This window comes from Nostoc sp. T09, assembly GCF_002154695.1.
Taxonomy (GTDB): Bacteria; Cyanobacteriota; Cyanobacteriia; order Cyanobacteriales; family Nostocaceae; genus Aulosira.
Map to the genome: position 1 here is coordinate 1 of NZ_MTAV01000007.1, position 44,943 is coordinate 44,943.

The following is a 44,943-nucleotide window of genomic DNA, read 5'->3' on the forward strand; positions in this document are numbered from 1 at the left end:
GCTTATTCAGCAAACCGCTTTCATCCAAAGGGCCAATCAACACCACCCGCGCAAAGTTGGGACGCTGCGCCTCAACCCGCGTACATAACCGCGCCGCTAACGTACTTTTCCCCAGTCCCCCCATCCCAGCAATAAATACGCCAATTTGGTTGCTAGTTTCCCGCAACGCCCGCAGACACCGTTGCAAAGGTCGTCTGCGTCCCACAAATTCCAACCGACTAGCAACTTTAACTTGATTCTGCTCATCCAGAAATTCTTGCTCTGGGACTGTAAACTTCAACTTTTCGCGCTTTGGTGTTCTCAGCGGTGTCACCAGTTCGGCAATCTCTCGCGTATCCCGATAGACCCGCAACAAATGCCAGTCGGTGCGTTCCTTGTCAATCATCTCCTGCTGCGCCGCTTTCACAGCCGCTTCCACACTGTCCCCCGTCGCCAAAGCTTGATAAAGTGCCTGTGCTGCCACAATACCCGTATTATCTAACACCGGACGCGCCCAGCCTAAAACCATACCCGCCCCCGCTTTCACCAACGCCTGCGCCATTGAGGGTACTGTCCCTTTATTAGGAACCTGTCCTGTATGACAGCCAGAAAGAAAAGTTACTCGCGGTCAGCGTCCCCGAAAGGCTTTAGCTAAGTCATTGACGGTGGTAAGTTGCAAATTCCCCACCTCATCTTCAGTGATAAAGCAGGGCGTATTATCTGGTAGGGTTGCCCCTTTTGGTAGCAAAAAGCCGTAGTCTTTTTTGGTATAAATTATCCCGTGTCCTGTGAGGTGAAAGACATCAAAATAATCTTCGGGGTAGGATTTCACCAAATTGGCTAACTCTGCAACCGAGCCACTTTCCTCCACAATCAACGCCAAAGGCTGATCCTTAGTTGCTTGCAAAATGTTCGCTTCTTCTCGCTCAAATCCCAAGGGTGGAACTCTTGGATCTTCCGGCGCAGTCGCCATAAACAGCAACCGCAACGGGCGATTTTGCACACCAATCACTTGGGTTTGACGCTGCTGCACAGAACGCACTGGTAACACTTTCTGCCGTTCGCTTAAAAACCCATTGTCATCATGTAGCAATTCCCAAGGTAAATGTGCCAGTCCCAACGCCACCCGTCCTGTGTCTGCGTTCAACCCCTGCGCTTCACTGGTTTGAATCAAATCTAAATAAATCGTCTGCTCATCCGCCTCATCCAGCGCCCTTCTCAGCCAGCCTTCCTTCCCATCCAGCCATTGATAAAGTCGCCTTCCCAACTGAGTGAGATCAGGTAAGCGGTCTGTTTGTTGAGTGTAGTAATTTTGCTCACACAAATCGATGAGTGCTGCTAACTCCTGTTTATCCAAGCGACGTGAACCATAATCACAGCGCAGTTCAAAAGTTTGTTGTTGACTGAGGGCGAAGGTAAACTTTAGGGGCATGGCTAGCAGCAGTAGACTCTACAATTAACTTCACCGTATTGTCAGTACATTCCCAACGTCAACAAAGTTAAGTTGTTGTACCGGAAGTCTGAAGTTGATCAAGGGAAGATTTTGTAAAATGATAGATATAGCGTTTTAATGGAACTTGAAAAATTCTCAGCCTAAATATAGCCAGACTGAGCGTATTGAGAACCAAAGACAGCAATATCAATGCTTAACCAATAGATCTATGGCACACTTCTAATACTTTGGAAAAGGTTGTAAGAAATTTAGGATAGCTGCGGAGTTATCTGCCAGCTTAATGTAATCATCGCCTAAGTCATATTTTGATTCAGCAACGCCGTCGTTATACAACACCTTTGAGAAAACTGTATGACTAATTCATTGATAGTTAAATCAGGGCTACTACTTACTATCCTGACATTAGATTTAGCGATTTATTCTCCTGTACGGGCAGACATCGCTCAGACGATACCTCAAAATCAACAGCAGCTAGAACCACAAACAAAAGAGTTGAACAAACAACTATCTTCTCCAAGTTCTCAAAAACAATGGGAACAATTTAGACAGCAACAAGATGAACAAATGCTACGACAACAACAGCGTCTAGAACAATTTAGACTACAAAATGAACTAAGACAACAACCGTTTGGACAATTTAGACAACAAAATCAACCAAGGCAACAACCGCTTAGACAATTTAGACAAGACCAATTACTACTACAACAAAGACAGCAAATGGATATATTAAGGCTACAACAGCAACTTAGACCGCAGCCGTAAAGGTTGTGTTGCCAAAATTGGTGCTCTCAACGCTGCATTTGTTATTGCGTTACATCTGTCATTTTAATGAAGCCGTGGCTGGATAGATGCGATGTCTACGACGGGCTAAGCCTATGCCCATTTTGACAAGTGCAGTTTGAACCCGAACCACCGATAATTAGATTCAGGTACAATTAGCAAGTTTTTTGTAAGAGGCGATCGCTGAAGCGCATCTGCTGGATAAAATGTGAGGACATTAGTACTTTCTTGACTTAAAACTTGGTAGGAAAAATTTATCTTTTTCTGTCGAGGTAATATAACCTCCCTGAACAGATTTAGTGAGAATTTGGTCGAGAAAAACTTTTAATATTTTTATTACTTGATATTTATCTAGAGCAAATTCCTCTTCTGCTATTGATTCACCATACTCTCTCCAAGTGCATTTGAGCGTCGAGCTATCTACAGGCTCTATATAGATAGTCAGCCAACTTTCTGGAAAACTTATTTCAATCTTTTTATCTCTCACAAGTCTTGAGATTTTTTGTGGCAACTCTTCTAAAATTAAAATAAAATCAGGGTCTAAAAATAACTCCTGTTTTTTATCTCCAATTTCTAGTATTACTTGTCGATTATGTTCAAAGCAGAAACGGCGAACTCCCATTTCTGAATGAGAAAGTTCCTCTAAGGGATCTTCAGGAGGAAGAAACCAATTTTCATTACAAATTTCTGCTAATTCAAGAGAAAAGTTTTGCGTACTATTCATGGATACTTACTCAATAATTTTTAGATTACAAAACTATTTAGAACAGGATATGCAGAATTGAGAGTACCATCATTATTCCTTTGAACAAATGCACGAGTTACCTCTTCAGTCTTTGTTCCATCAGGATGATAAACTCTATCAATAGGACGTTTGAAATCAATGAGATATCTACCTGGATGTTTCGGTGTCACTTGCTCCGCCTTTACCCAATCCTCAGCATTTAACCACTGGCCTTGATTTTTATTTTTGCTAGCTGCTCTTCCCGTTAACTGCTGTGGTGTCAATCTTGACCCATGATGCTCAATATGATCGTAAGCTTTTGTTGATTTAGGATTATTCTATTGGGGTTCTGCTCCATTCCCTCTCCATTTACATCCACTTCCTACTTTTATATTAGGATTTGTTATTTCCTGTTGTATAACTTCAATAAGTGGATCATTTTCTGGATAAGTTGGATATTGTTTGGTCAAAGTGCTAAATTACCTCAATATTCAATAAATTAGAGCCATTTTCGCAGATTTTTATGTACCTGAGCTAAATACCACATATAATCATCAATTTTGTAATTATCAGCAGCTTTAACTATATATTCCTGTGCTAATTCCAGATTATTTTCAGCTTCGTAATATAATCCTAAATAAAGATGGCTGTAAAAATTTCCTTTTACTCCTTCTGATTTACCAACATTTAAAACATCATCAGGGGTACAATTTCCCGCATACAAATCGTACACACTCCTCATAATACGGCGGGGGTCATTTTTCACAGTTAATAGAGAATTGCGTGCTGATTCCACACCAGAAAGGCGAGCTATACAGAGATATCGCCATACTGTTTCTTCTACATCTTGGGCATTAACTGTTAAATCAATCTTGAACTGTTGAGCGCCTTCCGCAAATCTTTCTGCGTAGTAATAAGATAGTCCACGTTGCCAGAGATATGGTTTTAGACGAGGATCTAGTTGCTCTGCTGTATCAAAATCTTGAATAGATTCATCAATTTTGGCAAGCTGAAAGTTGACCATACCGCGACGAATATAAGCATTGGGATTTTGTGGCTGATTGCGAATAATATCATTCCAATGCTGGAGTTGTTTTGTTAAAGAATTGGTAAAAAACATGAGTTTTATCAGCTGATGTGCATTTAATCTGCATGATTTCAGTATGACGGAGAAAACATTAATCCCCAAAGGTTAACTAGGCAATACACCAATTCTGCACATGAGAAAATAATTGTGGAAAGAATTCTTGAAAGTCATACTCCAGAGCATCGTAGTGAGTGATGAGTTCATTGATAGCTGGAGTTAAAATAAAATTTCTGTTGCGTCGTCGCGATAATCGCCTTGATATCCGCAAGAGACCATTTTCTACACCAGACACATTGCGGTAAGATCCCAACCAATCTTCAGCAGCTACGCGAGAAATTACCTCCCTGACTACCAGAGGTATCTGACCTGGATAGGCTCGAAACGATTCGTAAATCTCTGCTGTAAACTCATCAAGAGATACGCTGGAATATTGCGACCAATTTTTTGCTAGGAAGTGATCGTAAAAAACATCCACCAGTACCCCAGCAAATCGCCTATAGCTTGAGTCAATGCGCTCTTTACTTCGCTGCACAACTATGTGACTGTCTGTAAACCGATCAATTACTTGATGACACGCAATTCCACGCTGGAGATGAGAGTTTAATTCCTGACGAGCCGTTCCTTTCACAATGTCGGCCAGGAGATTACCTAAGCGATTCTCAACATTTGGTTCAGACAATAACAAGTGGGCTAGCCAGTTCATGATCGCAATGCTTCTACCTAACTACTAGGCACCCTTGCCTACAGCAGTATAACCAGACTATTTTACTGAATTAGCACTACAGTCACAAAGTAGACACAATCTAAATTGAAGATAGTGAATTGGTGAACAGAGCCTAGACGCATACTGCTACTCTGCGAGAAGGGCTACGCCCAACGCATAACCCGCAGGCTAGCGGTTTGTCGATAGACATCGCTCATCTTCCAAAATCATGAATCATCTCTATATCCATCCACCGGGTAGAAGCAACTACTAGCAAAATTCAGTACTGTGAACCTAGTTGCTTATAGATGAGGAATAAACGCCTGTGGTTCCAATTAGAGATAATAATCCTACAGAAATCACCCCTTATGTAACTTTTGGGCTAATTGCTGCTAATGTTCTAGCTTTTCTTTATGAAGCAAATCTTCCCCCACGAGCATTAGATGGATTTTTACATCTGGCGGCGGTAGTACCGCGAGAACTCACCTTAAGTTTTGCCGGGATATCTGTACATCAACCTGTACCAGAGTGGGCAACTTTAATCACCTCACAATTTTTGCACGGTGGTTTATTGCACTTAGCTGGTAATATGTTGTTTCTCTGGATTTTTGGTAATAATGTGGAAGATAAGTTAGGGCATTTTAAGTATTTGCTTTTCTATTTATCTTGCGGCGTTTTGGCATCATTAAGCCAGTGGTATTTTGCACAGAATTCTAACATTCCTTCTTTAGGGGCAAGTGGTGCGATCGCAGGTGTTATGGGAGCATACATTCTGCGCTTTCCCAAAGCCGAAATTCTGGGTGTCGTACCTTTAGGGTTTTTCTTTCCCACTTTCCGAGTCCCTGCTTATTTCTTTCTCGGGTTCTGGTTTATTCAACAAGCTTTCTATGGTGTCGCTAGTCTTGAAACACCTACCAACATCGGTATGGAAAGTGGTGGTATCGCTTACTGGGCCCATGCAGGTGGTTTCCTCTTTGGTGCGATTCTCGGACCTATTTTGGGTTTGTTTAGCGACAAGCCTAAAGAAGAATATTTTTAATTTTTAAAGGGAACAGGGAATACTGTTCCCTTTTTTGTGAAAGATAAAAACAGGTAAAATTAAGTGGAACAGTGCAAATAAACCGAAGTATGTAATGAAAAGTCAAGTTGCCTAAAAATCTCTTCCCTTCTGCCCTCTGCCTCCTGCCTTGTCATAACGACAATTTTTAACACCGACCTACTTAACTATCCTTCGCAACCGCCAGCCACTCAAGCTATATTGCAGTTAATCAATGATTAGGAAAAACACCTGTGTTTCCTCTCTACGACGAAAATCCAACGCGCATCACCCCGTATTTCACTTACGGGTTGATTGGCATGAACATTTTAGTTTTTCTTCATGAAGTCACGCTGCGTGGTGCACGATTAGAAGAATTTTTTCAGTTATATGCATTAGTACCACGAGAGTTAACTACCAACTTTGCCGGAGAGTGGACAACTTTAATTACATCACAATTCCTCCACGGTGGTTGGTGGCATTTAATCTCAAATATGGTTTTTCTCTGGATTTTTGGTAACAATATTGAAGACCGCTTAGGTCATCTCAAATATCTGATTTTTTATTTGACTTGCGGTGCTTTAGCGGCTTTATGCCAGTGGTTTATTGGGATGAATTCTGCTATTCCTTCTTTAGGGGCAAGTGGTGCGATCGCGGGAGTTTTGGGTGCTTACATTATCCGCTTTCCCCACGCTAGAGTCATGACCTTAGCTTTTTTGGGATTTTTTGTTACCACCATTAGAGTGCCCGCCATGATCCTAATCGGGCTGTTCATTATCCAGAATTTAATTTCTGGTGTTGCTAGCTTGCAAACCGCTGCCAATATGAGTGTGGAAACAGGCGGGGTTGCTTACTGGGCACACATCGGTGGCTTTGTTTTTGGGATAATTCTCGGTCCTATGTTGGGTTTATTTAGACGCGACGACTATTAGAGAAATTGGTTAGTAGTCTTGCTCTAGCGATACTACTAACCAATACAAATTCTAAGAAGATACAGTCGTTTTCACTTGGATGAGGAAAATTTGCTATTGCAGAACATCTTGCTAATTACCCCAACGGTAAATCGATCAAGATTAGCTGTTCTTGGCACCTACTGAAACTTCTGCTTCTGATTGTTCTTGAGGTGAAGAGGCTGGTAATGGTTCAACTGATGCAGGCAAAGTCACAATGATGTCAGCACCATTAATCACAGCCCCTAAAAGTCCCAGTTCAGATTCAACCAATTGATCGATCGCCTCACCTAACAAATTTTGTTGCGTATAGTTTGGTCGCGCCACAATTATCATAGCGTCACTGTAGGGTTGAATTAACAAAGGATCATTGGATAGGCTGAGAGGGCTGGTATCCAAAATTACTAAATCATAACGCTCTCGAACATCCTCCATTAACCGTCGCATTTCGCTTGATTCCAGAATTGCAGCAGATTGCCGCAAAGGTCCAGGGCTAGGCAGAATGTATAAATTTTCTACATCAGGAACTAAGCGGATACATTCACTGAGGCTGGCGTAATAGCGCAGAGGTTCAATATTCGCATCTGGGTCGGGAGTAACGTTTAAGGATGAACAACCAGAAGGCGATCGCAAATCTGTTTCAATAATTAAGGTTCTTTTCCCAGCACGGGCAGAAGCTATGCCTAAGTTATAAGCGCTTGTAGTCTTACCCTCAGATGTACTAACACTAGTAATCAAAACTACTTTGAGATTTTTACCACCTATACGCCGCATATTACTGCGGAACTTCTCATAAAACTCTAAATAAGGAGAATCTGGGGAAACTATAACTGGTATGGCTTCTTGATCCAAATCATCAATTGGTATTAAAGGTATTTCTCCTAACCGTGCGACTTCTCTTTGCTTCAGGCTTTCGCGGATATCCTCTCGGGTTTTGAAAGTACCTTCTAGTGAACCCAACAAGAAGATGACGCCGCCACCAATCACCAATCCCATAAAACCACCTACAGCCAATGTCACAGACATGCTTTTAGGTTTGACAGTATCGGCAAGCACGGTTGGTGGTCTAGCAATACTGAGACTAGTGACAGTTTCGGCTTCTGCGGTTTTTGCATCGGCTAGCTTCGCCTGCATTTTGTCATAGATAGCTTTTTTGAGTGCCACCTCTTGTTCTAAACGCGATCGCTCTAATTGTTTGTTAGGTATTAAAGAATATACCTGCCGCAATCGTGCCTCTTCTCTGACTTGTTGAGCTAATTGTTGTTGCAGCGTCTCTCTTTGGGTTTGCAAAGCCACCATCTGGTTTGCCAATTCTTGCCGTGCTGGATCTAAATTACTTTGAGCACGAATATTAGAGACATTGCCAGTCAACGGTGCTGCTGTACCGCCACCACCTACTACTTCAGCAGCACGTTGTTGTAGCAATTCCTCAGCAGCTTGTTTTTGACGCTGCAACTGAATCATTGTTGGATGTTCGGGGCGCAGATCTCTCCGGAGCACAGCAATTTGTGATTCAATTTGATAAATTTGCGATCGCAAGTTGGCCAGAATCGGATCGGCACTCAAAGCTGAAGAAACGTAAGCTTGACCAACATTTAATCCTAACTTGTCCTGCAAACTGCGAATTTGGGCATCAATACCAGAAATAGTCAGTTTAATTTGACGTTGCTGAGTTTGACTATTAGTAACCGCAGTTAGTAAGCTACCATTTTCCGATGCTAATATTGCCGGTCGCTCTCTGCGATCGTACTGTTCTAGCCTCCTTTCTGCTGCTTGCAGTTCCAACTTAGTCTGTGGTACACGTTCATTAATTTTTAGAATAATTGCTTTTAATCGGCCTGTATTAATATCACCACTGAGCTTGACCATTGCTTGCATCAATGCCTGCAATACCTCTACAGCTCGCTTGGAATTACTATCTTTATATTTAAGCTCGATGATGGTGGAATCTAATTGTCCAGTCCGAGGGTTTTTCTTAGGTATAGAAATGGCGACACTTGCACCAATTGTTTTTGGTTTAACGTTAACTTTTGCTGATACAACTTCGATCAGCTGATCTGATAGCAAAACTTGTTCATTTAATTCCTGCCCTTGTTGTTGGATTTCACTACCAGTTGCAGAGAATGAAACTGGCGGACGATTGTAAGTAAGCGCAGCATTTGCTATATAGCTAGCTGGTGGTTCGGGTTGTACAGCCACCACCGTTGAAGCAGCTACAACTAAGGCAAAACTGGCTAATCCAATCCATTTATACTTTTCAAAAGCAATAATATAGCTTTTAACAATTGGTGGGGTCATAGAAAATTAGTCATTTGTCATTTGTGATCTGTCATTAGTCATTTGTCATTAGTTATTTCCCCCCTTGTCCCTCCGAAGTTCTGATGCCTGCGGCAACCCCTTCGGTGTACGGAGGAAGCCTCTGCTCAGACTTCTCTCCTTGTCTCCTTTGCTCCCCATCTCCCTCATCTCCCCACTACTTCGTCCCACCTGTAAAGAAGTCAAAGAAGCGAATAAAGCTCTGAACATTAAAGAATGGTTGCGTAATTGTACTGAGAGCATTAGTAATTCTACCAATGAGATTACGACCAACCACAATAACATCATTATCTTGAAGCGGCACGTTTTGAGACATATCACCACCTAGAGCTTTTTTAGCATCAAGCCTCTGGGTAACAGCTTGACCTCTTTCGGGATCGAAGCGTACTAAAGCAATATCTCGGAGGTTAGCAGTGTCAAGATTAATTCCACCTAATGCATCGATAAATGTGCTGCCATTAGGTAGAAGTTGATTTGCAATACCTCCTGCCGCGTAGTTTAAAACCCTGACTCTAATCTGTGGTATGGCTAAGGTTGAGCGAGCAATGAGATTGCGATCGTAACCATCATCAGTGCCGATTTCACGACGTGGGACAATTATGGCATCGCCATCTTGTAGTCGAAAATTAGGCACTGAACTACCATTTTGTAACGCTGTATAAAGGTCAACAGTTTGAGAAATCACAGAACCATCAACCAACCGCCTACGCACTTGCACTTGCCTGAGATCTGCGATCATAGTCGTTCCACCAGATGTCAGCAAGGCATCTGCAACGCGGGGTGTAGGCGATCCCATTGCATAAATCCCTGGCCGAAATACTTCGCCGCTAATCGTGACCTGAACTGGTCGTGGTGTTGCCAATGACGCTACCACAATCGGATCTACTAAAATGCGACTTAAAGCTAAACGAATTTTTTCTTGTGCTTCTTCTACACTCAAGCCTTGTAAGGATAATGTTCCTACTTGCGGTACTAAAATGTTACCTTCGGGATTAATTGCAGCTTGGAAGCTCAAATCTGGACGCTGCCCTGCTAATGATAAAACTACTACTGGTTCAACTACGTAACGATTGAGTAACAAGCGAATTTTTTCTTGTGCTTCTAGCAAAGTTAAACCTTGTAGCGACAATGTTTTGATTAGCGGTACTATGATGTTGCCTTCTGGATTAATTGCCGCTTGGAAGCTCAAATCTGGAAAGCGTTGAACCATGACACTAATGTTATCTCCTGCCCCTAAGCGATAAGGACCAGGAGGACGCTGAACCACAACGCTAATCGTATCTCCTGGCCCTAAAAGGTATCGATTGAGTTGAGGAGAAATTTCGTTATTTACAACCGCAGGTACAACGTCAGTAGGTGAGGAAAACGAGGCAGGTTGCCCTGATGATTGTTCTGGAGATATTACAGGCTGAGCAACAACGACTTGAAACGCTGTTGTCCAAAAAACACCTACCTGAAGGGTCACAAAACATAGAGCGTTGAATGCACGCATATGAGAATTGTAAAATATAAACATTTATGCAGGAAAGCAAGACCCATTTGGAGTCTTGCTGAGTCGCTATTTTACTCTGTGAATACTTAAAATGTCTCTTATTACTACGAGAAATTACTATGTGCAAAAAGGATAAAATATTGCATGAATAAAAAGCGATCGCATCACTGCTAACATCTCAGCAAAAATCTGCGGTTTAACATCACACAACCTATCTCTGCACAAACGCACTCGTTAATTGCTCTGTAGGGGACCCGCCATTAATGCAGCTTGTACTGTCTGGCCAATAGATTCAGTTACAGTCCAAATTTTTTCTACCTCACCTAAAGGCTCCATTGGAACGAGAATTGTCACACCAACCCAAGGAACGCGCTGCTTACGCCACTGTGCCAATTGATCTGCTAAAAACCAATGTAAAGGTGATGGGTGTCCTTCATTCGGTAAAGCATACCACTGCAATACTCCGAAAGTATCCTGTTTTGTAGAAGCGCGAAAGAACCTAGCTTGTACCTGACTTTCTCTAGGCTGTTTCACAGTAAATTGAGCCGAGCGATATTGAGCTATGTCCCACTTTCCCCAACGCGACTTTCCCCAACCGTTAACTTCTGTCCACTCGACCTCAGGTTGATCCATTGGGCCATTTTGCGGTAGTAACAGCAGTATCGCTTGAGTTTGCGAAACTTCTTTCTTAATTAGCTGTAGCGACCATTTATGTTCACCAATTTGTTGTTCCGCCTGTTCAATAGTTTGCCAACCAGGAAGACTTAACCCTGAGTAGCGTATGTGTTTCAATGCTTTCAGGCTAGTGATAGGTGGCGGCTGTTTCCATTGCCAGTGTCCTGTTAGGTATCCCGGAGCGCCTCCAATACCAAACAGCAGCAGCAACAATAAAAGCGCTACTACTTGAGTCCATTGGCTTTCCTTGAAAAACTTAGTTAAGGAAATCATCAATAAAATTTGTGATATTTAGGCAAAAGTTTACTTGGTAAGAAAACACTATGAGTGCAGTAGTATTACATAATCCTTATTGCGAAATGACTTATTTGACAAAGCTTCTAAGCCTCTGCTTCTGGTTGAGTTTCTGATGTTGAGAAATAGCTATTAATCCGATTCAGTAAAGGCACTAATACCAGCAACATACAACCAGAGTAGAGGTCGCCACCCCAACCTTCATGCAACCATTTAAAAGCTGCTTCTTGACCTGTGCCATGAAAGAAGGTCAATGCAGTGTTGCGAAGGATATTGGCACTAATACTAATCACAACAGCAATCAACAAAAACCAATTAGTTGTGCGACGTGAAGACAAAGCACCTGTCCAATAAAGCAGCATTAAGCTGACATACATGGTAGTAAACAACATTTTCAGCCCTGCACAATAAGGCGCAACTTCCACAATCCGTCCACCCACGTAAAGATTTACCCCATCAACAGTTACTTCCATACCAAACTGATTCAGTATGAAGCCAGCCGTACCAGCAATGAAACTTTGTAAGGGTAAGGTGTAGGGAGCAATCAAGTAAGGTCCGGCTGTTGGGGTTGCAAAAAATACTAGCAGTAGAGGGAATCCTTGCAATTTCACACCTGGCATACCTTTGAACCACAAGCACAATCCGGCTAAAATGGCGGGGAAGGAAAGGTTAACCCACTCAGCTACACCGCTCAGATAAAAAACTCCCCCTACTAAAAGCAGGACAGGGCCTAGAGGATGGATTATATCTGGTAGACGTTGCCATTGTTTGCGTTGTAGCCAAACTATGTAAGCGGCAAAAGGTAAACCAATCAAACCGTGGCTAAAATATTCATGTTCTGTACTAATATTTTTGTGCAACCAACCATCTAGCCAGTGTAGTAACAGAGGCGCATAAAGTAGTACTAAAACGCCTAGAATCGCTAAACTGAGCAGTTGTGGAGTGTTGCTATTTTTTACCTGTTGCTGGATTGCCATGATTTTAAGCAATTCAAAATTTAAAATTCAAGATTTATTGCGCTTCGTATGTCAGTTGTCAATTATTTTTGGAGCTAGTTCAATACTCAATAACAAACGGCTATAGCTAGCAACTTAAATGCACAACAACTGCTGTTCGCCACTTAAAGTAGATGTAATTGCTGCCACAACTTCTTGAATTTGTCCATTGCTTAAACCTGGGTACATAGGTAACGATAAAATTTGCTTTGCCAACTTTTCTGCTTGAGGGAAATCTCCAATTTGATAGCCTAAATTGGTAAAGGCTGGTTGAAGGTGGCAAGGAATTGGGTAATGAATACCCGTTTGAATTCCATCTGCTGTAAGTTGGTCTTGGATTTGCTGACGTGTTAAAGCACAGGAGTCATCAATTTTAATCACATAAAGATGGTAAATATGTCCTGTAACACTGTGATTTTGTAGAGGGATAATACCAGCAGACGCTAAGGGTAATAATTCTTGATTATACTGCTGGGCAATACTGTAGCGATCGCAATTCCACTTGGATAAATATGGTAGCTTTTTTAGTAAGATTGCCGCTTGCAAAGTATCTAAGCGACTATTTGTACCCGCTTCAATATGAAAATACTTTTGAGATGCGCCGTAATTGCGCAAGCGCACCATTTTTTGGGCTACATCTGGATCTCGCGTTAATAGCATTCCTCCATCTCCAAATGCTCCCAAATTTTTACTGGGATAAAAGCTAAAAGCTGCTGCTATTCCCACTGAACCAGCACGATATCCATCTCGTTCTGCCAAGTGTGCTTGTGCTGCATCTTCAAAAATTAGCACTTGGTAGGTCTTGGCAAAGTCTAATAGCTGTCGTGGCGACACCATCTGGCCATAAAGATGTACAGGGATAATTGCTTTAGTCTGAGGCGTAATTACTTTTGCTGCTGCTTCTAAGTCAATTAAACCTGTTTGGGGATCGCAATCTACCAAAATCGGCTTTGCACCAACACGTAGCACTCCAATTAGGGTTGCAACAAAGGTATTAACAGGTAATAAAACCTCATCGCCATTGCCAATATTACATGCTTGTAAGCCAAGTGCGATCGCATCGGTTCCTGATGCCACACCTACACCATATTCTGTACCAGATGCTGCTGCAAAGGCTGCCTCAAAATCTGATACTGCTTGCCCTAAAATAAAATCTCCTTGTCTTAATACAGCCTGTATTGCCTGTTCCAGTTGACTTTGAATTGGCAGATTTTGTAAATTAAGGTCTACAAAAGGAACTCTAATAACTTTTTTATTCATTGGCAGATAGCCTCAAACTTTAGATAAAAAATTCTCTTTTAAGATAGCTAACTCTTTTATGGCTTATCTGCTACAAATAAGCAAACTATCTAGAATAAATTTGTTAATATTTGCATAATTTTGCATAAAACAAGTTTAAATAAAATTAGCTGGTCAGGGAGACAAATTAGCTCGAATTCAAAGATGTATATAGCTAAGTTAATAAATTAACAGTTTGTTTATAAGATTTTTTATGAGTTAAAAATTTAATATTTTTAAGACGATTAATCATATTTTTGTAAATTAAATACCTATAACTCATCTTCCAAAGGTTACTTTATTGATATTTTATTTTGTTATATTTTCAATCAAAGAACGAGTGATTTAATAAGTTTTACTTATTTATTAATACAATTTTAATTTATATTTTTTCTTCAAGTACTTAAAAACCACCTTTCTCATAAAATCTGAGGTAATATTTCATATCTTTGATTTCTAAAAGATTAGTCTCAATACACTATTCTAAAACTTTTGTCACTATTATTCATGCTTCCAAACATTGCATTAGTTAACTTTAATATCTAACTATTTTACTTAAATGAGAATTGAGCAAATATACAAAAAAATTACCTGTTCTACATAAGAATGGGGTAGATTTTATCCTCCTCCTTAGTGTTATATTACCCAGCTTGAAAACAAAACTAACGCTGTCTAGTAGTAAAAGTTAAAGCAATACAGATTTCACCAGCGGTAACTAGAATATTTACTGACATTTGCTACGAACCGAGAGGCGATCAAACTATAAGTTGATCCTCAGGAGAGAAAATTTTTGTTGTCAGCTTGTTTATCGGAGGTGAAATTGGGGAATGCTTAAAAATAGCAAATAATAACCCACAAACAGTGGTTATATAAACTACAGTATCGAGCAATTATCAAGGTAAAGGTGGCAATGGTAGAGCCTGAAAACAAACTATCTGCCCTAAAAGATGGTTGGACTTCCCAAGAAACAAGAGAAAAACAACGCCTCGAAGCATTGTCAGAATTAGGTTTGCGGCAATCAGAAACAATTCCTGTCTTTGAAGAAGCCACTCAAACTGCTGCTCATTTTTTGGAAGCACCGATTTCTATTTTGGGATTTGTAGATCAAGAACGTCATTGGTTCAAGTCAGCAGTAGGTTTATCTAGACTGGGACTAATGAATCATTTAGCGCAAAGCCGTCAATTATTACGCCGGGAATCTTTTTGCACCCAAGTGGTGGATAGTTTCCAATTTTTAGTGATTAATGATACACATAAAATTACTGATTCAGTACTGGCTTCTAGCAAGTTGATACAAGATTACGGCATTCGCGCTTATTTGGGAGCGCCATTGATTGATGCGTCCGGCCATTGTTTAGGTGCATTGGCGGTGATGGATTTAGTGCCGCGTAACTTTACCACTCGAGATATTGAATTTTTACAAATCATAGCTCGTTGGAGCATGAGTGAGTTTGAGCGTAATCGACTGCTAAAAGCAAAGTCAGAAGTCAGTATTCCCAAAAATACAATTAGCTTATCATTCAGCGACGATAGTAGCAGTGAGATCAAAATTACCCCGCCTGTTTTAGCACAAGACTCTGTTTCTACTAAGCAACTAAAACTAGAACTCTTAGAACAGCTAACTCAGGAGTTACGTACGCCTTTAACATCTGTACTAGGAATGGCTAGCGTCTTAGGACGTGAGATTTACGGACCTTTGACGACTAAGCAAAGAGAATATCTCGATATCATCCAACACAGCGGTCGATATTTACTATCCTTGGTTAATGAAATTACCGAATTAGGAGCAATGGATGAAGGCTCAACCGATTTGAACCTAGCTCCTGTAGATATTGAGATGGTATGCCAACAAGCTATCAATACTCTAGAAGAAGCTGTTAATCGCCGCGAGCAAGATATTCGCCTATCTATCGAACCTGGACACAGTCGCATTTGTCCTTTGGATAAAGATAAGGTGCGACAAATGCTGTATCACCTAATTTTTAGCGTGATTCAACTCTCTGCTACAGGTAGTGTGGTGCGCATTCATGTATCTTACAAAGAAAATACACTTAACATTACGGTTTGGGTTTCCCATCCTTGGTTGGGAGACGGTATAACCGAGGTTGATCCTTATTTTCGCCTTAGCCCCTTGTCTTTACTGGAGCTTACAGGTGAGGCAGCAACCTATAATATTCATGCAGACAGCCATGAACTAGCAGGAAATTTACCGCTAGTAGTGGAAAAGTCAAAAAACTTGAGTGATTCTCACTCAGATGTCCTAACTCTAAATTCAGGGATAGATGTTACTCAGCCACATAGTAGTTTGTCTCGCGAAAGCTTAGGACTATTACTTAGCTGTCAGCTAGCAGAATTACACAGTGGACAAATTACGATTCAAGGTTCTCCAGAATCAGGATACCGCTATGTGCTGTCTTTGCCATTGCAAGTTGTGACTTCCACAGAAGCAGTTAATGATGTTTAATTAGGCCAAGTTACTAAATAGCATCATGAAGTGCGTACATCCTCCTGGTGAATCCTACCCTAGCCTTTGGCAAACCGCGTACTCTGAAAATTCTGCTTAGGAATATCCCTAACGGAGTACGCGAGAGTTGTCTGCGATGGGAAAGCGTCTACAGCACTGCTTCACCAGGACGCATGAGAAATCCAAAATTGTCGTCTTAAAACAGCGCTCTTGATAGAATTTCTGACAAGTGACTGCATAATCCGCAGCATCAGAAAGACGTGGGGATGCCGTTTGCATGATGATTAGTTTACTCCAAGTCAGAACTAGTTCGCCGTCAGGCCTTCCCGGAGGTTAACTAGAGTAGCTGAGGAAGAGAGACGCAAAGATGCAGAGAATATTGCCAGTGGGCAAAGTTATTTCGGCAAACTATTAGGGATTTATATTTTTTACTCAGCACTGTTTCAAATCAAGCTGTTGGAACTAGCACGACTGGAAATTTGTCAGATGATGGGCAAGAAGTCAAAAGTCATCAATATTGAATAATGATTATGGACTATTGATGAAATTCCCAATCTGCATTATTACCCTTTTGTAACTACCCGCATTATGATCGATTCCAAGTTCTACGCGGGCGTGCTAATCAGTCACAGCGTTTTTTATGAATTTAGTCTGGCAAAGATTCACGTTATCTTATTTCACAGTCCAAGAATATTTTGCTACCAGCTACCTCCACCGATCTTTGGTGGGGCTGTTATCCTCGTGGCGACAAAGTAGTGTCTTGATCCAGTGGGGAGACACAATTGCGGTTGCCTTACTTAGTCTAGTGTATGGTCTGGCACCCTTTGTATCAACTACTTTGCTAGGGTTATTGCTGGCGGCTTGTGTAGGATTTTGGCTATTGCTGACTTTATCTGATGAAACAGCACCAACAAACGCCTCATCATTTACCCCTATTCACTTGCTGGTATTGCTCTACTGGGCAATTGCCGCAGTAGCTACAGCATTCTCACCAGTAAAAAAGGCAGCGTTAAACGATTTGGTAACTTTAACGCTATATTTGCTGCTGTTTGCTCTTTGTGCTAGGGTGCTGAGGTCGTCCCGCTTGCGGTCTTGGCTGATCACTCTCTACCTGCACGTTTCGCTAATTGTTAGTGTGTATGGGTTGCGGCAATGGTTTTTTGGTGCAACTGCATTAGCCACTTGGGTTGACCCAGAATCGCCTCTAGCTAAGACTACAAGGGTTTACAGTTATTTAGGTAATCCGAATTTATTGGCTGGTTATCTTTTACCAGCGGTAATTTTCAGTTTGGTGGCAATTTTTGCTTGGCAAAGCTGGTTTAAGAAAGCCCTAGCGTTGACAGCATTAATTGTTAATAGTGCTTGTTTAGTTCTCACGTTTAGTCGTGGCGGCTGGATTGGTTTAGTGGCGGCAGTATTAACAGTGATGGCATTGCTTATTTATTGGTGGAGCGTGCAAATGCCTCCTTTTTGGCGCACTTGGTCATTGCCAATTATTCTGGGAGGTTTAATTGGAGTATTGCTGCTAGCGGTCATTTTTATCGAGCCTGTGCGCTTACGGGTTTTGAGTATTTTTGCCGACCGTCAAGATAGCAGTAATAATTTTCGCAGGAATGTCTGGGATGCTGTCTTCGATATGATTCGCGATCGCCCTATTTTGGGTATTGGTCCTGGTCATAATGCTTTTAATAAAATCTATCCCCTCTATCAACGCCCCCGTTATAGTGCTTTGAGTGCCTATTCGATTTTGCTAGAAATTGCTGTGGAAACTGGCTTTATTGGTTTAGCCTGCTTTCTGTGGCTAATAATCGTGACTTTTAATACAGGTTACATGCAAATAACACGACTGCGACAGTTGAGAAGCGTCGAGGGCTTTTGGCTAATTGGGGCGATCGCATCTATGGTAGGTATGCTTGCTCACGGGACTTTTGATACTGTTTGGTTTCGTCCTGAGGCTAATAGTCTGTGGTGGCTATTAGTGGCTTTAATTGCTAGTTATTGGACACCTCTAAGTCAAAACCAGAACTTAGACTTAAGTTCCGCTACCTCTGAACCAGCAACAAACTAAAATCTGTTAGTTGTCAGTAAACCCACAACTGACAACTAACTCCGTGATAATTATTAATTGCTTAGTCTCTATAATCTAGTAGCCCCTGGGGTATTGGGATCTCGATAACGGGTTGGTTCGTCATCACGCTTTTTACCTGTCAAGCCAGCCAGACCTAATAAACCAATTAATCCCAGCCAACCCCAATCAAAATCATTGCGCTCGTAGGTTGTTGTGCTTGGGGTAGTGCGGGTTCCAGAGTCAGTAGTAGTACTTTGGGCATGTACAGGTAGAGTTAAGGACAAAATTGCCATACTCAAGCTCAGAACGCCAGTGCTCATCACTTTGGTGAAATTGCGTGTCATGGTGAAAGTTCCTCATCCCTTCCTAGATTACTTATCACTTTACCGAGTTTAAGAAATAACAAAATCAATCTATGGCGATAAAATCGGCTTTTTCTTAACTCTGACTGAGGGTAGACAACCAAGCTTTTTGCTTCAATGAATTTCTGACTCTAGTGTGGTAATTTAGCCAAAATAATGCCTAATAATTTTTTATTGCCCGTTGCATATCGCGTTGATCTTGGCGTTTTTTCAGGTCTTCTCGCTTATCGTGGAGCTTTTTACCTTTACCAAGGGCTATACTTACTTTCACCCGACCACGTTTGAAGTACATCTTTAAAGGAACTAAAGTCAAACCCTGCTGTTCCACTTTGCCAATTAGCTTGCGGATTTCCTGGCGATGCAGTAACAGCTTACGCGTCCGCCGTGGTTCATGATTAAAATATTGACCGCTGGCAGTGTAAGGTGAAATATGCACGTTGATTAACCATGCTTCGCCATTACGAATTAAAGCATAGCCATCTTGGAGATTGACTTTACCTGCACGAATCGATTTAACCTCTGTTCCTGTCAGCTGAATTCCGGCTTCGTAGGTTTCCAGGATTTCATACAAATAACGGGCTTGTCGATTGTCGCTAATTACTTTGAAACCTTCGCTTTTGTCACTCATTGAAAATTGTGTGTACTTAAAATGTGCTTAAAAAACGTTTGAGTCCGTAGAAGAATTTATTGAGGCTATATTAAACTACTATAAATGGTTACTCTAGGTATGAGACTTATCTTCGTAATTTAGCTTTTTCAAGTTCTCAAGGAAATTTTTCCAGCAAATTTTCCCTCAAATAGACCCTTGATCAAGTAGATTTTAATTTACAGTAGGGTAAAAGATTACTCTATCGTTTTGGTTAGTTGTTATGAATTACAACATTATCTACATTTGCCAAGCACTAGGATGGGTGCCTGCGTTAAAATTTATTAACAATTTCTAAAGAATTAAGATTTTCTTTATAAATCAGTCCTGAGGCAGTAATTAGCTGGTAATCCTGTCATAGTATGAAACATAAGAGCACATCATTCTTGCCTGTGTTCACTAATAGTGCTCAAACAAGCCAATTTGTTAGTAAAAAAAATGCTAGGGGTGTACTGTCCATGCCCTTGACAATCCTTATAGTGGATGACGATTTGGGCACTCGTCTGTCTATTAGCGATTATCTTGAACTGTCTGGTTACTCAGTGATTACGGCGAATGATGGTCAAGAGGCTTTGGCGATGGTTGAGGAGTACCATCCTGATTTGATTGTCACTGATATTGTTATGCCAAGAATGAATGGCTATGAATTAGTGCGCCGGGTGCGTCAACAAGCAGAGTTCCGTTTACTACCTGTAATTTTATTAACAGCACGGACCAAGACTCAAGAACGAATTCTGGGCTACCAGTCAGGTTGCGATTTATATTTGCCTAAACCTTTTGAATTAGAAGAGCTAGCAGCAGCTATTCGTAATCTTCTGGAGCGATCGCAAATTATTCAATCAGAATATCGTTTTTCTCATCAAGAAAACTTGGGCAATTCCAGCCAAACAAAAACGGCGGAAGCACATTCTTCAGAAATTACTCAGATTCAGAAATCTCAAATGCTCTCATCCTTGACTTCCAGAGAACAGGAAGTGCTAGAACTGTTAACGCATGGCCTTTCTAATGCCGACATGGGTCAACAGCTACATCTGAGTGCGCGTACAGTAGAAAAGTACGTTAGTAGCTTATTGAGAAAAACAGCCACCAATAACCGAGCTGAACTGGTTCGTTTTGCAATGAAGCATGGTTTAGTAGAATAATATAACCAGATACTGAGTCATCACTGTACTGACTATAAAGTTAGCTTTTTACACAGTACATAACGAGCCAGAGCAAGTTATACCGATTCAAAAAATCTTTACAACATAACAGATACTTTGTAGAGACGTTAGATTTAACATCTCTACAAAGTATCTGTTGCGTTCTTTTTTGCAATTAATCTGGCTTTAATCCAAGAAAAAATTTTTTCCCTCAATTCAAAGCCAAGGAGAAAACATCTTAGTTAAACCCCTCAGTTTCTTGCTTAAGTCACTCAATACTCACGTTCTTAATTGCTGACTAATAATATTTTGCAGCAGACCCTCACAAGCATCGACTAAAAGATCGATCACTTGATTAAATCCTTCTGGACCACCATAGTAGGGATCGGGAACTTCTTTGAGAGTATGCTTAGAACAATAGCCACACATTAAACGGACTTTTTCGCGATCGTGCTGAGTTGGATCTAGAATCAGGATATGGTGATAATTTTGGCGATCCATTGCCAAAATCAAGTCAAAATCTTGAAAGTCCGATTTATGAAACTGGCGGGCTTGACCTCGCAGTTTGATTCCCAACTTTTTAGCCGCTGCGACACTCATGCGGCGGTCAGGTGGACTACCAATGTGATAACTAGATGTACCAGCAGAGTCACAGACAATACTATTGCTTAAGCCAGCCTGCTCAATCAAATGATTCATAATATTTTCTGCCGATGGCGAGCGACAGATATTACCCAGGCAGACAAAAAGTAGTTTGTAAGGCATTACTATTTCGCTTCGCTAAGTCAAAAGTCAAGAGTCCAAAGTCAAAAGTAATTCATTTTGACTCTTGACTCTTGACTTTTAACTAAAATCCAGGAAGTTCTAGTCCACTGGTCAAATCTTCCATGCGTTCCCGCATTGTAGCTGTGGACTTGTTGTAGGCGTCTTTCATTGCTACTGTCACCAGGTCGGACAGTACATCTGCACCTTCTCCTAGAGCTTCTGGAGAAATTTCCACTCGTTTGGGTTCTTGGTTGCCACTGACAATTACCTTGATCAGACCACCGCCAGACTCTCCTTGAATCTCCATTTGCTCCAATTCTTCTTGGAGCCGCTTTGCGCCTTCTTGAACTTGCTGCGCTTTTTTGAAAGCTTCGGCCAGTTCTTTCATTTTTCCCAAGCCAAAGCCAAAACCCTGTCCTTTACCTGTCATAATAGATAGTCCGCGTGTGCGTTCAATAACAAATCAAATTCAATTATAGATGCGGTAGGCAAATTGCCTCTTTTTTTACTCATAATTAATGCATTGGAGAATTGATAAAGCAATAAGTCAGCATTGACTGCTGAGCGCTGCGATCGCAAGTTTCCACAAGCTCAACAAGCGAGCTGAAACTCTCCGAGCATTTTAACTTCTGGCTCTAACCAAATGGACCAGCGGTCTTGCACCTGGTGCTGAATATGACGGATGAGACAAAAGATATCGCTAGCTTTTGCGCCACCACGGTTAAGGATAAAATTGGCATGGAGTTGTGCTACTTGCGCTCCACCAATTTGGAAGCCTTTTAACCCAGTTTGCTCAATTAACCAGCCAGCAGAGTAGGGTTTGGGATTGCGAAAAACACTGCCGCAACTAGGAAAATTATAGGGTTGGGTAGTCAATCGGTGCTGTTTATGTTGCTTGGTTGCTGCTAAAACTTTCGCTGGATCTGCTCCTGGACGAAGTTGGAAGGTCGCTTGGGTAACTATACGATCTCTACCTTGCAATAGTGAAGTTCGGTAAGTATAACCTAACTCCGCAGGTGTGAGAGTTTCTAAGGTCCCATCAGGTGAAAGTACCTGAGCGCTGACCAACATATCTGCGGTACAGCTATTGTGTGCGCCTGCATTCATCACAACAGCACCCCCAACAGTTCCGGGGATACCGACAGCCCATTCTAGTCCTTCCCACCCCAAATCTGCTGCTGCCCACGCCAAGCTAGGAATTGATTCGCCAGCAGCGACGGTTAATTGTCCTGTTTCTGGCTCAAAATGACTATATCGGAGATGACGAGTTGCAATCACTAAACCCGGTAAACCGCGATCGCTCACCAACAAGTTAGAACCTGCACCTAGTACTGTTACTGAGATGCCACGTTCTTTTGCATACTTCAAGCCAGCTTGTAATGCTTCCAAGTTGCGGGGGGCAATGTACCATTGTGCTGCTCCACCCACTCTATAGGAGGTATACGCTGACAACGAAGCTTGGGACTTGATCGCACAATCAGTGCCAGGTAAATAAATTACCGGGCTTTCGACGGAATTAGCTGTTTCCTGTTTCTCTGTAGTCAATGTAGAAACTGTGCAGACGTTGCCATCTGCCTGGGAGATTATCATCTTTAGATCGATTTAGAGAAATTTTTACATTTATCTGCCGTAACAATACGGCCGTACTATGAAATTTTTATGAAACTGTGACAAATTAAATAGACACTTGTTTCAAGAATGAAACTTCGTCAGTGTTATCACTTAAGATGTAGCTTTTGCTGGTTCGCAAAGTGTAGCAATTATTTCTGGAATTGTTTGATTCAAGTTTCCAGCACCGAGAAATAGTGCTAAGTCGCCTGGACGCAATGTTTTAAGTAAGAATTCGCTTACTGAAGGCAAGGTTGGTTGATAAACAACCTGTGGGTGGTGTTTGGTAATTGCCTCTGCTAATAGTTCACCGCTAACTTGCCCTAAATTGGGTTCTCCTGCACTGTAAATATCAGTCAGCACAACCAAATCAGCATGAGTAAAAGATTCAGCAAATTCTTCTAAAAATGTCAGTGTCCGACTATAGCGGTGGGGCTGGAAAATAGCCACAACTCTTTGCCCTGGTCTAGCTTGGAGACGTGCCGCAGCTAAAGTAGCGCGAATTTCACTAGGATGATGGGCATAGTCATCAATGAAAGTAATACCATCGACTTCACCTCGAAACTCAAAGCGTCGTCTTGCGCCTTCAAAGGTGGCAATACCCTTGGCAATTTCTCCAAATTCTAAGCCCAATAATCGACCTACTGCTACAGCTGCTAAAGCATTGCTTAGGTTATGCCGACTAAGTAGGCGCAAATTCAACATGCCTAAAGCTTTACCTTTTTCCCAAACTAGAGCTGTAGTCCCATCAGCACGATAGTCAATATTAGTGACACTATAGTCAGCGTTGCTATCTGGATGTAGGCTGTAGGTGATTGTTGGTTTTAGGCGATCGCGTACTGTTGCACAATCGATGCTACCTACCAATGTCTGACAACCTTGAGCAAACTCTTGAAAGATATCAACGACTTCTTCTAATGTTTCATAGTGATCGGGATGATCGAGTTCAATATTGGTGATTATGCCAATTGCTGGGGCATGTTTTACCAAAGAACCATCTGATTCATCTGCTTCAGCTACAAGATACCTACTTTCTCCTAATCTGGCATTACCTTCCCAAGCATTAACTTCGCCACCCACGAGAATGGTTGGATCTAAACCAGCTTTTAATAGCATATAGCCAATCATACTACTGGTTGTAGTTTTTCCGTGGGTTCCAGCAACTGCAATGCTGTAATAATCGGCAATTAACGCAGCTAGTACATCTGAACGATGCCAAATTGGGCAACCCAATTCTAGAGCTGCTTTATATTCTAAATTAGTCGTGTTAATTGCTGTTGAACAAATTACTTGAGGCAGTGTTGAGTTAGCAGCACTATGCAATTCTGCTTGTGAGTTTAATGCTACTCCAGAGGTTACTCGAGGGCGAAAGAATTCAAGATTGCTTGCTTCTTGTCTACTAAAAATATGAGTCCCGATAGATTCTAACTTTCGCGTAATGTGGTTTGGACGAAGATCCGAACCTGATACTGGCAATTGACGTTTGGCGAGAACATATGCCAGAGCAGACATACCTATACCGCCAATCCCAATGAAATGAAATGGTCTACCGCTAAAATCTACTGAATTATTCATTGATTACTCCTCTTACACCACACCACACCATAATCACAAATGACACGCGTATCATAACAGGAATTGGATTTTTACTGTAACTACTCCTGTATGTATTTAATTTTTGAAGTTTCGTTGATTTTCCTCCTCTTGTTTTTTGCTTCAGAATGATTTTACCTTTGTTAGAGGTTTTTGCTATTTCTGAACTGTATCTTATGATTATTCGGAAAATTTCTGCCACATCGGGAAAGAAATTCTTGTAATGAGAAACACATATTTTGATGTCCTTACTGGAATTGGCTACAATACTCTGTTTCTATTGAAACTGCTTTTAAATTAGATAAAGCCTAGGGGCGAATTGACTACAATAGTACATTGATAGTGAAATGTTTTTGAAATTGAATAAAAGCCCGATCTAACTGGATGCAGCAATTAGCAATTTTTGGTGGCACATTTGATCCAATTCATTGGGGACACTTACTTATAGCCGAGACAGCTTTGCATCAAGTACCTGTAAAACAGATAATTTGGGTGCCATCGCTAAATCCTCCACATAAACAGGCGGCTTCATTTGAGCATCGCTTAGAAATGCTAAAACAAGCTACAAAAGATAACCCCGCCTTTAGTGTTTCACTAATTGAGGCAAATCGCCCTGGAACATCCTATGCCATCAATACCCTAATCGATTTATGTGCTGCTTATCCTAATACTCGCTGGTACTGGATTGTTGGCTTGGATGCTTTCCAAACCTTGCCCCATTGGTACCGTGGGCACGAACTAGCTCAAATGTGTGATTGGTTAATTGCACCCCGACTCCTAGGTGGTGAGACTATAGCTCAAAGTGAGTTAATCTGCAAGCAAGTAGAGCAACATTTGACAAATCAGTCTGTGATCATTCGCTGGCAATTACTGCATATACCTTTAGTTGGAGTTTCGTCAAGTCTAATTCGCCAATTAATCAACGTACGCCAATCTATTCGATATTTAGTTGCGGAGCCGGTAAGGCTGTACATCGCCGCCCACAACCTTTACTCAAAGTAAATCTGAATAAATTATGTGTTTTTTTCCGGAACTAACACTTTATGGTTATTAATGCTCCCCCCCTTTGCGATATGATTGGGGTCAACGATATAAACATATAGGCATAAATACAGAGGGCAAGACACTGTGATTAGAGTGGCAATCAACGGTTTCGGGCGGATTGGACGTAACTTTGCACGCTGCTGGGTCGGTAGACAGAACAGCAACATCGACCTTGTCGCTATTAATGACACATCAGACCCTAGAACTAACGCTCACCTGCTGAAATATGACTCAATGCTAGGGAAGTTAAAGGATGCTGACATTACAGCGGATGATAATTCGATCATCATTAACGGTAAGACCATTAAGTGCGTATCTGATCGCAATCCAGAAAACTTGCCCTGGAAAGATTGGGGAATTGACCTAATTATCGAAGCAACAGGTGTTTTTACCAGTAAAGAAGGCGCAATGAAGCATGTGAATGCTGGAGCCAAAAAGGTTCTGATCACTGCCCCTGGTAAAAATGAAGATGGCACCTTTGTAATGGGTGTGAATCATCATGACTATGACCACAACACCCACCACATTATCAGCAACGCCAGCTGTACCACCAACTGCTTGGCTCCGATCGCCAAGGTGTTGAACGATAAATTCGGGATCATCAAAGGTACGATGACCACTACTCACAGCTACACAGGTGACCAGCGCTTACTAGACGCTTCTCACCGTGATGTACGCCGGGCTAGAGCAGCAGCTATTAATATTGTACCCACCTCCACTGGTGCAGCAAAGGCAGTAGCATTAGTAATCCCAGACTTGAAAGGCAAGCTCAATGGCGTTGCCTTACGTGTACCTACCCCAAACGTCTCAATGGTAGATTTCGTAGTTCAGGTTGAGAAGCGTACTATTACGGAAGAAGTTAATCAAGCCTTAAAGGATGCGTCCGAAGGTCCACTCAAAGGATTTTTGGATTACAGTGAACTACAACTTGTATCATCCGACTATCAAGGTACTGATGCTTCTTCAATTGTTGATGCTAGCTTGACTATGGTTCTGGGTAATGACCTAGTAAAAGTCATGGCTTGGTATGACAACGAGTGGGGCTACAGCCAACGAGTTCTAGATTTGGCAGAACTAGTAGCTGTAAAGTGGCAATAATTGGTCAATAGTCATTGGACAAAGGACTACTAGCTAAAATGTTGAAATCCCTGATTAAGATTTAAAGTTTGGTCGGGGATTTCTTTGTTTTCATCGCGTAATAGTACTGTTGTTCCTGATGTAATCGTGCCGATAATTGCTGCACCTTGACCGAGTTGTGGCACTAAAGCTGATGCTGCATCTTTTGGTAAACACAGGACTAACTCAAAGTCTTCGCCGCCGTATAGGGTATAGTCAAGGGCTTGCTGCTGAGTTAGCCAGCCGTCAAAGGGTGCTGCTAAGGGAATTTGTCTGATTTCTAGAATAGCGCCAACCCTACTAGCACGACAGATTTGCACAATAGCATCTGCTAAACCATCGCTGCTATCCATCCCAGCAATGAGGGGCGTAGGAGAATAGGAATTTAAGATTTCCCAGAGTATGGGTAAAACATCTAATCTTGGCTGGGGATGCTGGTGTGCTGTGATTAAAGCCGCCTTTTCTGCATCATTGAGGTTTTGTCCTATTTCGGGGTGTAAGAGTAGTTCTAAGCCAGCATGGGATGCTCCATGAACACCTGTGATGACGATCGCATCTCCCACTTGAGCAGCAGAACGACGGATAATTCGACTGGGATCAGCTTGACCAAATGCGGTAATTGACACAGTAGTTACAGGCGATCGCACAATATCACCACCAACAATTGGGGTATTGTACTTTTGCAGGCATTCTGTCATTCCCTGGTACAAACGTTCAACCCAACTGACGCTAACATCCCCTCGAAGTCCCAACCCCACAGTGATCCCCAAAGGTGAAGCACCCATTGCTGCCAAATCTGATAAATTAGCAGCAGCAGCACGCCAACCAGCATCTTCTGGCGAGGTGGTGACATTACTAAAATGCACACCATCAACCAAGACATCTGTCGTCACTACCAAAGTTTGTCCTGGCGCAGTTACAAGCACAGCAGCATCATCCCCAATTATTTCTTGAGGACAATAGCTCTGCAATCTGGCTAATAGCCCTTGTTCACCAATATCTTTTACTTGTAAGGAAGAGAACTCACTATTCACAATCGGTGTACTCCGACTTTCTACTGTTTTTCTACTGAGCACTACTTATGGTTAGGATAAAAGTAACGTTCAGGAGTTCGTTGAGATGGTCACTACACCAGTAACCAGTATCACTTTTGAAGAGTACTTAACCTATGATGATGGTACAGGTTTTCATTATGAACTGGTGGATGGCAGATTAGAATTAAGCGGTTGAGTTTCCCTTGACTGTGCTTTCGAGAAAGTGAGTGAGAATTGGCACAAATAAATCTAAGTTGACTGATTTACAGCAAATTTCAAGTTAGTGAAGTACCGATCCTAAGCCTCAAACCCAAGCATAAAGACTGTTTTACTTCTGAATTCTGAATTACGCCTGATGTGAATCAGAAAGGTCTTTTACCCCATAAGGGTTTCTAAATTAGCCCAAAATCATATTTTTGTGCCTATCTACGAAATTACAAGGGTTTCAAGACTTTATTCACATTAAACGTGAATTCTAACTCCTGAATTCTGCTGTATCTTTGGTGACGGTGGAACAAGCAAAAGAATTGATGAATGTGTCAGTAGTATTTCAGTCACCACCATTGTTGATTGTAGAGGTGGTCAATCCAGATTCGGTGAAACGGGATTATCGCTATAAGCGGTCTGAATATGCGGCGTTGGAAGTTCCAGAATATTGGATAGTAGACCCTTTAGCAGAGAAAATTACAGTGTTATTACTGGAAGAGGGACTCTACGAAGAAACAGTTTTCACTGGCAACCAGCAGATTGTATCGCAGACTTTTCCCGAATTAGCGATACCTGCGGCGGCACACTTCGTGAACGCAGTTGATTTGGTATTGAGTTCTGGAAATCTTAGTTAGAGCAATCATGGTTTTCGTAGTAAGCGCAAAAGCACTGAGAATTAGCACTTAAGTGCTTACTACAAATTTTATTTTATGCTGTTTGTGGCTGAACCAAATTTTCTAAACCCTGAACGACAGTAGCCGACTCAATTTTGTCTCCTGCCTTGAGTTGATCCAAAACTTCTTTGCCCTCGGTAAGATAGCCAAAAACGGCGTAGCGACCATCTAATAGGTTGCGTCCGGCTGGGGTGAGTTCTGGTTCAAACAGAAAGAAGAAAAATTGTGAGGAAGCACCATTTACTTGACTTTCAGGACGGGCCATGACCACAGCACCAAAGGAAGAGAAAGGTAGAACTGGCATATCTATGTAACGTCCAGCCTCTTCCAGAGTGATACCGTAAGTGGGGGCTTTATCGCCTTGAACTAGGACTTCTAAGGGAATAGCACGGTATTTCCCGGTTTTGGGATCAATAAAACCGACATCTTTACCTGGTGGATCTCCAGTTTGTAAGAAATAAGATTCTTCTGAACGGGTAAATTCTAAGCCGTTATAAAAACCACGTTGTACCAAATCAACAAAGTTACCAGCGGTGACAGGGGCGCTATAACCATCCACGACAACGGTAAGATTACCTTTGTTGGTTTTAATGTCCACAGTAGCCCGACCTTTAAGTTGAGGTAGGTTACTGTACTCCTTAGGCACTTCAAAAGGAAATTGCTTAACCATTGACTCTTCTATAAGAGTCACGAGATTTAGGAGTTTATCGCGTTCTTCTTGGATTTTTTCTTTATCTTTGACTTTGACCAATTCTTGCAATTGATTAACGCCAGATTGCAATTCATCAATCCAAGCTTTGGCTTGGGGTTGGCGTTCTTCGGGAACGCTTGCTAGGATTTTGGAGGATTGATCGAGAGATCGGGATGCCTTGCTCAGATCTTTGGATATAGCTCCCCATCGCCGATTTGCCCGCAGTTGGTTGGAGATATCTTCTAAACTGGCTTGCAGTTGCCGCACAGGTTCATTGTCTATCGGGAGTGCATACCGCAACAGAGATCTGCCGTCAGTAATTGCATTCCCAGCTGGTAGGGCGGCGCTACTGGAGGGAGTCCACCCAGCTGTACTTATGCCTAAAAATATTGTTACCAGCAGTATTGCCATGAGGCTGTTCTTCAGCCAGGATTTTAATAAGTTAAACATGGTATGGCTTAAATGCAGCATCAAATTGTTGACTGGACGTAACCCATCACTTATCTTCCCACAGTAAGAGTGCCCAGTTCTGAGTCCACAGTCAAAAGTCCATTGTCAACTGTCATTTGTCCTTTGCCCTTTACTATTTGTTCCATGACTAATGACTAATGACTCATGACCAATGACTAATAACTAATAACCAATGACGACCCTTGAGGGGTACAATAAATGCCGATTGTCTTCCAAAACTTGAAAGTTTCATGATCTCCAGTAACGACTTTCGACCCGGTGTCTCAATTGTTTTAGATGGGTCTGTATGGCGAGTGATAGACTTCCTCCACGTTAAGCCAGGTAAAGGCTCGGCGTTTGTGCGGACAACATTGAAAAATGTCCAGAGTGGAAAGGTTCTGGAAAGAACTTTCCGCGCTGGGGAAACAGTACCGCAAGCGACTCTAGAAAAAATCACGATGCAGCATACCTATAAAGAAGGTGATGAATTCGTGTTTATGGATATGGAAAGCTACGAAGAAGGCAGATTGAGCGCAACGCAAATTGGCGATCGCGTAAAATACCTCAAAGAAGGCATGGAAGTTAACGTCATCCGTTGGGGCGAGCAAGTGCTAGAAGTGGAATTGCCTAACTCTGTGGTTTTAGAAATCGTGCAAACAGATCCAGGTGTTAAAGGAGACACAGCCACAGGTGGTACTAAACCAGCAATTCTAGAAACTGGTGCAACTATCATGGTTCCCTTGTTTATTGCTCAAGGAGAACGCATCAAAATTGATACCCGTGACGATAAATATTTAGGCAGGGAATAATTATCATCTCATTTGAGAGCAATCCCGATTTCAATCCCTTTTTAGGGATTAAATCCCTGCCACACTTAACATTATTCTTTACGTACAGGTCGAGGTAATAAAAACTGTGCCATTGGACTTTAATGAAATTCGCCAACTGCTAGCAACTATTGCACAAACAGATATTGCTGAAGTCACGCTCAAAAGCAACGACTTTGAGCTAACGGTACGTAAAGCTGTTAGTTTCAGCAATCATATTGTGTCAGTAGGTCAAGCAGCATCAGGCGGTGTGGTTGGTGTAGGATTAACATCGTCGGTTGCGCCTGTTGCACACCAGACAGTATCAACTGCGGTAGGAGAAACAGGGACAAGTCGTGTCCTAGATAATGCTACCACTGCCTCTAGCGTGCAGTTATCAGGATCTTCCTCAGCGATTGACAAAAGATTAGTAGAAGTGCCTTCCCCAATGGTAGGAACGTTTTATCGTGCTCCCGCACCAAATGAGTCACCATTTGTGGAAGTTGGCGATCGCATCCGCAGTGGTCAAACAGTCTGTATCATTGAAGCGATGAAGCTGATGAACGAAATTGAAGCGGAAGTATCCGGACAGGTGATGGAAATTTTGGTGCAAAATGGCGAACCTGTAGAATATGGTCAGCCTTTAATGCGAATTAACCCTGATTAAGTATTAATCTATATATGACATGAGTCGTTTTTAAAGTTGTCAGTACCGCGGGTCAATCCTGATGAAACAAGTGTTGCCTGTACCACCAGAAGTGGTGCAACAAGTAGCTGAATACTTCAGTCTGTTAAGTGAACCTATGCGCCTTCGGCTGTTGCACTTACTACGAGATGAAGAAAAATGCGTACAAGAATTGGTAGAGGCAACACAGACTTCGCAGGCAAACGTCTCAAAACACCTGAAGGTAATGTGGCAAGCAGGTATTCTTAGCCGCCGCAGTGAAGGAACTTGCGCCTACTACCGGGTGGAAGATGAAATGATTTTTGAGTTGTGCAATCGGGTTTGCGATCGCCTCGCTACCAGGTTAGAACAGCAAGCCCATAACTTTCGGGTGTTGAATAGCAAACTATAGGTTGGTCATTTGTCATTTGTCATTTGTCCTTTGTTATCTGTTGTATAACTAATGACTAATGACTAATGACTAAAGTGGATAATCTTTCTTAAAGTTTTCACGCGTTAGTGGCTGTTCTAACTCTACGCCTTCGCCACCTAAAACATCCAATTGCTTGCCATTGACATCAATGTACACCTTGGCATTTGGATTTAAAGTTGTAGCAGTGTAAACAACTTGCCCGACACGACCCATCATGGAACTGCTACCACCCCCACTGGTAAAATCTTCAGATAAATTAATGTGGATCTCATCATTGTTGGCTTTTAGACCCAACAATTTAGTGCCTTTGGGAATGGTAGTAGATTCGGCACCTTCGGTTGGTCCTGCTAATAAATTTTGGAAAGCCTTTTCTAAAACTTGGTTAGGTTGACTAGCAGCTATTTTGACTGGTTGGGGAGCCAGTGCCAAATTTTTGCCATTGTCTTTCAGCCAATAGATGTTAGCAGTTTGCTCTTGACCTGGCTGTGCTGTTGAGGATTTTCCTGGCTGGGTTAATGTTCTTGAGGGATCTGTTGGTGTCGGCGGATTGCTGGAGTGTAAAGTAAGCCAAGCCACGCCACCACTGACCGCTACCACCGCTGCTGAGACAGCTGCAATTACACCTGAAGAATTTCGATTAGATCCTTGTTGGTCATTCATATTCAAAACCTGGTTGACTGAGGGCTGAGATGGTCGTTGTGGGAAGAGCAGCCTGATTAAGGACGATACTTATAAATGGAGAGTTTCCAAACACTTAGAGTATGGCTATTTTTAACTACAATGCCGCCATATCTCTTTCCGCAGGGACTACTTCTAATTTTAGATTCGTACTTCTAGTCCGTCACCTGTCCAATTATGTAAATCTCATCGTTTATTGAGATAATTTACAATTCGACGCAGGGTGGCTATTGAACAGAATACTAATAAATTAACGATTAAGGTAGACGCACCAAATTGAGATATACAGGGACGAAAGAAAGATTTTGTAAAAAATTTTATCTGCGCCCCTTGCGTTGAATTATTAACTTATATCGCTGCTGTAATCCACTGTTTGATTGTACTTGTCACTTCATTAATGTCAATTTCTTGAGATTGACGAGTTGCTCTTTCTACAACTTCTACCTTGCCATTAGCGATCGCTCTACCAGTGACTATTCTGTAGGGTATACCAATCAAATCAGCGTCTTTGAATTTTACTCCTGCCCGTTCATCGCGGTCATCAAGTAAAGTTTCAATTCCGGCTTGATTCAGTTCACTGTAGAGTTTTTCGGCGATTTGTACTTGTTGGGCATCTTTAATGTTAGGAATTGTGACAATTGCATGATAAGGTGCGATCGCTACTGGCCAAATGATCCCATCTTTATCGTAGGATTGCTCTACAGCAGCTTGCGCCAGCCGCGACACGCCCACGCCATAACAACCCATGAATAGAGGTTTTTCTTCCCCTTGTTCATTGGTATAATTTGCGCCCATCGCCACAGAATACTTTGTCCCTAATTGGAATATGTGACCAGCTTCTATCCCACGGGCGCTTTGTAAGGTTTGTTCTGGATTGTGGATAGCGCGATCGCTTGGTCTAGCTTTGCGAATATCTACTACTAATTGAGGCAATTTAAATTGCTCGCCCCAATTAGCGCCAACTACGTGATAACCAGTTTCGTTTGCACCTGTGACAAAGTTCTTTAAATCAACGGCTGTTTTATCTACAAGTCGCAAAAACTTGGGATGTACCTGTTTATTGCCCTTAATATAGTCATCTGCGATATCGGGTGCAATGTAACCTAAAGGTAGAGATTTTGCTGCCCATGTAGCTTGTGTTTCAGCGTTGGGTACAGTCAAGGCAATAATCGTTTTAGCACCGTAATTAGCAGCTAGCTTGGTCAATTCGTTTTGTAACTTGACTTCGTTAACTTCCTGATCGCCTCGGATGCTGACCAAAACTAAAACCGTTACGCCATTGTCATAAACTGTCTGGTAAAGAACATTCTTCACCACTTGGGTAGGAGAACATTTGAGGAATTTACAGACTGTTTCAATGGTGTCTGTTCCTGGTGTATCGCGTTTCTCATAGGTTGTAAACTGGGAGGTTACAGCATCAGCTGGTAAAGAAATAGCTTTTTCTACATTGGCGGCGTATTTCCCATCTTCTGTGTAGAGAACTTCATCTTCTCCGGCTTCCGCCAGTATCATGAATTCTGTCGAACCAGAACCGCCAATAGCACCAGAGTCAGCTTCAACTGCACGGAAAGCCAAGCCAGCACGCCGCAGCATATTGCTGTAAGCCTTGTACATATCTTGGTAAGTGGCTTTGAGGCTTTCTTCATCAGTATGGAAGGAGTAGCCATCCTTCATGATAAATTCCCGCCCACGCATCAAACCAAAGCGGGGACGAATTTCATCACGGAATTTTGTTTGAATTTGGTAGAGATGCAGTGGTAGCTGACGGTAAGAGCGAATCATATCACGCGCGATCGTGGTGATGACTTCCTCATGAGTCGGGCCTAACCCTAATTGTTGCTCTCGACGGTCGATGAGGGAAAACATAATACCCTCAGCTTTCGTGTAAGTATCCCAGCGTCCTGATTCTTTCCATAACTCAGCAGGTTGTAATTGCGGTAACAAACATTCTTGCGCGCCTGTGGCGTTCATTTCTTCGCGAACAATCTGGGAAACTTTTTGCAATACCCGCCACATCAGTGGCAAATAAGCATAAACACCACTACCGATGCGACGAATATAACCTGCACGCAGTAATAATTTATGACTGGGAATCTCCGCATCAGTTGGATCATCCCTCAGTGTAACGAATAACATTTGTGACAGTCGCATCGTTTATTCCCTTTCCCGAATTACTAATGAATTATGAATGATGAAGTATGAATTATGAAGTATAAAGTGTTATTCATTTGAATTTTTTACTGCGCTTTGCGTATCATTTGTTATTTCTCTGCGTTCCCACATACCCCTTCTGCCTCTTGCCCTCTGCCTTCTTGATCGCAATTTCTTAGGAGAAAACTACCTTGTCTAACGGAATTTACCAAGCACAGCCACCTCTAGAATTTATTCCTCCGAGGTTTAACCCCTTATTACTTCAATTGACGCACCTGTTACTACCAAGCTGGATCAACTGGAAAACGGCCATTACTCACATTGAAGCTGACAACGTAGAAATTTTAGCCGATCTTTATCATCAATTTCAGGAAGGTAAGACTAGGTTTTTGCTAGCATTTCGCCATCCGAAAACGGAAGATCCGGTTTGTTTAGGCTACTTACTTTCGCAACTCGTGCCTCAGGTAGCACGTGAACAGGGCATAAAAATTGAATCTCCAATTCATGCTCATTTTATCTACGATCGCGGCATTCCTCTATGGGCAGGTCAACATATCGGCTGGCTGGCTTCACATTTAGGCGGGACTCCTATCCAGCGGGGGAAAGCCGACTGGAATGGTTTGCGTTCGGCGCGTGACTTATTTGCCAACGGGAAATTCCCGATGGCTGCTGCGCCAGAAGGGGCCACCAATGGTTTATCGGAGATTATCAGTCCCCTAGAACCAGGTATTGCCCAATTAGGCTTTTGGTGTGCTGAAGATTTGCACAAAGCTGGACGCTCCGAGCAGGTTTTAATTGTACCAGTTGGGATTAAATATAGTTACGTTGCTGCTCCGTGGGGTGCGATCGCCCAGCTGTTAAGTGAATTAGAAGCGGCTAGTGGTTTACCTGTAAATCCATCAGAAAATGGCAATAGTGCCACAATTGAGTCCCTTTATCCGCGATTGTTGACTTTGGCAGAAAAGTTATTGACGTTGATGGAACAGTTTTACACAAAGTTTTATCATCAAAAGCTGCCAGAGATTATTTTGGCACCAGAAGAAACAAGCGATCGCAACCAAGCATTAACAGCACGCTTGCAAGCATTGATGCACATAGCATTACAAATGTCAGAGCAGTATTTTGACTTAGCACCTAAGGGAGCTTGGAACGATCGTTGTCGGCGGGTAGAGCAAGCAGGCTGGAATTATATCTTTAGAGAAGAGTTTAAGGATATCAAAGCATTATCTCCCATAGAACATGCTTTAGGCGATCGCGTTGCCGAAGAAGCAAACCGCCGAATGTGGCACATGCGCTTAGTAGAAAGTTTTGTTGCTGTTTCTGGTAGCTATATTAAAGCCAAACCCACAGCAGAAAGGTTTGCTGAGACAACCTTGCTTTTGAGGGACATGGTAAATAAAATTCAAGGCACTAATAGCCTATTGCACCGTCCGCAATTGGGTAAGCAACAGGTAAAAATCAGTATTGGTGAGCCGATATCTGTTTCTGAACGCTATCCAGTTTATAAAGCTAATCGCTTAGGTGCGAAGCAAGCCGTAACTGAATTGACCAATGATTTACAGCACACGATGGAGAGTTTGATTGTCAAAGAAGGATAAGGAGATTCACCATTACATTCTAAAAATTGGCTAAATAAACTAAGAGTGAAAACTGACAGTATCTTTTATCGACTCTTTCAAGAGGTTCCCAGTATTTTCTTTGAACTTATTGGCAACCCACCCGAAACCGCTAACATCTATCAATTTTCTTCAGTTGAAATTAAGCAAACAGCTTTTAGAATTGATGGTGTTTTTCTTCCTACTCAAGATACAAACAATCCCATTTATTTTGTCGAAGTCCAATTTCAACCAGACGCAGATATTTACTCGCGTGTAATTTCCGAAATATTTTTATATTTGCGGCAGAATAAATCTAAACATACTTGGCAAGGAGTAATTATCTATGCAAGCAGAAGTATTGATACAGGAAACATTAAAGATTGTCACGAATTCTTTAGCAGCCAGCGTCTGACACGAATTTATTTGGATGAATTAGGTGAAGTAGCATCACTGCCCATAGGTATTGCTACCATGAAATTAATCATTGAGAATGAAGATACAGCCATTACCACCGCCAGAGAGTTAATCAACCGTACCAAGCAAGCTGTAAACTTACAATTGCAACAGCAGCAGCTATTAGCATTGATAGAAACTATTTTGGTTTATAAATTTCCGCAAATGAGTCGAGAGGAGATAGAAGCAATGTTTGGCTTAAATGAGTTGAAACAAACGCGAGTTTATCAAGAAGCAAGAGAAGAAGGTGAACAAGAAGGTAAACAAAAAGCAAAATTAGAAGCTGTACCTAAACTTTTAGCATTAGGGTTAACTGTTGAACAAATAGCACAGGCGTTAGACTTAGATGTTATACAAGTGCAGCAAATAGCACAGCAAACACCCCCAAATGAATAGCAAAGCGATCGCAGCATTTTGTATATGAACAAAATTACTATATCTAACCTTGATGATGACATGAAATCTCGTCTACAAAAGGAGCCAAAAAACTTAGTCGTAAATAAATTTGATGTCAGTCCTCACAGAAACTTTAGAAAGAATCTTTAAGCATCTGCAACAACATAGAGCAGAGATAGCTTCACTTCTTCAACCAGGATTAACCATTGAAGAAATTCAATCTCTAATTAAACATTTACCTTTTTGTTTACCACAAGAAGTTTATGAACTTTACCAGTGGCGTAATGGTATAGATTATTCAAATATTTCAAAAGTTGAAAATTTACATCTTAATATCAGTTTTATTCCTGGACTTGACTTTCTACCTTTGGAAGAAGCGATAGAATCTTCTAAAGAAATTGAGGAATTTAGGAATCAATATACTTCACTAGAGGAAGAGAACTGCCATAAAACCTGGTTTCCAATCTTCGGTTCTGATGATTTAGAGTACCTAATTGTTTTTGGCGATTCGGTGATTAGTCAAGATTCACCTATAATGCACTGTCATTTAGGAGGTGGAAGTTTACCTCAAGTTAAATATCCTAATCTTACAACTTTCATGAAGGTAGTCGCAGAATGTTATGAAACAACTGCCTATTATATTGTTGAGCCGTCGAAATATAATTATCTTAGTTCATATTTAGAAGAAGACGCAAAACAAGTTGCTGAAATTGAACGTAAGTATTTTTCTGAACAACTAGAGGCAGTATTAAAAGCATTATTTCAACCCAGAGCTTTACTGGAAAACGAGACATTTGATATTTTATATCGCTTTAAAGATCCAAGATTTATAGAACCAATGATTCATGCTCTTCATCTACCTTTATATGAAGTAAATAATGAAGAAGAAAATATATTAATTCGTATAAGAGCAGCTATGATTCTTGGAGAAATTGGAGATTTGAGAGCAGTCGAGCCTCTGATGAGAGCATTAGAATCCCGGCTGAACCAAGACCGTGGATACTCTGTTGCAAATAAAGCAGCAGAAGCACTTAGAAAATTAGGAGACCCCAGAGCTATTAAATCGTTGAAACTATTTTTGCAAAATAATAAACAGATTCTTCCAACTTTTATACCATCGCCTTCATGGCTTGAGCGAATTGCTCTTCAAGAAGCGCGAGAGGAAGCAAAATGGGCAATCGAAGAACTGAAAAAGAAAAGTTATTAATACTAAAAATGAATGTATATATTTAAAACAAATACGGGAATGCAGAGTTATTTGCATTTTGTTCTTTTCTATAGAAAATAGGCGGACTGGGAGCTTACCCTTTCCACCTGTAAAATTTGCTTACCAAATATGTGTGCAAATTAAGTTAAGTGATTTTCTAACAAAGATGCGATCGCTTCTGGATGAACTTTCTTGTATTGCTTTTTACCAATACGTACTACGCAGTTAGGTGCGCTGCTGCAACGTTTTTGGCAGCCTGTATGCTCAATTGTCACTTTGTCGAGTAAACCGCGATCGCCAGGTTACCCAATTGCAGAGGTAATCTTTCATGGTTTGCAGGTTGGTAGTCTACCAGAATGAGATAATATCTCAGCGTAATTCTCCGCTTGCTTCACAACTTTAGATACACTAGATAATAAATGATGTTGTTATTGCTTAAAATATGAACAATATTACTATATCTAACCTTGATGATGACATGAAATTTCGTCTACAAAAACGAGCCGAAAAACATGGTCGTTCTCTCGAAGAAGAAGCCAAAGAAATTCTGCGGATAGTTCTAACAGAAAATCAGGATGAAACGTTAAACATCGCTACTATAATTGAGCAACGTTTTGCAGATTGGGGAGGCTTGGAATTACCAGAAATTCCTAGAGAACCTATCCGCACAGTATCTAACTTTGAAGAATGATTATTCTTGATACAAACGTAGTGTCAGAATTAATGAAACCTAACAAGTCTGAAATAGTTCGTAATTGGGCCGCTCAACAATCTTTAATGAATCTGTTTACCACAACAATTACTCAAGCAGAAATTCTATATGGTATAGCTTTACTTCCTGCTGGGAAAAGGCGAGATGGCCTTAGTCAAGCAGCACAACTGATGTTCTTAGAAGATTTTGCTGGGCGTGTTCTTCCCTTTGATCAAACTGCTGCTGTAGCTTTTGCTAACATTGCGTCTCAAAGAAGACAGAATGGGAATCCTATTTCCCAAGCAGATGCTCAGATTGCTGCTATTTGTTACATCCATGCAGGAACCATTGCAACACGCAACGTCTCTGACTTTGAAGGATGTGGTATTTCTATTATTAATCCTTGGGAAGCCCTCTGAAGAATCTCTTAACAATGGATCAACCAGGAAATACCTTGGATAAGTCTAATACTAAATCACTAAAATTTGACAGATTAACTGATTCATCCGGCAGAAAAATTGTCTTGTGGCGATAACCAAATTTACCTTGTAAAGCTTGATAAGGCTCGCTGTAGCACTCTAGATAATTATCTACTAAATTAAATATCCAATAATCAGCAATACCTGCTTCTGCATACAGGGGTAGCTTTTCTTCTTGGTCATATTTTAAAGAAGAATCAGCAATCTCGATTAAAAGTAAAATATCAGATGGGCTGGGATGATTTGCTAAATAGTCATCAGAACGATTTCGCACAATCACCAAATCTGGTTCTGGTTCGCTGTTTTTAGAAATAATAATTGGGTCTTGCGATCGCAGAGTTCCTTGTTCTTTAATAAGCTTGAATAACTCTCGATACAAGCGGGTACCGCAAACAGAATGCGGTGTACCTTTAGCTGCCATATTGATTATTTCACCCTTGATTAGCTCAACTCGGTCATCTTCCGTAAAGAAGCCGAGTTCTGCTAGGCGGTGATATTCAGCTATGGTAAAGCGTTTAGCAGTGCTTAAGCTCATAACACATATGGGAATGCAGAGTTATTTGCATCTTACACTTTTATACGGAAAATAGGCGGACTGAGAACCTACCCTTTCCACCTGTAAAATTTGATTACCAAATATGTGTGCAAATTAAGTTAAGTGATTTTCCAACAAAGATGCGATCGCTTCTGGATGAACTTTCTTGTATTGCTTTTTACCAATCCGTACCACGCAGTTAGGTGCGCTGCTGCAACGTTTTTGGCAACCTGTATGCTCAATTGTCACTTTGTCGAGTAAACCGCGATCACACAAAGTTTTTTCTAATTCTGAGACTAAACCTTTACCACCCCGTTTGAGGCAACCGGATTTTTGACAAACCATTATCTTGGCTTTGGTTTGAAGTGGCAGATTTTCTATTGGGCAAACACCAGTTGCTTTTACCCGAAAAGCTTTGAATGTTATTTTACCTGTGTGCGGATTTAGTTGGCTGATGCCGTCAACGCGAATTTGTTCTCCCGGTACTAAAGATACGCCTAAAGAACCGCGTAACTCTTTAGGAACTTTAACTTGCAAATTTCCGGCGGGAATTGCTAATCGCAAATATTTAAATTTCCCTTCATCACCAACAAAACCCAGGAATTTACCCTCAAGGTTCAATTCCGATAATGTCCGATATTTTTCACCCATGTTCAGCAACTCACAATTCAAAATTAAACTTAGTTCAACCTGAATCTAAACGGGTGATATCATGTCTTTTCTATCTTCTCTTTGGCTGGTTGTTAAAAAAGCAATTTTCACAACTCTCATAAGATTGCTATATATAGTTATCCTATTTAGGTAGTATGAAAAATAATCTCACGCACAAGCCAAAAGAGCAGAGAAATTGACATGATATAAGAGATAGATGCTTCCCCAATTCCTATCTCCCCCTACGATCATTTTAGGCGAGGCGTTTAGCTTCTACTGTTAGAGGTAAACTGTTTTGGTCTGGTAATTCACGAAATTCTAATTCCCAGCCATTAGCTAAAGTGAGAATCTTCCCCTCTGCGCTGTCTGTTTGTTTGACTACTTCTTCTTCTAAATCTTTTTTAGCGACGTAGGCAACCAAATGACCAGCATCATTCATCCGTAGCATTACTTTCATTAATTTCCTCAACAGATTCTAGTTCTTTTTTGCGACAACCAATGACGAACCCTGTATCTAAGAAATGCACGGCATAGATATATGATCTCTGCAAATATGTGCCTATACTTGCAACGTAGCCGATCTCTCCCTTTTTGGCTAAAACTACCCCGATGTCTTGACCGGGAAATGTGCCATCGTTTTTAATCAGCTTACGCAATCGTACTTTTTGGCCGATTTCAAAAGTGGGTGGTAAGTCAAGTTCCATTTCATCGGGTCGCATGAGAATACCTCTGTTCTCTGGCTAAATTCAACAGTTCTTCTGTAGTTAGGCTACGTTTTTTCTGGGTTGACTGCTGGCGGACTGCATCTAAAACAGTCTGGGTTTCTTGTGAGTTGAGAAAGATACCGTGCTGTTCTAGAACGCTAGATACCAAGTGTCGACCAGAATGTTTACCAACTACTAAACGGCGTTCCCAGCCTACTTCTTCCGGCGCAAATGGTTCGTAGGTAACGGGGTTTTGCAACACGCCATGAGCATGGATTCCAGATTCGTGAGCGAAGGTATTTTCACCAACAATTGCTTTCCAAGGTGGAACACTGCAACCTGATGCAGAAGCAACTAGTTGAGATAGTTCCAGCAATCTGGGAGTGTCAATACCTAAATCATGGCCGTAAATGCGTTTGACGGCCATGACGACTTCTTCTAAAGCCGCGTTTCCGGCTCGTTCACCCAAGCCGTTGACTGTGGTATTGACTGATGATGCTCCAGCTTTGATTCCAGCAAGAGCGTTGGCAGTAGCTAAACCAAAATCATTGTGGGTGTGGATTTCTAGCGGAATCATCAAAGCTGAAGCGAGGCGCTTGACTTTAGTGTAAGTACTAAAAGGATCTAGAACTCCGACAGTGTCGCAAAAGCGAAACCGCGATGCACCCCATTCTTGAGCATATAGCGCTACGTCTAAGAGGAAGTTTTCATCGGCTCTTGAGGAATCTTCTCCCCCTACTGCTACCCAAAGACCGTTATCAACGGCGAAGCTAACACAGTCTTTGAGTTTTTGCAGACTTACCCGCCACTGTCCATGAAATTTGGCAGCAATTTGGATACCAGAAACAGGAATAGCAATATGTACTCGATCTAAACCGCAAACTAGAGAAGCTTTAATATCGGATATGACAGCGCGGTTCCAGCCGAGTAATTTGGCTTGCAAACCCAAGTTAGAAATTGCTGAGATAGCGCGTGTTTCTTCCTCTCCCATTGCGGGAATACCGACTTCTAATTCGGGAATACCAATGGCATCCAAAAACTTAGCGATCGCAACTTTCTCTTCTAAGTTAAAGGCAACGCCTGCTGCTTGCTCGCCATCACGTAATGTAGTGTCATTAATTAGGATTTGACTCATCTCAAATATCTCACTATGGGAATTATTCTTAATATTGTTTGTTGATTGCATTACTGGTGATCTGCAATCGCTACTAATGGTAAATGCCTATATAATTTCAACAAGGTGATGGTAAATGCTTAAGAATCTTATAAGACATGATTCATGACTCTTCATTATGCTCCGCTTACACCCAAAACATCTGTATGGCAGAAAACCAAAAGTTGGTATCATTTACAAATTCTTTTACCCTAGAGAATCTTTACCTTGTAAAGTAGCAATATCTGTTAGACCAATAATGAATGACAAATGACAAATGACGAATGAAAGTTAAATTTGCTCATCTAGCCAATCAAAAATCCGTTCAAGCTGCTCTAAATCAACTAGTCCATACTGCCAAAGCAGCATTGGTAACGGACCATTATCTAATTCTCGGTGTCGTAGCGCGACAGCAATATCAGCGCGGGAAAGTTCAAGTTCATTATGCAAAAAATTGAGTAATTCTATATTGCTGTTACGGATGAGCATATGGGACTGTACATTTCTGGATGGTGGCAAAAATTAAAAATTTGAAATCACAACTCTTGCTTTGTAACTTCACTTTTTTATTCGCCAAAATATGTCAAGAAAATTTCAGATTTAGCAGATGGTATTGAACCCAAAGTGAGGCGTTACCTTTTCAGTCTGCAATAAAATCTGCTTGTGAACAGTAACTTCTACTTCTAAACCTTAGAGATGATTATGCATATGTGCAAAAATTCTCAATTATGCTGGCAACATTCAATTTTGGATTTTGGTTTTATCCTAAGTTGCGGTCTGTTGTAGTAGCTTGAGATTAATGAGATTGCTTTTCTTCACTGCGTTCCGGTCGCAATGACAGATACTAGAGGCTGGTTGATTTAATAAAACCGTGTTCTCAAGACTCAGCAGTATAATGCCAGCAACGTTCTAACCAGTTCACTAAATCGTGGCGAGAAGCCAGAAATTGCATCATAGTGCTACGAACAAGCATCGCAGCTTGCAGACTATTCACTTGTACTCGTAAAGAACCATCAGCCGGACAGGAACAGGGAATCATTAACTCTTGCAGGCGGTAACAGATTCGCCAGCGATCGCTTAAAGGTATTTGCAAAACTTGATCGCCTAAGGCGTTATAACTACTAGGTGGCAACATCAGCAATTGTCCTTTGTCATTTGTCCGTTGTCATTTGTCATTAGTCATTGGTCATTTGTGATTGACTCTGGACTGTGGTCACTGAGCGAAGTCGAAGTGTTGACTTTTAACTCTTGCAGTTGTTGTTCGAGTTGTTCTATACGAGAAAGTAACGAGCGAATGACGCTGGCTTCAACATCGGGTAACTTACCGTGTTCTAGAGGTTCGCCTTGCTTGCGCGAAATAATTCGACCGGGAATACCAACAACAGTAGAATCTGCTGGAACATCTCGCAATACAACTGAACCTGCGCCAACCCGGACGCGATCGCTAATTTGAATATTGCCTAGAATCTTTGCACCTGTACCTACCACAACATTGTTGCCTAAGGTAGGATGGCGCTTACCACTTTCTTTCCCAGTTCCACCAAGGGTAACACCTTGATAAATTAGCGTGTAGTCTCCCACGATCGCAGTTTCGCCAATGACGACACCCATACCGTGGTCGATAAATACTCCTTTGCCAATCTCTGCACCAGGATGAATTTCAATTCCTGTTAAAAACCGTCCTATGTGAGAAATGAATCGCGGGATGAAAACTACTCGGCGACGATGCAACCAATGAGCAAGACGATGCAAACAAATTGCGTGCAATCCAGGGTAGCAAAATACTACCTCTAGCCAATTACGCGCTGCCGGATCGCGTTCAAAAATGATTTTAAAATCACTCAATAATGGCTCAAAAAAATTGCCAGAGAGTAGATTTTTCAGCAGGGATGTATTTGCAGAATCCGGCTTGATAGCAGTCTGAGAATTTCTGATACTATTTAATGTCTGTTGCATCGGTACTGTCTGGTTCAAGAGCCGTGTGTTATTTTTATGCTTATATCAGGCTGCTTCAAAGATGACAGTCTATCCGATGTCTATTGGATTTATTGGATTGATTAAGCTTGTACTCAACCCCTGTAACCCCGATTGCAGCGACATTTAAAATTTATCTTGGGGTAAGGGTGCTAGCTTTTTATGTTAGGGGTACTAGTATTTATGAGGTAGGGGGTTAAGATTTTCTGTACTCATCACAAAACCCTCTAGCTGTAACACTTCGCAACCATTTATCTAACTTAATTTGCGATATATTAAGCTGTACTCAACTGCTTATAAATATGAGGTAAACGCGGTCACAAATGCAATATCTGTATATGCAGTTACGTTTCTTATTTTATTATTTTGCTAGGTTAAAAACCTAGTTTATTAATTTTGTTTTAGTATTTATTGTCTGTAAATCTATATACTTTTCTAATCAGTTTGGTTGTTAATAGAGGGGTTTTAGCTCACGCAGAGTCGCAGAGGCGCAGAGAGGAACATTAAGGATTCTGAGCGAATAATTCTTGGTAAACTTGGCGTGCTTGGCGGTTCGTTAAAATAATTACACTGGTTAAAATGCGATCGCGATCGCATTTATCGCCACAATAAACTCACCCTTTGATTGCATTAAGAGGTTCCAAGCCTCATTAACGAACTTCCCAGCCTCATTAATGAACTTCCGAGCCTCATTAACGAACTTCTGAGCCTCATTAACGAACTTCTGAGCCTCATTAACGAACT

43 protein-coding genes and 3 pseudogenes are annotated in these 44,943 nt (G+C 41.5%); 17 read left to right on the forward strand and 29 right to left on the reverse strand.

Annotated elements, in window-relative coordinates; translation table 11 throughout:
- A pseudogene (locus tag BV372_RS03270) lies at positions 1 to 1,411 on the reverse strand (CHAT domain-containing protein); the annotation flags it as partial.
- Positions 1,412 to 1,783: 372 nt separating this feature from the next.
- Here BV372_RS03270 and BV372_RS03275 point away from each other — a divergent pair.
- The gene (locus BV372_RS03275; RefSeq protein WP_086683217.1) at positions 1,784 to 2,194 is read left to right on the forward strand and encodes a hypothetical protein; all 411 of its coding nucleotides are present in this window, start codon (positions 1,784 to 1,786) and stop codon (positions 2,192 to 2,194) included.
- Between the two features lie 235 nt (positions 2,195 to 2,429).
- On the opposite strand, the gene BV372_RS03280 is transcribed toward BV372_RS03275, so the two are convergent.
- From BV372_RS03280 to BV372_RS03295, 4 genes are all read right to left on the reverse strand, one after another.
- Positions 2,430 to 2,936: a hypothetical protein gene (locus BV372_RS03280; protein ID WP_086683220.1), complete on the reverse strand. Its 507-nt coding sequence runs from the start codon at positions 2,934 to 2,936 to the stop codon at positions 2,430 to 2,432.
- A 20-nt stretch (positions 2,937 to 2,956) separates the two neighbouring features.
- Complete coding sequence (locus tag BV372_RS03285; protein WP_086683223.1) at positions 2,957 to 3,220, reverse strand: hypothetical protein; 264 nt, start codon at positions 3,218 to 3,220, stop codon at positions 2,957 to 2,959.
- 215 nt (positions 3,221 to 3,435) lie between these two features.
- Positions 3,436 to 4,056, reverse strand: coding sequence for a hypothetical protein (locus BV372_RS03290; protein ID WP_086683226.1), 621 nt, complete (start codon positions 4,054 to 4,056; stop codon positions 3,436 to 3,438).
- Positions 4,057 to 4,132: 76 nt separating this feature from the next.
- Entirely contained in the window at positions 4,133 to 4,726 is a 594-nt protein-coding gene (locus tag BV372_RS03295) for an ACP phosphodiesterase (protein WP_086683228.1), read from the reverse strand.
- Between the two features lie 325 nt (positions 4,727 to 5,051).
- Here BV372_RS03295 and BV372_RS03300 point away from each other — a divergent pair, with 325 nt between their 5' ends.
- Both BV372_RS03300 and BV372_RS03305 read left to right on the forward strand, forming a co-directional pair.
- Positions 5,052 to 5,765, forward strand: coding sequence for a rhomboid family intramembrane serine protease (locus tag BV372_RS03300; protein ID WP_086683231.1), 714 nt, complete (start codon positions 5,052 to 5,054; stop codon positions 5,763 to 5,765).
- Positions 5,766 to 6,016: 251 nt separating this feature from the next.
- Positions 6,017 to 6,694, forward strand: coding sequence for a rhomboid family intramembrane serine protease (locus tag BV372_RS03305; RefSeq protein ID WP_086683234.1), 678 nt, complete (start codon positions 6,017 to 6,019; stop codon positions 6,692 to 6,694).
- 141 nt (positions 6,695 to 6,835) lie between these two features.
- On the opposite strand, the gene BV372_RS03310 is transcribed toward BV372_RS03305, so the two are convergent.
- From BV372_RS03310 to BV372_RS03330, 5 genes are all read right to left on the reverse strand, one after another.
- Positions 6,836 to 9,010 carry a tyrosine-protein kinase domain-containing protein gene (locus BV372_RS03310; protein WP_086683238.1) on the reverse strand — a complete coding sequence of 725 codons (2,175 nt, stop codon included), beginning with the start codon at positions 9,008 to 9,010 and terminating at the stop codon, positions 6,836 to 6,838.
- A 175-nt stretch (positions 9,011 to 9,185) separates the two neighbouring features.
- Positions 9,186 to 10,544 carry a polysaccharide biosynthesis/export family protein gene (locus tag BV372_RS03315; protein ID WP_086683242.1) on the reverse strand — a complete coding sequence of 453 codons (1,359 nt, stop codon included), beginning with the start codon at positions 10,542 to 10,544 and terminating at the stop codon, positions 9,186 to 9,188.
- 210 nt (positions 10,545 to 10,754) lie between these two features.
- The gene (locus tag BV372_RS03320) at positions 10,755 to 11,468 is read right to left on the reverse strand and encodes a cyanoexosortase B system-associated protein (protein ID WP_086683245.1); all 714 of its coding nucleotides are present in this window, start codon (positions 11,466 to 11,468) and stop codon (positions 10,755 to 10,757) included.
- A gap of 107 nt (positions 11,469 to 11,575) precedes the next feature.
- The gene (gene crtB / locus BV372_RS03325; protein WP_086683247.1) at positions 11,576 to 12,466 is read right to left on the reverse strand and encodes a cyanoexosortase B; all 891 of its coding nucleotides are present in this window, start codon (positions 12,464 to 12,466) and stop codon (positions 11,576 to 11,578) included.
- A gap of 114 nt (positions 12,467 to 12,580) precedes the next feature.
- Positions 12,581 to 13,744: a DegT/DnrJ/EryC1/StrS aminotransferase family protein gene (locus tag BV372_RS03330; protein WP_086683250.1), complete on the reverse strand. Its 1,164-nt coding sequence runs from the start codon at positions 13,742 to 13,744 to the stop codon at positions 12,581 to 12,583.
- 928 nt (positions 13,745 to 14,672) lie between these two features.
- Here BV372_RS03330 and BV372_RS03335 point away from each other — a divergent pair.
- Positions 14,673 to 16,226 (forward strand): GAF domain-containing sensor histidine kinase, encoded by a 1,554-nt coding sequence (locus BV372_RS03335; RefSeq protein WP_086683253.1) that lies wholly within the window; start codon positions 14,673 to 14,675, stop codon positions 16,224 to 16,226.
- A gap of 640 nt (positions 16,227 to 16,866) precedes the next feature.
- Entirely contained in the window at positions 16,867 to 18,294 is a 1,428-nt protein-coding gene (locus BV372_RS03340) for an IctB family putative bicarbonate transporter (RefSeq protein WP_086683256.1), read from the forward strand.
- Positions 18,295 to 18,362: 68 nt separating this feature from the next.
- On the opposite strand, the gene BV372_RS03345 is transcribed toward BV372_RS03340, so the two are convergent.
- Both BV372_RS03345 and smpB read right to left on the reverse strand, forming a co-directional pair.
- A complete protein-coding gene (locus BV372_RS03345) occupies positions 18,363 to 18,638 on the reverse strand; it encodes a WGxxGxxG family protein (protein ID WP_086683261.1) in 276 nt (91 codons plus the stop codon).
- A 178-nt stretch (positions 18,639 to 18,816) separates the two neighbouring features.
- Positions 18,817 to 19,284: an SsrA-binding protein SmpB gene (gene smpB, locus BV372_RS03350; RefSeq protein WP_086683264.1), complete on the reverse strand. Its 468-nt coding sequence runs from the start codon at positions 19,282 to 19,284 to the stop codon at positions 18,817 to 18,819.
- A gap of 476 nt (positions 19,285 to 19,760) precedes the next feature.
- On the opposite strand from smpB, the gene BV372_RS03355 reads away from it, so the two are divergent.
- Positions 19,761 to 20,444 (forward strand): response regulator transcription factor, encoded by a 684-nt coding sequence (locus tag BV372_RS03355; RefSeq protein ID WP_086683347.1) that lies wholly within the window; start codon positions 19,761 to 19,763, stop codon positions 20,442 to 20,444.
- Positions 20,445 to 20,723: 279 nt separating this feature from the next.
- Here BV372_RS03355 and BV372_RS03360 read toward each other — a convergent pair whose 3' ends face one another.
- From BV372_RS03360 to murC, 4 genes are all read right to left on the reverse strand, one after another.
- Entirely contained in the window at positions 20,724 to 21,209 is a 486-nt protein-coding gene (locus BV372_RS03360; RefSeq protein ID WP_086683267.1) for a low molecular weight protein-tyrosine-phosphatase, read from the reverse strand.
- Positions 21,210 to 21,291: 82 nt separating this feature from the next.
- A complete protein-coding gene (locus BV372_RS03365; RefSeq protein WP_086683271.1) occupies positions 21,292 to 21,639 on the reverse strand; it encodes a YbaB/EbfC family nucleoid-associated protein in 348 nt (115 codons plus the stop codon).
- Positions 21,640 to 21,800: 161 nt separating this feature from the next.
- The gene (gene murB, locus BV372_RS03370; RefSeq protein ID WP_086683274.1) at positions 21,801 to 22,799 is read right to left on the reverse strand and encodes a UDP-N-acetylmuramate dehydrogenase; all 999 of its coding nucleotides are present in this window, start codon (positions 22,797 to 22,799) and stop codon (positions 21,801 to 21,803) included.
- Between the two features lie 132 nt (positions 22,800 to 22,931).
- A complete protein-coding gene (murC, locus tag BV372_RS03375; protein WP_086683277.1) occupies positions 22,932 to 24,392 on the reverse strand; it encodes a UDP-N-acetylmuramate--L-alanine ligase in 1,461 nt (486 codons plus the stop codon).
- Positions 24,393 to 24,794: 402 nt separating this feature from the next.
- Here murC and nadD point away from each other — a divergent pair, with 402 nt between their 5' ends.
- Both nadD and BV372_RS03385 read left to right on the forward strand, forming a co-directional pair.
- Positions 24,795 to 25,412, forward strand: a complete 618-nt coding sequence (gene nadD, locus BV372_RS03380) for a nicotinate (nicotinamide) nucleotide adenylyltransferase (RefSeq protein WP_086683280.1) — start codon at positions 24,795 to 24,797, stop codon at positions 25,410 to 25,412.
- A gap of 126 nt (positions 25,413 to 25,538) precedes the next feature.
- Positions 25,539 to 26,552 (forward strand): type I glyceraldehyde-3-phosphate dehydrogenase, encoded by a 1,014-nt coding sequence (locus tag BV372_RS03385; RefSeq protein WP_086683283.1) that lies wholly within the window; start codon positions 25,539 to 25,541, stop codon positions 26,550 to 26,552.
- A gap of 29 nt (positions 26,553 to 26,581) precedes the next feature.
- Here the strand turns inward: BV372_RS03385 and thiL are convergent, their stop codons facing one another.
- Positions 26,582 to 27,604, reverse strand: coding sequence for a thiamine-phosphate kinase (gene thiL, locus BV372_RS03390; protein ID WP_086683286.1), 1,023 nt, complete (start codon positions 27,602 to 27,604; stop codon positions 26,582 to 26,584).
- 500 nt (positions 27,605 to 28,104) lie between these two features.
- Between thiL and BV372_RS03400 the strand changes: the two are divergent.
- Positions 28,105 to 28,446, forward strand: a pseudogene (locus BV372_RS03400) (Uma2 family endonuclease); the annotation flags it as partial.
- Between the two features lie 73 nt (positions 28,447 to 28,519).
- On the opposite strand, the gene BV372_RS03405 reads toward BV372_RS03400, so the two are convergent.
- On the reverse strand, positions 28,520 to 29,626 hold the full coding sequence (locus tag BV372_RS03405) for a peptidylprolyl isomerase (RefSeq protein WP_086683289.1): 1,107 nt from the start codon (positions 29,624 to 29,626) through the stop codon (positions 28,520 to 28,522).
- Between the two features lie 251 nt (positions 29,627 to 29,877).
- Between BV372_RS03405 and efp the strand changes: the two genes are divergently transcribed.
- From efp to BV372_RS03420, 3 genes are all read left to right on the forward strand, one after another.
- Positions 29,878 to 30,435: an elongation factor P gene (efp, locus tag BV372_RS03410; protein WP_086683292.1), complete on the forward strand. Its 558-nt coding sequence runs from the start codon at positions 29,878 to 29,880 to the stop codon at positions 30,433 to 30,435.
- Positions 30,436 to 30,541: 106 nt separating this feature from the next.
- Positions 30,542 to 31,099 carry an acetyl-CoA carboxylase biotin carboxyl carrier protein gene (gene accB / locus BV372_RS03415; protein WP_086683295.1) on the forward strand — a complete coding sequence of 186 codons (558 nt, stop codon included), beginning with the start codon at positions 30,542 to 30,544 and terminating at the stop codon, positions 31,097 to 31,099.
- 61 nt (positions 31,100 to 31,160) lie between these two features.
- Positions 31,161 to 31,508 (forward strand): metalloregulator ArsR/SmtB family transcription factor, encoded by a 348-nt coding sequence (locus BV372_RS03420; RefSeq protein WP_086683299.1) that lies wholly within the window; start codon positions 31,161 to 31,163, stop codon positions 31,506 to 31,508.
- A gap of 69 nt (positions 31,509 to 31,577) precedes the next feature.
- On the opposite strand, the gene BV372_RS03425 is transcribed toward BV372_RS03420, so the two are convergent.
- Positions 31,578 to 32,189: a GerMN domain-containing protein gene (locus BV372_RS03425; protein ID WP_086683302.1), complete on the reverse strand. Its 612-nt coding sequence runs from the start codon at positions 32,187 to 32,189 to the stop codon at positions 31,578 to 31,580.
- 366 nt (positions 32,190 to 32,555) lie between these two features.
- Positions 32,556 to 34,358 carry a proline--tRNA ligase gene (locus BV372_RS03430; protein ID WP_086683305.1) on the reverse strand — a complete coding sequence of 601 codons (1,803 nt, stop codon included), beginning with the start codon at positions 34,356 to 34,358 and terminating at the stop codon, positions 32,556 to 32,558.
- Between the two features lie 191 nt (positions 34,359 to 34,549).
- Here BV372_RS03430 and BV372_RS03435 point away from each other — a divergent pair, with 191 nt between their 5' ends.
- The 3 genes from BV372_RS03435 (at position 34,550) to BV372_RS03445 (ending at position 38,012) form a co-directional block, all read left to right on the forward strand.
- The gene (locus BV372_RS03435; RefSeq protein WP_086683308.1) at positions 34,550 to 35,956 is read left to right on the forward strand and encodes a glycerol acyltransferase; all 1,407 of its coding nucleotides are present in this window, start codon (positions 34,550 to 34,552) and stop codon (positions 35,954 to 35,956) included.
- A 45-nt stretch (positions 35,957 to 36,001) separates the two neighbouring features.
- Positions 36,002 to 36,805 (forward strand): Rpn family recombination-promoting nuclease/putative transposase, encoded by an 804-nt coding sequence (locus tag BV372_RS03440; RefSeq protein WP_086683310.1) that lies wholly within the window; start codon positions 36,002 to 36,004, stop codon positions 36,803 to 36,805.
- Positions 36,806 to 36,917: 112 nt separating this feature from the next.
- A complete protein-coding gene (locus BV372_RS03445; protein ID WP_086683313.1) occupies positions 36,918 to 38,012 on the forward strand; it encodes a HEAT repeat domain-containing protein in 1,095 nt (364 codons plus the stop codon).
- 140 nt (positions 38,013 to 38,152) lie between these two features.
- Here BV372_RS03445 and BV372_RS03450 read toward each other — a convergent pair.
- Positions 38,153 to 38,308, reverse strand: a pseudogene (locus tag BV372_RS03450) ((2Fe-2S) ferredoxin domain-containing protein); the annotation flags it as partial.
- 146 nt (positions 38,309 to 38,454) lie between these two features.
- On the opposite strand from BV372_RS03450, the gene BV372_RS03455 reads away from it, so the two are divergent.
- Positions 38,455 to 38,703, forward strand: a complete 249-nt coding sequence (locus BV372_RS03455) for a plasmid stability protein (RefSeq protein ID WP_086683316.1) — start codon at positions 38,455 to 38,457, stop codon at positions 38,701 to 38,703.
- Positions 38,700 to 39,122, forward strand: coding sequence for a type II toxin-antitoxin system VapC family toxin (locus BV372_RS03460; RefSeq protein ID WP_086683318.1), 423 nt, complete (start codon positions 38,700 to 38,702; stop codon positions 39,120 to 39,122). The genes BV372_RS03455 and BV372_RS03460 overlap by 4 nt, the downstream gene beginning before the upstream one ends.
- A gap of 19 nt (positions 39,123 to 39,141) precedes the next feature.
- On the opposite strand, the gene BV372_RS03465 is transcribed toward BV372_RS03460, so the two are convergent.
- The 8 genes from BV372_RS03465 to cysE form a co-directional block, all read right to left on the reverse strand.
- Complete coding sequence (locus BV372_RS03465) at positions 39,142 to 39,717, reverse strand: Uma2 family endonuclease (protein WP_086683322.1); 576 nt, start codon at positions 39,715 to 39,717, stop codon at positions 39,142 to 39,144.
- Between the two features lie 114 nt (positions 39,718 to 39,831).
- Positions 39,832 to 40,368 carry a (2Fe-2S) ferredoxin domain-containing protein gene (locus BV372_RS03470; protein ID WP_086683325.1) on the reverse strand — a complete coding sequence of 179 codons (537 nt, stop codon included), beginning with the start codon at positions 40,366 to 40,368 and terminating at the stop codon, positions 39,832 to 39,834.
- 253 nt (positions 40,369 to 40,621) lie between these two features.
- Complete coding sequence (gene nifT, locus BV372_RS03475) at positions 40,622 to 40,825, reverse strand: putative nitrogen fixation protein NifT (protein ID WP_086683328.1); 204 nt, start codon at positions 40,823 to 40,825, stop codon at positions 40,622 to 40,624.
- A complete protein-coding gene (locus tag BV372_RS03480; RefSeq protein ID WP_086683331.1) occupies positions 40,800 to 41,087 on the reverse strand; it encodes a nitrogen fixation protein NifZ in 288 nt (95 codons plus the stop codon). Before BV372_RS03480 ends, nifT begins: the two co-directional genes overlap by 26 nt.
- Positions 41,074 to 42,207 (reverse strand): homocitrate synthase, encoded by a 1,134-nt coding sequence (gene nifV / locus BV372_RS03485; RefSeq protein ID WP_086683334.1) that lies wholly within the window; start codon positions 42,205 to 42,207, stop codon positions 41,074 to 41,076. The genes BV372_RS03480 and nifV overlap by 14 nt, the downstream gene beginning before the upstream one ends.
- Before the next feature lie 309 nt (positions 42,208 to 42,516).
- Positions 42,517 to 42,714: a DUF2949 domain-containing protein gene (locus tag BV372_RS03490; RefSeq protein ID WP_086683337.1), complete on the reverse strand. Its 198-nt coding sequence runs from the start codon at positions 42,712 to 42,714 to the stop codon at positions 42,517 to 42,519.
- Positions 42,715 to 43,102: 388 nt separating this feature from the next.
- On the reverse strand, positions 43,103 to 43,360 hold the full coding sequence (locus BV372_RS03495) for an Asr1405/Asl0597 family protein (RefSeq protein ID WP_086683341.1): 258 nt from the start codon (positions 43,358 to 43,360) through the stop codon (positions 43,103 to 43,105).
- A gap of 44 nt (positions 43,361 to 43,404) precedes the next feature.
- Positions 43,405 to 44,181 carry a serine O-acetyltransferase gene (cysE, locus tag BV372_RS03500; RefSeq protein WP_086683344.1) on the reverse strand — a complete coding sequence of 259 codons (777 nt, stop codon included), beginning with the start codon at positions 44,179 to 44,181 and terminating at the stop codon, positions 43,405 to 43,407.
- Positions 44,182 to 44,943 lie beyond the last annotated feature (762 nt).

Bases quoted from the DNA above. Each gene is read 5' to 3' on its own strand.
- smpB (WP_086683264.1), bottom strand. From the start codon at position 19,284: ATGAGTGACAAAAGCGAAGGTTTCAAAGTAATTAGCGACAATCGACAA.
- BV372_RS03455 (WP_086683316.1), top strand. From the start codon at position 38,455: ATGAACAATATTACTATATCTAACCTTGATGATGACATGAAATTTCGT.
- BV372_RS03335 (WP_086683253.1), top strand. From the start codon at position 14,673: ATGGTAGAGCCTGAAAACAAACTATCTGCCCTAAAAGATGGTTGGACT.
- BV372_RS03405 (WP_086683289.1), bottom strand. From the start codon at position 29,626: ATGTTTAACTTATTAAAATCCTGGCTGAAGAACAGCCTCATGGCAATA.
- BV372_RS03355 (WP_086683347.1), top strand. From the start codon at position 19,761: ATGCCCTTGACAATCCTTATAGTGGATGACGATTTGGGCACTCGTCTG.
- cysE (WP_086683344.1), bottom strand. From the start codon at position 44,181: ATGCAACAGACATTAAATAGTATCAGAAATTCTCAGACTGCTATCAAG.
- nadD (WP_086683280.1), top strand. From the start codon at position 24,795: ATGCAGCAATTAGCAATTTTTGGTGGCACATTTGATCCAATTCATTGG.
- BV372_RS03430 (WP_086683305.1), bottom strand. From the start codon at position 34,358: ATGCGACTGTCACAAATGTTATTCGTTACACTGAGGGATGATCCAACT.
- BV372_RS03470 (WP_086683325.1), bottom strand. From the start codon at position 40,368: ATGGGTGAAAAATATCGGACATTATCGGAATTGAACCTTGAGGGTAAA.
- BV372_RS03425 (WP_086683302.1), bottom strand. From the start codon at position 32,189: ATGAATGACCAACAAGGATCTAATCGAAATTCTTCAGGTGTAATTGCA.
- murB (WP_086683274.1), bottom strand. From the start codon at position 22,799: ATGATAATCTCCCAGGCAGATGGCAACGTCTGCACAGTTTCTACATTG.
- BV372_RS03360 (WP_086683267.1), bottom strand. From the start codon at position 21,209: ATGCCTTACAAACTACTTTTTGTCTGCCTGGGTAATATCTGTCGCTCG.
- nifV (WP_086683334.1), bottom strand. From the start codon at position 42,207: ATGAGTCAAATCCTAATTAATGACACTACATTACGTGATGGCGAGCAA.
- BV372_RS03280 (WP_086683220.1), bottom strand. From the start codon at position 2,936: ATGAATAGTACGCAAAACTTTTCTCTTGAATTAGCAGAAATTTGTAAT.
- BV372_RS03420 (WP_086683299.1), top strand. From the start codon at position 31,161: ATGAAACAAGTGTTGCCTGTACCACCAGAAGTGGTGCAACAAGTAGCT.
- nifT (WP_086683328.1), bottom strand. From the start codon at position 40,825: ATGAAAGTAATGCTACGGATGAATGATGCTGGTCATTTGGTTGCCTAC.
- crtB (WP_086683247.1), bottom strand. From the start codon at position 12,466: ATGGCAATCCAGCAACAGGTAAAAAATAGCAACACTCCACAACTGCTC.
- BV372_RS03365 (WP_086683271.1), bottom strand. From the start codon at position 21,639: ATGACAGGTAAAGGACAGGGTTTTGGCTTTGGCTTGGGAAAAATGAAA.
- BV372_RS03345 (WP_086683261.1), bottom strand. From the start codon at position 18,638: ATGACACGCAATTTCACCAAAGTGATGAGCACTGGCGTTCTGAGCTTG.
- BV372_RS03290 (WP_086683226.1), bottom strand. From the start codon at position 4,056: ATGTTTTTTACCAATTCTTTAACAAAACAACTCCAGCATTGGAATGAT.
- BV372_RS03465 (WP_086683322.1), bottom strand. From the start codon at position 39,717: ATGAGCTTAAGCACTGCTAAACGCTTTACCATAGCTGAATATCACCGC.
- BV372_RS03480 (WP_086683331.1), bottom strand. From the start codon at position 41,087: ATGCGACCCGATGAAATGGAACTTGACTTACCACCCACTTTTGAAATC.
- murC (WP_086683277.1), bottom strand. From the start codon at position 24,392: ATGAATAATTCAGTAGATTTTAGCGGTAGACCATTTCATTTCATTGGG.
- BV372_RS03310 (WP_086683238.1), bottom strand. From the start codon at position 9,010: ATGACCCCACCAATTGTTAAAAGCTATATTATTGCTTTTGAAAAGTAT.
- BV372_RS03315 (WP_086683242.1), bottom strand. From the start codon at position 10,544: ATGTTTATATTTTACAATTCTCATATGCGTGCATTCAACGCTCTATGT.
- BV372_RS03275 (WP_086683217.1), top strand. From the start codon at position 1,784: ATGACTAATTCATTGATAGTTAAATCAGGGCTACTACTTACTATCCTG.
- BV372_RS03330 (WP_086683250.1), bottom strand. From the start codon at position 13,744: ATGAATAAAAAAGTTATTAGAGTTCCTTTTGTAGACCTTAATTTACAA.
- efp (WP_086683292.1), top strand. From the start codon at position 29,878: ATGATCTCCAGTAACGACTTTCGACCCGGTGTCTCAATTGTTTTAGAT.
- BV372_RS03320 (WP_086683245.1), bottom strand. From the start codon at position 11,468: ATGATTTCCTTAACTAAGTTTTTCAAGGAAAGCCAATGGACTCAAGTA.
- BV372_RS03445 (WP_086683313.1), top strand. From the start codon at position 36,918: ATGTCAGTCCTCACAGAAACTTTAGAAAGAATCTTTAAGCATCTGCAA.
- BV372_RS03460 (WP_086683318.1), top strand. From the start codon at position 38,700: ATGATTATTCTTGATACAAACGTAGTGTCAGAATTAATGAAACCTAAC.
- BV372_RS03340 (WP_086683256.1), top strand. From the start codon at position 16,867: ATGAATTTAGTCTGGCAAAGATTCACGTTATCTTATTTCACAGTCCAA.
- BV372_RS03490 (WP_086683337.1), bottom strand. From the start codon at position 42,714: ATGCTCATCCGTAACAGCAATATAGAATTACTCAATTTTTTGCATAAT.
- BV372_RS03295 (WP_086683228.1), bottom strand. From the start codon at position 4,726: ATGAACTGGCTAGCCCACTTGTTATTGTCTGAACCAAATGTTGAGAAT.
- BV372_RS03495 (WP_086683341.1), bottom strand. From the start codon at position 43,360: ATGTTGCCACCTAGTAGTTATAACGCCTTAGGCGATCAAGTTTTGCAA.